The sequence below is a fragment of the Veillonella sp. oral taxon 780 str. F0422 genome (assembly GCF_000221605.1).
Classification (GTDB): Bacteria; Bacillota; Negativicutes; order Veillonellales; family Veillonellaceae; genus F0422.
The window spans coordinates 1-57,671 of sequence record NZ_AFUJ01000040.1 but is presented as its reverse complement, the minus strand read 5'-3'; the positions used below and the strand labels follow the sequence as shown (position 1 = coordinate 57,671).

Genomic DNA, 57,671 nt, shown 5'->3' with positions numbered 1-57,671 from the left:
TTCTGCGGCACAGGTATCTACGTATTTATAGATTGGATGAATATTCCATTCATTGCGTTTTGCCAACACTTCTTCAGCACTACAATTTGCATATCTAGCAATCACTTGATCAGGAATGGAATAACGTTTCGCAGTTTTTAGATTTTCTTTTGTTACACCATTAGTAGCCAAATCTTTTTCTACTAATATAATATTTTTAATTTTATTGATGAAGAAAGAATTAATTTTTGTAATGTAGCAGATTTTCTCTACACTAATACCCACACGAAGAGCTTGAGCGATAACATAGAGACGTTCATCATCCACTAATTGCAATCGTTCAATCAGTTGCTCAGGCGTTTCATGAGCAATCTTTTTCAGTTCAATATGATCTAATCCAATTTCTAGAGAACGAATGGCTTTTAATAGAGAACCTTCTAAGGTTCTGTCGATAGCCATAACTTCGCCAGTGGCTTTCATTTGTGTTCCCAACGTACGGTCTGCCAAATTAAATTTTTCAAATGGCCAACGAGGAAATTTTGTTACCACATAGTCCAAGGATGGTTCAAAGCACGCTTTAGTTTCTCCTGTAACGGCATTTGTAATTTCATCTAAGGTCATGCCGATAGCAACCTTAGCTGCTACCTTAGCAATGGGATATCCCGTTGCCTTAGAAGCTAATGCAGAAGAACGAGACACGCGAGGATTTACTTCGATAACATAGTATTGATTACTATATGGGTCCAAGGCATATTGCACATTACAGCCACCTTCGATTTCAAGGTAGCGAATGATATCAACCGAAGCCGTACGCAACATTTGGTATTGTGTATCATTCAACGTTTGCGATGGTGCCACTACTACAGAATCGCCTGTATGCACCCCTACTGGGTCGATGTTCTCCATATTACATACAATGATACAGTTATCTGCGCAGTCACGCATTACTTCGTATTCTACTTCTTTCCAACCAGCTACGGATCTTTCTACAAGAATCTGATGGATTGGACTAAGCTTAATCCCACGAAGGGCAATCATGTACATTTCTTCTTCGTTATGAGCAATACCGCCACCTGTACCACCTAATGTATAGGCAGGACGGATGATGATAGGGTATCCAATACGATTGGCAAAATCCACTGCCTCTGTCACATCACTGAAAATATCAGATTCTGGCACAGGTTGATTGATACGCTTCATCGCTTCTTTAAACAGTTCACGGTCTTCCGCTTGTTTGATAGCCTCTAAAGTAGTACCTAATAATTTTACATTATACTCCTTAAGGACTCCTGCCTCTGACAGTTCCACCGCCATATTGAGGCCAACTTGTCCACCTAATGTAGCCAACACACCATATGGGCGTTCTTTACGGATAATCTCTGTAACAAACTCCAAAGAAATCGGTTCAATATAAACGCGGTCCGCAATATCACGGTCTGTCATGATAGTAGCCGGATTAGAGTTCACTAATACAACTTCATAACCTTCTTCACGAAGAGATTGACAAGCCTGTGTGCCTGCATAATCAAACTCAGCTGCCTGCCCGATAATAATTGGACCAGAACCAATTACAAGAACTTTTTTCTTTTCCATCATTAACCTCTTCTCATCAATGTTTTAAAACGTTCAAACAAATATACATTATCAGTTGGCCCCGGAGATGCTTCTGGGTGATATTGTACCGACATAATCGGCAATTCACTATGCACTAATCCTTCTACAGTACCATCATTCACACTGCGATGGGATACGCGCAATCCAGAACCCTCTAGGCTTGCTTCATCAACTGCATAACCATGATTTTGAGAGGTAATATGAACACGATTCGTATCTAAATCTTTTACTGGATGGTTAGATCCACGATGACCAAAACGCAACTTATACGTTTCACCACCAAATGCACGAGCAATCAGTTGATGTCCCATGCAAATACCAAAAATAGGTTTTTGGCCTACTAATTTTTTTATTTCTTCAACAATTTCAGGTACGTCTTTCGGGTCTCCCGGTCCATTGGACAAGAAGATTCCATCAGGATTGCAAGCCATCACTGTTTCAGCTTTTGTATGAGCTGGGAAAATTGTCAATCGACACCCTTCGTTTTCCAAAGATTGAAGAATATTTTCTTTCACACCGAAATCGTACACAGCTACATGAAACTCAGCTGTATCTTGACCACGGCGACCTTCCCATTTTGTGGTAACACGCATAATGTGATCTGTCGCTAGTGGTTGCGCTAATAAAGCATCGATTTTCTCTTGTGGTGTATCTGTTGGGCAAATAACCCCTTTCATCACGCCATGGCTGCGGATAGCACGTGTAATTGCACGTGTATCCACATTATATAAACATGGAATACCATGGCTTCTCATATATTCCTCAAATGTCCCCTCATTTTGCCAATTACTAGGGAACGTACACAATTCTCCTACAATCATTGCCTTGCAATAGGGCTTAGAAGATTGATCTACCTCACGTGTGACACCATAATTGCCTACTAATGGGTAAGTTAAAGTAATAATTTGATCTGCATATGACGGATCTGTTAAAATTTCTTGATATCCCGTCATTCCTGTATTAAACACTACTTCGCCAACGATTGGCATGCCCCCCAGCAATGTGCCCTCAAAGATAGTTCCATTTTCTAATACCAGTTTACCTGTCACCCGATTACAACCCCGTCTTTCATTACAACTTGTCCATCTACTACTGTTAATTTTGCTTTACCAGTGACTGTCATACCATCAAATGGGCATGATTTACCACGAGTGTAGAATTTATTTCTATCTACAGTCCAAGTTTCATCTAAAGAAAGGACTGAGATATCTGCAGGTTTACCTACTTCAAGTACGCCTCCGTCTACTCCGATTAATTGAGCTGGTTTAGTACTCATTAAATTGATGATTTCATCAATTGTGAGGATACCTGTTTTTAATACATGTGTAATTACTGCCGCAAAGGATGTTTCCAATCCTGTGAAACCATTCGCTGCACAGCAGAATTCCACATCTTTTTCTTCGTACGCATGTGGTGCATGGTCCGTAATTATTGCATCAATTGTGCCATCTTGTAATGCTTCTAACAACGCTTGGCGATGATCTTCAGAACGAATTGGCGGAGCCATTTTAAAGTCTGGATTATAATCTCGTAAATATTCATCTGTGAATACTAAATGTTGGCTTGTTACTTCACAAGTTACTTTGATTCCTTTTGCTTTCGCACGGCGTACTTGATCGACAGCTTCTTTTGTACTCACATGTGCAATATGGATATGTCCACCAGTCATTTCTGCTAGCATAATATCACGAGCTACCGCTAAATCTTCTGCCACAGCTGGGCGACCTTTTACACCCATTTCATAGGAAACGATACCTTCATGCATGTGACCTTCACAAGTTAAGCTACATTCTTCTGCATGGTCTACAACCATTTTTCCAAACATGGATGAATATTCTAAAGCACGACGCATGAAAGCAGCACTTTCTACATAATGTCCGTCATCGGAGAAACCTACTACACCAGCTTCTGCCATATCACCCATTTCTGCAAGTTCTTTTCCTTGCAACCCTTTAGACACAGCGCCCATAAAATCTACTTTTACTACCCCTGTCAATTCAGCTTGTTTACGCAATCCACGTACTAGTGGAGCATTATCCACAACAGGGTTTGTATTTGCCATAGTTACAACACGTGTAAATCCACCTGCTGCTGCCGCTTGCGTACCACTGTGAAAGTCTTCTTTTGCTTCTTGACCTGGTTCACGCAAATGCGTGTGAATGTCAATTAATCCAGGAGCTACGATAAGACCTGTTGCATCGTATACCTCTGCTTGATTCGCTTGTAAATTTTGTCCAATTGCTGCAATTACACCATTTTCTACAAGAATATCTGCTACTTCATGTTGTCCTTTTGCCGGGTTAACTACCGTACCATTTTTAATCAGCAAGCTCACTACCGTCACCTCCGATAATTGTTAAGTATAAAATCGCCATACGGATGGCTACACCATTACGCACCTGTTCTTGGATTACTGATGCATCACCATACGCCACATCTGGCGCAATTTCGAGACCTCTATTCATTGGGCCTGGATGCAATACTAATACATCATCTTTTGCATTTTCTAACACAGATTTATTAATACCAAAGATACGTGCATATTCACGATTACTTGGGTATAACGCGGAGTGAATCCGTTCTAATTGGATACGCAATACGTTTACCACATCTGCATCTTTCACAGCTTCACGTACATCATGATGAACTGTAACACCCAATTTTTCTAGTTCTGGGTATACTAAAGTACGTGGACCAGCTAGATGCACGTCAGCACCCATTGTTTTTAATCCATAAATATTGGAGCGCGCTACACGGCTGTGCATGATATCGCCTATGATAACTACTTTTAAACCTTCTAATGTAGGTTTATGTTCTAAGATAGAGTACATATCTAATAAGGCTTGTGTTGGATGTTCATGAGCTCCATCTCCAGCATTGATAATAATTGGATCCACACATTTTGTGGCATATAAAGGAGCTCCTTCTTCACTAGAGCGCATTACGATGGCGTCTGTTCCCATATAAGACATCGTTAATAATGTGTCACGGAAACTTTCCCCTTTTGCCATAGAGCTACCGCTCTTGGAAATGTTGATGACATCAGCCCCTAAATATTTACCTGCTAACTCAAAAGAACTTCTTGTACGTGTACTATTCTCCATAAACAAGTTAATAATAGATTTGCCTTTTAATAATGGATGTTTCTTATTGTCCGATAAAACAATTTTTTTCATTTTTTTAGCTACACGTAAAATGAGTTCAATTTCTTCTTTTGACCGACCTTGCAGTCCTAATAGGTGCTTACCTTTTAAGCTGATTTCTCCCATCATAGCCTCCTTTGTAGTACTTCTATTACACGCAAAAAGACCCCTTGCCGTAAGGCAAGAGGTCGCATAGTTATAGTGATTCTATTATAGAGCACACCTATAGATATAGGTAAAGTACTCCTACTACGTTCCCTTACTAGCCTCACAGGACTAATTTAAAAGGTTCAAATTACGCTCTTCGGTCTCTCGTACCGATTCATTAAGCTTATAAGTATTATAAAGCAAGGACGCTTATACGTCAAGATATTTCTGTTACTTTTACTATGCTAACAGGAACATACAAAATGATTAATTAATTTACAAAATAGTATTTTTAATCTCAAAAAGTCAAAATAATTTAAAAATACTATGCACAGATATTACTGCAATATAGGCTGTAATTAAAACAACAACCCAACCTAGATAATATAAGACTTTCGGATGTAAATAGTCTCCGACTATATCCTTTCTACGAGTAGCAATCAACATAACAGATAATGTGATTGGTAAGATAAATCCATTCACTGTACCTGCTACAATCATTAATGATACTGGCTTTCCTATAAAAATTAAAATAAACGTTGAGATCGCAATAAAGAGCATAATAACACTTTTTTCATATTTATTTATTATAGGAAATAGGGTTTTACAAAAAGAAATAGAAGTATATGCGGCGCCTAAAATAGAAGTCAAAGATGCGCACAAAAATATAATTCCAAAAATCATATACCCAAATGAACCTGCAGCTATTAAAAATGTGCTTCCTATTGGATCCTTAGGATCCAATATCGCGCCTGATGTCACCACTCCTAAAACAGCTAAAAACAATAAAACTCTAACAAAAGCATCTATTAGTATTCCCCAGAAGGCAGATTGGCGTACATGATGTAAATTTTCTTTTCCTGTAATATTAGCATCTATAAGTCTATGTCCGCCGGAAAAAGTAATATATCCACCAACCGTTCCACCAATCAATGTCAAGGTAGCTAACCAAGGAATATAGTCTGGCATAATCGTATGTGTAATAGCCAATTTTACCGGTGGATGCGTAGAGTACGCAATAAATCCAATCAGAGCTATCATTACCATACCCATTATTTTAGAAGTTCCATCAAGAATATTCTCGGCTTTAGGCAATATAAAGAGGAGCATGGTAATAATTCCACTTATAGCTGCACCTATATTAATGTCAATTCCAGCTACAATATGGAGTGCCATCGATGCTCCGCCAATATTTCCTATATTAAAAATTAATCCACCTAAGGCTACTAAGAATGCAACTACATAGCCAAGTCCTGGTAATATTTGATTAGCAATGTCTTGTCCTCGCTTATCTGATACACTAATAATTGTCCACACATTAAGCTGAGCAATAATAGAAAAAATAATCGATAATACAATTGCAAAGCCAAATTCCGCTTTAAGTTCAGCTGTGAATGCTGCTGTCTGCAACATAAATCCTGGTCCGATAGATGAAGTTGCCATAAGAAATGCTGCACCTAGTAAAATTGATGTTCTCTTATTCTGTTTAATTAACTTCATATATCCACCTTATGCTCAAGCTCCGAATTATCATACTTGCATATACATCTATTGCCATAATAATCATTAAATGTAATTATTTAAAAAATAAATGTGGGATTATGCTCATATGCATAAATCCTCACATTCATTTTAAAAGTTTTATTACTTATAACTAATCATGTGGAATTACATAATCCACAGGATCTATTATTTCATATCTTTTTCCACTGCAAATTGTATTGACCATAGATTGTAGCCCTTCTACAACAATATTTTTAGCCATACTTGGTTGACCCGGCTTAGTTACTACTTGTTCTGGCAAATATGGTATATGTACAAATCCACAACGAATATTCGTATTGGCAACTTCATGTGCTACACCATAAAAAATATGATTGCAAACGAATGTACCTGCAGTGTTTGAAATACTAGCTGGAATTCCTTGATGTTGTAAACCATTAACCATATCTTTAATCGGCAATGTCGCAAAATAAGCTGGAGCTCCACTTTCTACGATAAATTCATCTTTAGGTTGGTTACCTTTATTATCTGCAATGCGGAAGTCATCTATATTAATAGCAATTCTTTCTACCGTAATATCTGGTCTTCCACCAGCTTGTCCTACTAACATAATTGCTTCTGGATGGTGCTCTTCAATAGCTTGTTTTACAGCATTTACACTATCATATCGAACTGTTGGCACCATTTTTGTAACAACTTTATAGTCGTTTACCATATATCCTTCTAATTCTTTAACAGCTTCCCAAGCTGGGTTTATAGCTTCTCCACCAAATGGATCAAATCCTGTTACTAAGATTGTTTTCATTATTAACCGCCTCTTAATATGACTATACAAGTATTTATTTTTATTATATTACTTTAGAATACCATGAAATAATACATAAGTAATATGTTAAATACTAATAAAGATACTGCTACAGGCCATTGCGCCTTAATAACCCCATATTGGTCCTTCATTTCTAATAAAGCCGTTGGCACAATATTAAAATTTGCTGCCATTGGTGTCAATAATGTTCCACAATACCCTGCAAGCATAGCAATTGGCCCTATCATTGCAGGATTTGCATTATGCATATTAATTAACATAGGTATTCCAATACCCGTTGTCATCATTGCAAAAGCCGCAAATGCATTTCCCATAACAATTGTAAATAGTGCCATACCAAGGCAATATGTAGCCACGACCGCAAAAACATTATCAACTGGGATTACACTTGATATTCCTGTAGCAATAACCTTGCCTACGCCAGCAATACCAAAAACATAACCCAATGCTGCTAGCAATTGTGATAAAATAGCTGTCCACCCAATCGCATCTATCAGGCGACGACCTTCATTAAATCCTTGATGTATTGACACCCGTGTTAAAAACACTGCTACAAATAGAGCAACCATCGCAGCAATACCAAGTCCTACTAAGGCACCTAGCTTAGTATAGATTCCAACCAAAAATGTAACAACACCAACTAACAATGCTGGCACAAAAATGGCATTGCCAATTCTTTTAGACTCAGACAGCTTCATTTCTGTAGAAGATTCATTATAAAAACCTTTTCCCAATTGCTTCGTAGCCACTATAGCTGCCATAAAAATTACCATCCATCCATTAATTTCATCTGGTATATACTTTCCAAACATAAAACTAATAGCATAGGTTAACCAAAATAATCCTGTTCCTACACGTTTTGTATTCTCTTTATCATTAAAGGATTGTATAGCAACAATAGTTAACACTATTCCTGTTAATATATAAACAATTTCTAATGCAGGTAATCCAAACAACTCCATACATACACCCCCTCTATATACTTAACGTATCTTTAGCAATTAAATCTTTAACTTTTTTATCAAAAAGGATATATCTAATACTCGCTAGAATATATGCAGTAATAGCTGTTGGAATACAATATAAAATCATTTCTGCTAAATTGATTGTAATACCAGCCTGTTCCATAACTCCTTTTATCAATAATATTCCTCCTGCGGCAATAAAAATATTTTGGCCGAAAAAGTTTCCAATATTATCAGCAGAAGCCGCCATTGCTCTGATTTTATCAATTGTCTCTTGTGAAACTTCTTGTCCATGTAATGCAGCAGCTTCAGCCATTGGAGCAATAAGAGGTCTAACAAACGCAGGCATTCCTGCTAAAGAAATACCAAATGCTACCGTTACTTGTCTTATTAACATATAAAGCATGCATATTCTTCCCGCAGTTGCTGCATTAATTTTACCGATTAAATATCCCGCACGTTCTCTTAAGCCATGACGTTCCATAATCCCTACTACTGGTAAAATCAGTATAAATAAGGACATATATCGATTAGTTACAAATGCTTTTCCTATAGCAGCTATTGTTTCTCGAAATCCTACACCACCAACTAGACCTGTGACAATACCTGCTAGCAAAATGACAAGCAGTGCATTGAATCGAAATGCTAACCCCAAAATCATAATAACTATTCCCGACAAAACTAGCATAAAGATCCCCCTTTCAAAGGAATAATAAAACATACCTTAATTATACAAAATTTCCCGCTTTTTTTATAGGTCTATACTATTACATATAATTAAAATCTTTGATTACCAATAGGAAAAACTGATTCAGAATAAATATAAAATTTGTAGTATAACTTTATATCAGAACTTATCACCTCTAATAAAAAAGACTGCCATTTCTGGCAGTCTTTTTCGGAGTGTTATTATATTGCAACCTATTACATAGGTAGAAAACTTATAATTTAGCAATAACTTCTTCAACAAATGCTTTTGCATTAGCCAAGTCGTTTTCATCTGGATGAGATGCAGCTTGTGCATGACGTGCATCACGTTCAGGGCTTTTACCATGGTTATGGCCTTCTGGGAACATTTTGTACATCATTTCGATTACTTTCGGATCTACTTTACCTTGGCATTTGAAGTAACCTACTGGTGTTTGACCATTTGGTAACAGTTTCGCAGCTGCTTCTACAGTTTCTTGTGCATGAGGAGATACTGGAGGGACCCCTAAAGTACAGAATAAAGCTACTTTTTCATTTGTGATTTCTTTAAGTACTGCTTGTGCCGCTTTATCAGCGTTACCTTGGTCTGCCCAGAAACCCATAAATACTACATCGTAAGATGCTAAATCAGCTGGAACTTCTTTCACAGATACACATGGTGTACCAGCAGGCAAAGCACTTGCCATAGCTTCTGCTACTAATTTTGTATTGCCTGTACGGCTTGAGTAAACTACGATTGCTTTCATTCATTTTCCACACTTCTAGGAAGTGCGCTCCTTTTACATAACATATAAATACTATAAATAGTATATCATTATTTTTGTATCTAACATTGTAGCCTAAGGCACAATGTTCATTTATCAGATATACATCCGCAGGCATTGCCTGCGGATACTGCACTCTCATTACTGAAGTGATTTTAAACGTACTATAGTATGATGCAGCCTACCAACTTTGACCTGGTATACCTGATTCCACTCTATGAGTGGCTATAGAACTATTACAGGAAACTATATTGTTTGGTTTGGTAAGGTGTGTAGGAGTTCACCTGTAATAGATACTACCTAAATATTTTTCTTAAATGGACTATGTCCTACTGTGCCATGAGCACGTGTAGTTTCCATATCTGTAGGATGCCCTTTTGGAATGCCCGCTGGATGTCCGCCTGCCCCATGTGGGTGTTTAGGCACGCCTGCTGGGTGTCCTCCCATCGGTACTCCTTCCGGATGTCCTTTCGGAACGCCTGCTGGATGACCACCTGCTCCGTGTGGATGTTTCGCCACTCCCGCTGGATGTCCTCCCATTGGTACTCCTTCTGGATGTCCTTTTGGAACACCTGCTGGATGACCGCCTGTTCCCTGTGGATGTTTCGCCACACCTTCAGGATGACCACCTACATGTGGATGATCTTTTGGTCTACCACCATGGTTTTGAGCCGCAATATTTTCATGTAACAATGTGCTTTCACCCGTTAAGATGTACTGAACACATTCAATAACGGTTTGTGTAATATTGACATTCCAGAATCCACCAGCCGTTGTTAAGCGATATAATACGCCATTATATTCCATCAAACCACGAGTTACCCAAGTATCAAGCAACCAACGTAAGTCCTCTAATTTTGAATCCATTTCGATCAAAGTGTCTAGATTTAAAACACCTCGTTCCAAGGAACTAATTACATAATTAGAGAATTCTTGTAGTTCAGATTGTTTCATGAGAACCATAAATGGTTTTTTACCTTCTTCTACAAGAGCCTCATATGGAGGCAATACACGGTGTAACATTGTCATGTATCCACCTAAATTACCACCAGCACCACAACCAAATGGATACATTGGGTATCCCGCTTTCGCCATAGTGTTGTACATAGAGCGTTCACGCGGTGCACGGCTCCAATGAGCTGCACTTAAACGTGTAAAATCACGTTTCATCAAGTATTTTACAGCTGCCTCATACATTAATGCTTGTTCTTTAGTGGTAGCTGCTGGGCTTACTTTACCGCGTTCAATTAAGCTTTGTAAATCACTATTTTCAAACACATTTAATTGATATAAGTCCATACCATCTGCTGCGGATTGTTCAAGAATTTTTAAGTCTTCCATCCACACATCCATCGTTTGATCTGGTAAACCATAGATTAAATCCACAATTACAGAACATTGTTGGTATGCTTTTAATTGTTCTAATCGAGACAACACTGTATCTTGATCATCTAAACGTCCCAATTGACGTCGTACGTGAGTATGGAAAGACTGTACCCCTAAGGACATACGGTTGACACCATGGCTCATCCATACATCCATTTTTTCAGGCACCAAGTCGTGAATACGACCTTCTAATGTCAACTCATAGTCATTGGCCAACGGGAAATATTCTTGGATGGCAGACAACATGCGTTTTGCATTATTAGCAGATAATGATGTTGGCGTACCACCACCAATAAAGATAGTGTGAATCAAACCATCACGGAACCGTGGTTGATCGGCAGCCATTTGCATTTCTTTCAATAACATATCTACATATTTATCTTCTGCATCTTGATTCGTAGCATGTTGATAGAATCCGCAGTACGTACATTTAGTTTGACAGAATGGAATATGAATATATGCCGTTTGCATTTGCCCTGGAACAGGCGGTTGTTGCATTAATTCATTCCATACACGTTGTGCCTCATCCTTTTCTAAAGGACGACCACTTAGACCAGCATGTACCGCACGTTTGCTTGTAAAAGCATGCGTCAACGGCGTTGCCGTATCAAAACCAAGTTGAATATTACGTTGTTCCTCCGACATGGAGTCAAATAAACTTTTTAAATCCATAATTCCTCCTGAATTATTTCTTGTGCCTTTGCACTAGTCACCATTCAAAGTGTAGTACACTGTGAATGTATTTGATACTGATGAGCCACTACCATTTGGATAATTGCCTATGCCATAGACAACATCTTGGGTATGACTGTTTAAAATACCAGGTCCGCCACCTGCCGAAACAGAGGCTATATTACCGCTCGCATCAATGGTTACGCTAACTGTAACACTACCTTGTAAGTTACGTTTTACTGCCATTGCAGGGTACGTACCTTGTGCTTGGGCTTGTACAGTAGCCACAAATCCTGCCCAGTCAAACGGTGCATTACCAGATGTAGTACCTACACCATCTCCATTACCTCCGCCACTGCCAGAGCCAGATCCACCACCGCTACCAGAGCCGTTACCGCTACCATCGCCAGTACCGTTTCCTGTTCCGTTACCGCCACCAGATCCACCACCAGTACCTTGGTTTGTAGATGTTCCATCACTTGCACCTGTAGCTGCGTTGGTAGATGTTGGCACATTCACAGCATCATCAACTGGCACCGGAGATGATAAACTTTGTTGCGCTGCTTGTACTTTAGCTTGTACAACTTCTTGTGAAAGTGGTTGAGGGAAAGATACCCCGCCGCCACCGCCACCGCCACCTGCGGATGCTTTTAAATCGTCGGAAATAGACATGTCAATTTCAAAAGCATTTTCGGTTTGTTTATGCTCTACTACGGATACTAAAGCAATACCTAACACAACAGCTAGGACAATGTGGATTACAACAGAGATTATGTAGGATTTTTTCCAGGAAATATATTGTTCCATGTGTCATCCTTTCTAGCTAGCAGCAATTGAGAACTTCTTAACCCCAATCGTTTTTAGCATATCCATAATGGCAACCACGAATCCATGTTGCGTATTTTTATCTGCTTGTAATAGTACCGCTGTATTTGGATTTTCTCCAATTTTGCTTGTAATATAGTTACGAGCTTCATCGATACTATATGGTTTAGAGTCAATCAAGATATGTCCTTCTTTATCCAATGTAAGAATGATAGGACTTTGTTTGACTTGTGTTGCTGATTGTGCTTGCGGTAATTGTACACCCAAGGACTTTTGTGCCACCGTTTCAATACTGTTCATCATGAAGAAAACCAGTAAGAAGAAAATGATATCGATCATTGGCACAATCATGAACTCAGGTTTCATTTTTAATCGACTATTTTGAAACATGAGAATCACTCCATTGTTCTTTCATACCATTTAATAATACTACAGATAAAGTTTCTGTATCATTGATAATTGCATCCATACGATGACTGAAGTATGTGTACACACAGAATGATAAAATAGCCACTAACAAACCAGTAGCTGTGGCAATCAAGGCTTCACCAACGCCGCCAGAAATAGCGGATGCACCAGCACCATTATCCAATACACTGAACGTGCCAATCATACCAGATACTGTACCTAATAAACCTAATAATGGAGAAATTGTTACGATAGCGCTCAAGTAATCTAAGTGAATTTTTAAATGAGAGGCTTCAATCATCATTTGTTCGGAAAACGCATTTTTCATACTTGTTTCGTTTTTGGAGTATGTTAATCCTGCATTCAAGATACGACCAGTTGCCGTTTGATTTGCCTCACATAACTCTTTCGCTTTCTTCCAATCATTATCTTTTATTGCAAAATACACATCATGACTAAATTCCTTTAGCAATGCAGTATTAGCTTTGAAATACGTATAACGCTCAATTCCAATTGCGATCACAATGATTGACAAAATAACCAATGGATACATTACTAATCCACCGCTGTTAAATAAATGTACAATGTATAAAAGGCTGTCCATATTATTACCTCCATTAAAAAATATGATAATTTTTATCAGCTTATACTTATAATATCAAATTTAATAATTTCAAATCTACTCTAAATAGCTTCTACTTAATCCATTCCGACATTTTATTTATTTTCCTATATTCACTAGGTTTATGTCCCATAATAACCCGAAATGCTTCTGCAAACTTACTGGCATTTTCATAGCCATATCGATTAGCTATGCTGAGAATACTATCATTTGTATTTACTAGATCTTTGGCTGCTTTTTTGATTCGCATATGCTTTACATACTGATGAATACTACTGCCATAAATCCCTTTAAAACATTTCTTTAATGCCGTTGGTGCTAACCCATATGTTTTTGCCAACTCTTCAATAGTCGGTTTTTGATTTAAATTTTTCATCAAAAATTCGTGCATACGTTTCACACTTTCTACATGTTTGCGTTCAAAATATGGCATACAACAATCGTAATCAGCCGTTAATGTACTTAACAACAGGATGATTTCCATGCATTTTAATTGAAACAAATTTGGCATCACTTCCATTGGCACATCATATAAACTTTTGAAAATATCACTCAACCTTGATTCTCTACGACATACAAAGCCAAATTCAAAATCATTACAGAACCGATTGCATATTTCTCGCAGATCGATACTATCATTACCTACAAATTTATTGACCATTTCTTGAGCTTTTGGAATATAAATAGACAAATTAATTCCTTTGTAAAAAGCCGTAGGAAACTTCGTAGAGTGTACATAACTAGGTGACTCTTTCCACCCCACAGAAATATCATTTTCATCCATATATAACACTTTTCCATTATCAAAGGCGCACTCAATGCGCCCTTCTTTACAATAATGGATTTCAAACATACCTTCTAAAGGTTTCGCCCGATGACGAATTTCTTTCATAGTCACTTCTTGGAAGGTTAATTCTACCCCACCAAACACCGGATAGCTGTGCATCTTCGCCTTGCCTTGAGGCGTATTCATCTCATAAATAGTGCCATGTTCTACCTCTCTGGTAGACAACATATCTAAATCCATCACTTTCGGTTTGAACTTTTCGACAGCATTCATTCTATTTTGACTCATGTTCCTCCTTTCAAAAAAGCCCACTTGTTGTCTCATACGACTAACAAATGGGCCTCTTTGCCGAATTACATCGCCTACTTTAATCTGAGTATCATTTCTAATACTCATTATATGTATAGTTGGCAACGATTGTCAATATAAAATTTGTCGTTTTAGATTATTTTAAATTAAACAGCGAAATTTCAATTTGCATAGTTTCGCATATTAATAGGAATAATTGTTCATATAAAATAATTTATATTCAGTTTAATTCAAGATATCTTTTTAGATTATTTATATAAAAACTTGATTATTTTCCTAAAATTTTATTCACTAAATTAGTAATATACTGCGATGTCTTACCATCTGTATTCTCATGTTCCGAAATTTGTGGAATCAACAAAAATCTAACAGGCAAATTAGACGCCCCTGGTGACATGTATTCTAATAGTAAATCTTCTGGTCTATCAAATACATCTAATAGCTGTGTGTCATAAATAGTTTCATGTCCCAAATACGGACCTTTTACAGGCACATCATAGGTGCGTACACCTTTAGAAGATGTAATCCTGAATGTGCCACTAAAAGCACCACCTAATGGATTAAAATACAAGGCATAGGGAGTGTTTCCTTCTGTGCGTAACACATATACATTAGAAATACCATAATTACCTTTGTTTTTCACCAGCTTATTGTTACTAGTCTCATCAACACCACTAATAAAGGCATCTTCTCGATCATTTGCAATTTCAAAACTAGCTGGACCTGCCTCACTATTAAACTGCGGTTCCACCACATGGAATCGACGCATTCCTTCATAAGTACCCCGTAACTCTACTTCATCTATAGGATGAATTGGCAATAAAGGCAAGCCATACGTAACTGTTGACTTAGGTTCCATCACCGCCACAGATGCATATACTGGTTCCGTAGTAGAAAAATCGATAATACCACTGAATAAATCATCTTTTTTTATGAGAACTTTTTCCAACTCAGTAAAAATAGGGCGCACTTCCCCAGGACGCAATACAAATTCTGTACCACTAGTATCTTGTGATACTAACGAAATAGTTCGGGATGCAGCATCCTTTTTAATTTCTTCTTCAATTCTTTTTGTCTTTAGCTTCTTCGATTGTGCAAGATTCTCTTTTTGTTTTTTGATTTCTTGTTGCACTGCTTTAGAGCGAACTGGGATAGTTACGCCTTCATTAGCCCAAGCACCTAAGTCTAATGCAGTACTATTCAGTTCTTTTTTCGAAAGCTCTCGTCCCACTTTAAAATAGTCTGGGCTTGGTTTTGCATAAATAGATCGTTCTATTTCTACAAAAGCTGGAACATTCCCCTTATTTTCCAACAAAATACCTACTTTCATAGGTTCTGTTCGTTCGTTCACATGATAAAAGTAAATACGGCTATTTCCTCTCAGTGTACCTGCCGCTACAATCCCCGGCTCTTTTACATATTCCGGACTATCGGACAATAATAAAGTATCTATCTCCTTAACGGTTTTCACTTCTAAGGGTGTAAATGTATACTCATCAATATTTACCGTTCTCGGTACTTGTCCATACGTAGTGCCTAGCCCAAGTACTGTTAAAATGCTCCCTAATAACCATTGTTTCCATTGTATTCGATTCATTAATTTCATACTACCTCTATTCTATCATAAGCCCCTCTGGCTCCCACTGTAAGGCGAGGGCTTCTAATTTACGTAAACGATGTCCAATACCAGATTTTGTCAATTCTCGTTTGTACTTTGTTTCATAGGCATCTACCAATTCTTGCAAACTACCATCCGGAAATTCTTGACGTAATATAGCTACCTCATAAAGACGAACTGGCAAGGAGTTGAGACCTTGATGTTTATCAATAATACGTATTGCATCTAATTGACGCACTGCTGCATTCACCGTTTTTTGTAAATTTGCTGTTTCACAGTTTACTTGACGATTAATGGTATTACGTACATCTTTCATAATTCGTACATTTTCAAAATTCATCAGGGCTGATTGAGCTCCCATAATTTGTAAACAGGAGGTCACCGCATCCCCTTCTTTTAAATATACTACAAACTCCTCTTTTCGCTCTACCTTTCGAGCATGTAATCGGAACATTTTTAAGACACGAATAATTTGATCTGCAAAGTCTTCCTTTGTAGTCATAAACTCCAAATGATAGTCACTTTGTGGCTTATTAACAGACCCGCATCCCAAAAAAGCGCCTCGCAAAAAAGCTCTTCGTGATTCCATGTCTTTTAACCATTCATCTGGAATCATAGCATCCACAGGCCATAATTGTAACTCCTCTAACGCAAGACGACTCTGTTCTGTAGGCTCTACCGTCAACGTATACATGTTCTTTTTGCGTAGGTTTAGCCCTTTACGCACTAGCACAGAAGTAGGTAAATCATACTGTTCTTTAATAATTCCTAGCACTCGTCTAGCTACTGCATTATTGGCCGTCACCAAACGTACCCCTACGCGTCCTTGCATACCTAGTAAAATGGACCCACCCATCCGTAATAAACAAGAGGCCTCTACCTTGGATGCCCACGCATCTTCTGTTTTAAATTGGCACAATTCATTTTTTACATCTTCTGCAAATGACATAGCCTCTCCTTTACTATTTCTACTAGAAAATAGAGCCTCTAGAGGCTCTACTTTCATACTTAATGATCTTCTCGCTGTAAGTAATATTCTAAAATGTGCGGTTCAATATCCGTCTGCAAAGCAAAGACAACATCCATGACCACTTTCGCTAACCGTTCAGAATTGTGGACCGCTTTATCTTGACTATCTACAAGATTTGCACGAACTGTCCGAATCCCCATCGATTGCAACACATCCATATCTACGTCTACTGGTTCTTGCCCCGCTTGTTTATAGTGTTCTAATGTGGCATCTTGGATTCTGTTATCATTCACAAGAACTGTATCGATAATTCCCACCTCACTATGTGCTTCAATGGCTTTCACATGGTCAGACACAGTATACCCATCTGTTTCACCTGGCTGCGTCATCACATTGCAAATATAAATCTTAGCCGCTTTAGAGTTAGCAATGTGATCCGCTACCTTATCAATTAATAGGTTCGGCATTACCGAAGTATATAAACTGCCCGGGCCTAAAATGATGGCATCGGCTTCATCAATAGCTTGCAAGGCAGCTCCTACAGGAGATGGTCTATGTGGCTCAGTATAGACCTTCGCAATTGGCTTACCCGCATTAGGGATATTACTTTCCCCTTCTACGATGGTACCATCCGTCAATTTAGCAATCAGTTTGATTTCTTCTGTAGATGATGGAATAACACGTCCCCGAACTCGCAAGATCTTGCTAGAGGCTTCTAAGGCTTTTTCCACATCATCTTTCAGCACTTGAGTCATTGCTGTTAAGAATAAATTCCCAAAACTATGGCCCGATAATTCTGCTCCTTTAGTAAATCGATACTGGAATAGTTCTTCCATAAGTCCTTCTTTTTCCGCTAATGCTACTAAACAGTTGCGTAAATCTCCAGGAGCAATCATTTGAAAATCTTCTCGTAACCGACCAGAAGAACCTCCATCGTCTGCTACTGTAACAATAGCGGTTAAATTCGTGGTTTTACTTTTTAGCCCTCGCAATAGCATAGACAATCCTGTACCACCACCAATTACTACGATTTTTGGTCCTTGTCCTAAGCGAATTTTTTCAAAAATATAATCACTCACACCATCTTCTGTATTAGGCAAAATCGCATTCACAATGGTCTGAATGAGCTTACGTATCCCCCACAACATAGCTACCATACCCGCCACAATACCTGCTAAACCAAGACTGGCTATGACCGTATAGTTATAGGAGCCTGTAAGATGGAATAAAAATTCTAAGAAAATATCTTCAAAGTTGCTAATCCACTGGTAGTTCATCATCATAAGGACACCCACTACCAGCCAAATCGTGCCTAAAGAAAATAGGAATAGCCACCGCTTAATATTAATGCCTGGCGCAAACCAGCGCATCCAATTATTATATTTCATAGGCTTGAGAGACGAAAGAATCGTCCCACTCCTTTCTTTATAGGTCTAATCTAGAACGTGGATTCACATCTTCTTCTACATGATTACGCATCATATCACGATGTTCCACAGAAACATTACAGCCTTTTTCTTTCAAATGTGCATATAATGCCTCTGCCATTGCTACGCTACGATGCATACCGCCTGTACAGCCTACAGCTACCACAAATTGGCTTTTTCCCTCTTGTTCATAGTTTGGCACAAGGAAATCTAGTGTAGTAAAGAAATGCTTTTTAAATTCATCAGTCACTTCAAAGGAGTGAATATACTCTTTTACCACAGGTACGCGCCCCGATTTATGACGATATTCGGGAATGTAGTATGGGTTCGGCAAAAATCGCACATCCCATACCATATCCGCATCATTAGGCATGCCAAATTTAAATCCAAAACTTACCACTGTAATAGCCATGCCATCTGTTTGTTCTTTCACGTGACTAAAAGTACGGCGCATAAATGATTTCAAGGCAGATGTTTTCATGTTTGTGGTGTCGATAATATGATCCGCCTTGCTACGTACATCCGCCAAGAGTGCCCGTTCTTGTGACAGTCCTGTACTAATACGACCTGATGGTGCCAATGGGTGACTACGACGTGTTTCTTTATACCGGCGAATCAAAGTATCATCGCTAGCTTCCATGAACACAATTTCATAAGGCACACTCATAGCCGTCAAATCATCTAAAGCACTGTTTAAATCATCAAAAAATTCACGACTGCGGATATCTACCACTAAGGCTACTCGACTCACTTTAGTGCCTGCACTTTGACGACAAATTTCACTAAACTTAGGAATCAACACAGGAGGAATATTGTCGATACAGAAATATCCCATATCTTCCAAGACTTGCATCACTTGTGTTTTACCTGCTCCGGACATACCGGTCACAATGATTAAACGAAACCCTTCCATGAGGCCCTCCTACAAAATTTTATAACACATTCGCTTCAATCCATTTAGCGACGCCATCTTTTTCATTTGTGTCGCATACTTCTTTGGCAATTGTCTTCACATGTTCCTCTGCATTCCCTACTGCCACGGAATGACCTGTTACTTGTAACATAGAAATATCATTTTCTGAATTACCAAAGGATACCATATCTGTTAAACCGATGCCCAATTGCTCACCCATAAAAGCCAAGGCTTCCCCTTTAGATACATGAGGTGCTACGATTTCTAAAAAATTTACCTTAGACCGAACTAAATCAACCATATCGCCTACTTCTTTGGAAAGAATAGCAATCACCTCTGCCATACGTTCAGGTTCTTCCACTACTAATAGTTTGTTTGTCCCTTTTTGAGGTTCATAGATCGCATCTCCTACATACATAGCCTTAGCACCTGTAATCTCTTCATAAAGACGAGAAAACTCTGTTTCACTGTGTACTAACAATTCATCATCAATATAGGACTGAATATAGATATTATGCTCTTTTGCGATGGCTAATACCTTATGCGCTACCTCTGGTGGAATAGCTCGTTCCCAAATAAGTTCCTTGCTTTCCACACGTTGGATAACTCCGCCAGAATACAATACCATCGGTACATCACCTAAGCCTAAGCGATGTGCTACAGGATATGCCGTTTGGTACATTCGACCTGTGGCAATGAGTACCTCAATTCCCTTGTCCTGTGCTTTTTTTAGGACTTCTTTTGTATAATCAGACACGGTATTATCATCACGTAACAGCGTATCATCTAAGTCTATAGCTAACAATTTCATGACATCACTCCTTTATCATATCTTTCATTATACCATATAACAACGTATAACTACTGCATAAGTATTACTAAGATACAAATAATTCTATCTAACATGATACAAATATAGCTCAACCACGAATGTTGTCCACAACGCTTAAATTAGTAGCCACCACATTGGCGAAAAGCAAAAAAATACGACAGGTTTATAATCCAGTATGGTACTGGTATGCAAACCTGTCGCAATTTCATCACTTTATAATTTAATACCCTATTGATACATTAGGAAAACAGATGATCTATACCATCCATATCCAGAATCGTGCCAATCGTAAATGGTCCAAAGATACCAAAACGAGCACTTACTTCATCAAATCGCATTTCATTGACAATTTTTTTAAACTGAATTGGATCATCACTCATCAATGTAATACCCCATTCCCAATCATCCATGCCAAAAGCACCCGTCGTAAACTCTTTGATAGTGTCTTCATATTTTTTGCCAATTTGTCCATGAGAACGCATCATGCTACCACGGCTTTGACGATCCAACATATACCAATTATCTGTTAGATTACGTTGCTTCGCCATAGGATAAAAGCACATACACGCCAATCTAGGAATTTTTGGATATAACCGAGCTTGTACTTTTGGATGGTCTTTCGGAGATTTCACATAATTGCTTACTTCAATCACAGATACAAAAGAAGATTCTGGCTGTAATACACTAAAGATTGGTAATTTTTTTAGTGTCAATTCTACTTCGTTCAAATCTTGCAAGCTTGGTTGCAAGAACCAAAACATAATATCTCCCTTGTGACCATTGATTTGGTACATAGCATAGCTACTTGTATGGGCCTCATGAGCTGTTTCTAAATTCCCAATAAATGCTTTGAAAGATTGCAATACTTCAATTTGTTGCTCACCGGACCAGCTTCTCCATTTTTCAAAATTGATGGAATAATTAGCGTGTAAGCTAAACCAACCTTCGTATGTTTCAGGTACTTTTTCTAGTCCTGTAGTATGTCCATGCATAGGTGTTGCACCTGCATGAACAGATTCTGTATGTGTATCCATAGGAACTACCTCCTTAGTTTCTTCTTTCCATGCTTCTACCAATTCATAGGCTTGTTTGATGCCATCTGGCATGCCGACCCCTTTAAATGGAGTTCCAATTAATGCCAATCCCGGATAGTGTTCTTGGGCATGGTCCATGAGGGTTGCCACTCGTTCTTTGTGGCCCACTTCATATTGGGGCATACTTTTTTGTAACCGTACCACTTCTATCCATTCTGGATTTCCTGTAAACTTCAATATATTTCGTATTTCTGAAAGCGCCAATTCACACAGTTCTTCTTCACTGTGCGTATCTACCGTAGAGTCTGTAGGCTTCCCTAAAAAGACGCGTAATACCACCTTGTCTTGTGGTGTCGTTTGTGGCCACTTACTAGAAATGTAAGTACATGCCGTCAATGGTGTCTCTGTGCTGCGAGTGATGACAAAGCCTGTGCCTTGCAATGGTTTTGTAAAAGCTGACTTCGGCAAACTCATAATGACAATGGCACAAGAAGATTGTTCCATATGCCGCAAGTCTTCAAATTTTTTATCTCCCACAAAAAATTTTTCATAGGCTTTAGGTGGCGTAGTGATCACAAGACGATCGTAGGAGTCTGTACCGTTTTGTGTTTGCACTGTATAGAGCTTATCTGTGTATGATGCCTCTAGCACCTCAGTCGATGTGTGCAAAGAAACGTTCTTTGGCATTTGTTCCACAAGAGCATCTACTAATGATTCTAAACCTCCCGTTAATTGGGCAAATTGTCCTTCAGTAACCGCCCCAGATTGTTTGCGCATACCTTGCATAGCCATCATACCTTTGACCAAGTTTCCATGCTTTTGTTCTAATTGACGAAATTCTGGAAAGGTTCCCAGTAAACTTAAGCGTTTTAAGTCTCCACCGTAGATACCTGATAAGAGAGGTTCAATTAATAAATTGACTAGTTCGTCCCCTAAATGATACCGAAAAAAGGCATCGATACTCATATCCTCGTTTCCTGGATATGGTTTCTTAAAAATATCTAATCCAGCTCGTAATTTACCAGACCAACTCAATAAGCTAGACATAGCAAAAGGAAGAAATTCTGTAGGGATGCCAATGATGGATCCTCCAGGGATAGGCTTCATTTGACCTTGATGATAAATATAGGATTCTCCCGTAGCATTACGTACCAAGGTATCACCTAATCCCAATTCCTGTACCAAATCTGTCATAGATGTTTTTCTGGCTAAATACGAATCAGGCCCCACTTCTACCACATAGCCATCGCGACGTTTTGTTTGTACCTTTCCACCCCAACGATTCGAAGATTCTAGGACATGAATGTCCCAGTTAGGAAATGCTTTGCCCATATAATACGCTGCAGATAAGCCCGTTAGACCACCACCAATAATTGCTACTTTCATATTATCCCTCCTTCAAGAGAGCTGTTAATACACCATGCGCCATGGCTTTCACAAAGAGAGTGTCACGATCTGGCATAGGCACTCGCACATAAGATATACCTAAGTGATCACATTGTTCACGACGTTCCACATCTAAATCATAAGATACTTCCATATGAGTGCAAGTAAAGCCGATAGGCATATATACCACATGGGTATGCCCTTCTGCGCCCGCTTGTTCCGTAACCATTTCTACCGTAGGTGTTAGCCATTCCCCACGAGTGCCTGCGCTTTGCCAAGCTAAGGTAGGATGAGGCAACTGCAATTGATCTGCTATGGATTGCATCACTTGTTGTAAGCTATGAACATACCCATCATAGGTAATCCCTTTCATGAGCGGTACACTGTGAGCCGTACACACATACTGCGGGTTAGCTCCAGCTGGCAGTGTACACAATGTTTCTTTCACTCGGTCTACCCACGACGAAACTAATGTGGGTGCGTCCGCCCAATGTGGCACTACCTTCCATCGGTCATTCATAAACGGTTTCAGTGGCTCTAGATAGGATGCATTCAATATGTCTGTTCCATAAGGATTCATCATAAGCACCACTACTGTATCATAGTGATTCAATTCCTTGCCTACATCCGCGATGAGTGGTTCTATATATTTATGTGCTTGTACCACCGTTACCTTTGCAAAGGGTAGTTCGTTTTGTAACTCTTCTTGTAATCGCGCTACTTGCCATGCGGTGGACTCCATTAATTGGGATTGTCCACCAATGCATTCATACTTATGTCGCAAACCTTGTAATTCTTCGTCACTTGGCCCGTGACCTCTCCGTATACGAGTGTAATACTCTTTCACATCTTCTAAGGAACGGGGAGAGCCATAATCTAATACCAATACACAAACTTGTTGTATCTCTTTATCCTCTGTCATGTACATACTCCACTATGTTTCGCAATACTGTAGGATTCGCATCTGGCACAACACCGTGGCCTAAATTAAAAATATGCTTTCCATGAGCAGCACCTTCTGCCAAAATACGATCAATTTCACCTTGAATTGTCTTCCAATCTGCAAATAAATAGGCAGGGTCTAAATTCCCTTGTAATGTTTGCTTGATGCCCATCGCACTTGCTTCTGCAATGGAGCATCTCCAATCGCAACCGATTACATCTAATGGCAATTCTTTCCACACTGGGAATAAATGCTTAGTACCTACGCCGAACATAGTGATAGGAATATGAGGATATCGTTCTTTAATAGTCCCAATAATATGTTTCATATACGGGAATACGCCACATTCATATTGTTCCATGGAAAGGGCTCCAATCCATGAATCAAAAATTTGAATTGCATTCACACCCGCCTGAATTTGACCTTCCATATAAGTAATGGACATAGTAGTCAATCGCTCCATCAAAGCATGCCAAATCTCAGTGGTTGCCACTAAACATTGACGAGTTTTCTGGTAATTCTTAGAAGGGCCACCTTCAATCATATAGCTAGCCAATGTGAAAGGAGCTCCTGCAAAGCCAATTAAGGGAACTGTGAGCATTTCTTTCGTCAACATTTGGATCGTTTTCACCATAAAGTCCAACGATTCTTCTACCACAATATCCCGTAGCTTTTCCACATCATCTTTGGACCGAATGGGATTAGAAATCACTGGCCCTATACCAGATTTTATGTTCACATCTACGCCCATAGGCACCAAAGGAGTCATAATATCTTTGTACAAAATAGCTGCATCCACATCATACTCATGAACGGGAAGAGCTGTTACTTTTGCACATAATTCCGGTTGATGAGTAATCTCAAATAGGCTATATCGCTCTTTAATCTTGCGATATGCCGCTTGACTTCGTCCCGCTTGACGCATAAACCAAACTGGTCTACGGGACACCGACTCACCTGCAATCATTTGCAAATAATCTTGTCGTTTTTCCATATATAATTACACCTTACCTTTTACCAAACCAAATTTGGATTCTACTTTCTATTATAGCATATGGCGCATATATTTACCTATATATTCTATCACTAGTTATACGCTCTATATTGAGAAATATTTATAAGTTCTGCTCCTAACATATGAGCAATTTCTTTGGCACGGTTCATACGTACAAAACTGGTATCTGTATCGATAACCGTTGTTTGTATCCCCTGATTCGTAAGCCATCTACCGATGTCGTCTAGTCCCTGCAGTGCTTGTGAGGTGACCTTCCCATCTGTAATAATTACGACCTTTGCTTGTACATGCCCCATTTGAGACATGTCGTTGCCTATCTGTTTGACCGCTTCCTCAATGCCTTTTACAAAGGGCGTTCTGCCCCCAATACGAGCTTCTCCCAATGCTTTGGGGATGGTCTCAATTCGCTGTGTCAGCGGCACCACACATTGCGCCCCTTGCTTTTGAAAGGTGATGAGCGATACATACTGTCGTTTTACATACATCATCTGTACCAATTGTGAAAGTAACTTCTCTGCCCCCTGTAATCGTTGTCTCTGTCCCATAGATCCACTTGTATCAACTACTAAATAGATGGCTTCTTTTGGCATTTCCTGATACATAGCATATCTGACATCTTCTATAGTTAGCCGAATCGGTACTTGCCGACTGCGTACAATCCCTTGTACTATCGTTGGTATCCATGCAATGGTTCTCCCCATAGTTCCTTGACGATGTACCTTAGGGCCTCGACCGTCATCACTGATGTCTATGTGTTTCTTTTCCGGCCCAGATTGCAACATCCCATATAAATGTAATACCTGCGTTTCCACTGCTTCTGAAAGTGCAAAGGACTCCTCTACCTTACCTCTATGGGATGTACTGAGACCTTCTTTATCTGTGTCATTTCCCAGTGGTCCATCTAACTCCATATAGACAGAACCATTTTCTTTCTCTGCCTGATTTGTATCTTGATTAATGTCCTCTTCCACTTCTTTTTGCATCTCATAAGATCTATCACCATCTGATCTCATTCCCTGAGGACTTCTTTCCTCTTGCCCATCCTGCAACTGGCCATTGCCAGCCTTCTGCGGAGAACTGTTCTCTTCCCCTCGGTTTGAACTAGTCCCTTTTCTTTCCTCTTGTTCCTTTCTTGCCTCATCGGATGGCATTCGATCAGATGAATCCTGTGCCTCTCCATCTTGCTGTATCCGAGGGTTTACTAGGTTCTTCATTTTCTGAGGCAATGTCCAAGGAAGTACTGTTTCTACATCCCTAGGCTCCACAAATCGATGGCCTTTTTCTCTAGCTAAACCTATGGCCGATTTTAGTAAAATATATTCCATGCCCATAAAGGAAATGTTAAATCTCTCTACTAGACTGGAAATATATGTATATATGCTATCATGCACGTTTGGGATTCCAGGTGCATCCATTAATTTCCCCTTAGAACAAATCGACTCTTCTCCATGAGTTCCATATACATCTACTGATATTCCCTCCCTGTGGTAACTTTCACAAGTCGTACCGTTCTCATATATATCTGCATGGTCTCTATCTGCTAGGATCCGCACTCTAGTATCCACATCTGGGGATTCTATGGGTATCCACAAATCCATATCATAGACCCATTGCGATAGCCCTTCTGTTCCTGTATAGGTCCCAATGATTTGTAGCGGTCTTCCTGCTTCGTACCGATGATTTTGCTCATAAAGAATCCGTAACCACATGGACCGGTCAAAGTGATCCAATCCTTCGCAGATAAGCAAGTCATACACGTCCCAAGGATGTGCTTGTTTTACAATTTGAGCTGTTTCTAAGGTCCTTTGTATATCCACTGCTTCCTGCATAGCACTCACATCTGTGTGGGATGTAATCGTCGTATAGGTTCGGCCCCTATCAAGCAATGCTTGTAACAGAGCATAAGTTTTTCCCGTTCCCACTTCACCTGAAATCAGTAATGTCCGCAACAAAGGTTCTTGCAAAAAGAGGTGAATGCCTGTATTCAGTTGTACACTCATACCATTCACCTCCTTTAACAAAATCTTTGATGATTCTACTACTTCTGTATCCCTTCATAGGTGGCCCATAGATTCTCTAACATAGTTTCATCAAATTCACGTTGCTCAAAAGGTTTCCGCTTCATCCGATGAGATACCACAAGCGGTGTCAACTGTTTCAGATGATCCATGGTCACATGGGGCTCCCCCTGTAAGGCCGCCAAAGCACGGCTACTATTGAGCAAGGTAATATCTGAACGATGTCCCTCTACGCCTAGGGTAATAGATATATTGGCAATCAATTCTAATAGATTTGCATCTACCCCAATGGTAGGCAACGCTTTACGCGCTGTTTCAATGGTTTTACGCAACGCTTCATCGTCCTTCCTGTAGGACTCAATAAATGCTTGTGGAGTATCTTCAAAAGCCAATCGACGACGCAATACTTCCATCCGCAATGCTACATCTGTTTCTGCTTTCACAGTCACCGATAGACCAAAGCGATCCAACAATTGCGGACGAATAGCCCCCTCTTCGGGGTTCATGGTGCCCACCAAAATAAATCGTGATGGATGACTATGGCTAATGCCCTCACGTTCAACCCGATTCACACCCATCGCCGCCACATCTAGCAATGTATCCACTAAGTAGTCCTCTAGTAAATTGACTTCATCCACATAGAGAATATTTTCGTGAGCCTCAAATAAAATGCCTGGAGAAAACTTTTGCTTCCCCTCTTGCAGCATCCGCTCAATATCCAAGGTTCCCACCAATCTGTCTTCCGTGCAATGCAATGGAAGGTCCACCACTTTCATCGGTGTGCCATCACGATGCATCGGTAGCACCTTGGCTAAGCCTCGTACCGCCGTCGATTTTGCCGTTCCCTTATCACCCTGTATCAATACACCACCTACCCGTGGGTCTACCGCATTGAGGAGTAAGGCCAATTTCATTTGATCTTGTCCTACTAAGGCTGTAAAAGGATATATAGTACTCATGTTAGTCTCCTTACGTTTCATCATAATACCCCTCTAGATCATCTTCCAAGGACATTGCCACATCGCGCAATCCTTCTATACGTTCCGCACTGGCCTTCCAAAGTCCTCGTTGTTCTGCTTCTAATAAAGTAGTACAAATGGCCCCTAATGCCCAAGGATTGACTTGGCGCATCCAGTCCTGTACGTCCTGATTCATGACATACTCGTCTGTATAGGCATCATACATCCAATCTTGAATCATATCACTAGTGGCGTCCCATTCATAGGTATGTTGTACATAGGAAGCCATATCCGCTGCCCCCTTGTAGCCGTGTTTCATCATCCCCTCTATAAAAATAGGGTTCATTGGTTCACTACGGAACTGACGCTGAATTTCATCTTCTAAGGAACGCACCAAAATATCTTTACGATACGTGGTATCTCCTATAAATGATTTCGGCTTAGTACCTTTCACCGCCTCCACAGCCGCGATTATACCCCCATGGTAGGCATTGAAATCATCTGTACTCAACAAACTCACCTCTCGGTTATCTTCATTTTTCACAGTCACTTCGATGGAACCTAATCGCTTACGAAACTGTTGATAGCTTGGAATAATCTCCCCTTGCTCATCATATCCATAGCCACCCCAGGTGACATAGGCATTGGCTAAATCTTCACGAGTAGACCAGTTGCTTTGTTCCAGAATTTGATTCACTCCTGCCCCATAGGCACCTGGTGCATCGCCAAAGACACGAATCGAAGCAGCCTTGATAGCTTCTTCATAGTCCATACCATCTTCTACTAACGCAGCTGTATCCAAGTCTATATGTTTTTTCACATAATTCACGCTATGATCTTCGGCTAGGGCGTTTACCATTTGCACCGCTTTTGCAATCCACATGACACCAGAAGGCATCATATCTCGGAATAACCCACTAATACGGCTTGTTACATCGATGCGTGGTCGCCCTAATTCCTCGAGAGGTATAACTTCTAAATTGGACACACGACTTCCTGTATAAACTGGTCGTACACCCAATAAATAGAATACTTCACCAATACATTGTCCATGTGAGCGTTGCGTGTTGTCTGCCCACAAGACAATACCAATTTCCTCTGGGTATCGCTGTTCTTCTCGAATATATTCATTGAGCAACGCATCGCCTAGTTCACAACCGATGGCATAGGCAGGCAAGGTCGGCAAGGTCCGTTCATCAACGCCATAAAAATTGCGCCCCATCGGTAGCACATCGATACCACCATTAGTAACAGCGCCACCGATGTTAGGTGGAATATAGTTTCCTTCTAAACCTCGTAACAATTGGCACATTTCTTCTGTGGTTTGGCGCAACCCTGCGAGGTAGGTCTCACACAGCGTTTCTTTCTGTGCATCGTCTGGCACACTATGCATGTCTATGAAAGCATCTATATACCCGTCCTCTTCCTCTGTGGTTGGATTTTGCCCTAAAATATGCAAGCCACAACGAATATGACGATGTTGGATATCCATCAAATAATTATGAATATCCCCTAATAGTTCTTCTACCTCGTCTACATGAATGGAGTCAGCTAAGGCACGCCACTCTTCTTCACTGACAGTTCTATCTACCACAAAGTGTACCTGCCCGCCCTCTTGGTACCAGTCGAAGGCTTCGCACAAGTGCTCTAAATGACACTCTTTCACGGATGATAATATATACCCTAGTACCACTTGCTCTTGGTTTGTTTCCTGCGCTTTCATATGGTCATATTCGTCCAAATATCGTTCTAGCGTTTCATAGTCACCATACAAACCAGACCGCTTCATAGGTGGTGACAAATAGCTAAGTAAAACAGCATGGCTACGCCGTTTTGCTTGGATACCTTCACCGACAATAGTCGTCCAATACGGGTATAGATTCGGAATATCCTCAATCCCTAATTGGGGATAACAATATTCGCTTAAGGCGGTACCCTTACCAGGTAGCCATTCTAAATTGCCATGTGTCCCCATATGAATCGCCACATCAGCTTGAAATACAGTACGCACCCAATGATATACTCCCTCATAGTGATGCGTAGGCGGAATGTCCGGCGAATGGTACAAAGCATCTGGATTATCACTAAATCCACGTGGCGGTTGTACTAATACCCACACATTGCCAAAGGCCACACCGGGAATAATAAGCTCATCCGCTTCTACAAATATCTCTCCTATGGGCTGTCCCCAATGTTGTAGTAGTGATTCTTGGGTAGCACTATTCAGCTTTGAAAACCACGTCGTATACACTTCTTTCGGTAGTTTCGGGGCTTTCTCTACGGCTGAATCGGTCAAGCAATCTACATCATTCGTAGCATGTTTGGTCAGTATCATCATTAGATCTTCACTCGTTTGAGGGATACCGTCTACTGTATATCCGTTCTGTTGTAATTCTTGCAACAACCGTAGTACAGATTCTGGCGTGTCTAGCCCACAGGCATTGCCAATATGTGAATTTTTAGGAGGATAATTATGAAGGAATAGAGCAATCTTTACTTCTGACCTATGTTTCTGTTGCAATGCAATCCATCGTTTGGCTTGGTCTACTAACTTTTGAATCCCCTCAGGATATGGTTTAAAATAGTAGCCTCTTTCCTCTGAATACGTTCTGGTACCTACAATATGACCGTTTAAAATGCCATCTATTTCCGGCAATGACAAGGAAAAGGATATATCCATAGGCTCTAACCCTTGTGAACGTGTTTGCCATCTTTCAAGAGTAGTATAGGTAACAAAGCCCTGCAAAATAGGGATTCCTAAATCTGTCAGTTCATCACGACTCGCCCCCTGCAAGCCAATGATGGAAAACTTGCATGTATTAATGATGAGAGATATTGTCTCTTTCACTTGATGATCAAACAACGTGTGCCAACAATCGTACCACCGTAATTGTCCACCAGATTTACTGCTGTATTGACCAAATACTAATACCGGCGATAACCCTTGTTCTAATGCACGATCATACAGTGCATAGGGATAGTCTAATTGACCTTGCACCCATTCATCTCGATAAAAGAAAATACCTACCACTGGACCGACATGATCATAGTCCTTACGATATTCCTCATAGGATGGATACACTTCCCCTTGTCTGCCTAAAATACCTTGGTATGGTAGTTCTTTCACCGGCTCTACTGGCCCTGTATAACCTTGTAAGGATAGCATATATTGGCACAGTCCATAAAAGTTTTCTCTTCCACCTTGGTGCAAATAAGCCTTAATTTGATCAATGTCCTCATCTGCAATACCATATCGCTGTATATCCGACGCTGAATCATGGAATAGTAATACATAAGGAACTTGTTTCTGTGTAATATATTTGTGAATCCCTTTTACCAAAGGAGTATCTAAGGTACTTCCTACATGAGTAAATAGTACTATATCCGTACCATCAATCGCCCTCTGAACATCTTCTAACTCTATATTTTCAGATGACAGAAAGACTATGCCCAAGGACATAGTCTCATCTGTATACTTCTGTTCTATTTCTTTAGCCCATTGCCAATGCTTCGTCATAGACGTAATGAGTAATATAGAATGTTTCATATCGTACTCACCACAATACGTAATGCCTTCCCTTTCATCATTACTGCCTCCTAACTGTAGCACTTAGCTACTAACCGCTTGTGTCCACATGCCCATTGTAGAACACAGTCTGTTACCTTTTTAAGTAAAGGATTTGACTATACAATTGCTCATACACATTCATTGCGTGAAAGAATATACTTTTAGTTTATCATACTATAGGTTTCATGTGATAGTAAAATAAATTTTATTTAATAACTATCATAGTGTAACAAAAAAGCACCACCACAAAGGAAGGTGCTTTTCTATCCACTCACTATGGTGATCGTTATTCCTTTACAGATAGCATTTCTCTAAGAGCCTCGTATCCATAGGTCACCATTGGTATATCTTGTATTAAATTTTGTTCTGTTATGTCCTCTTCCGACTCCATTACGACACAGATGTCATTAGCCCCCGCTAGTCGTAGTAGGCGAACACTTTCACCAATCTGAGACGCATCTAATGCATCATTCATAACCACAACGCCTACTACATTGCGATTAAAAGCTCCTGCCGTAGCTGGTGGATAGGGATTGAATGGTTCCCCTAAGCGGTAGCCCAGTACCACGGTATCCACATCGTATGATGACACTAAAAGAGCAGAAAAATACCAAGGATTTTCAATGTACTCTCCGGGAGTTAGCACACAATTGCCTTCACGATACACCGCCATTGGCCGTGGCAACGTCTTCTTTCCGCCTAAAAGACATTGTACCACAGTTTCCACATGACTATAGGTGCTACCAACCCACAAAGTACTACGCAAGGTATCCACGGTTAGCTCCTTGTAAGAGGAACTACGCTAAACTGTAGCAATTCCGAGAATCCCTGTAATACACTAGAGAGTGATACCTCTACGCTTGAAACATCTCCTGATATTAACACAGCCCCTGAAAATCGATCGATAAATTCGATATGTACATTGGCTGCTTTAGAGGCCATATCTCCTGCAATGATAGCCGCTTCCCCTGGGGTAATCGTCAAAATACCTACAGCACTACGACCTTCGCTATCTAGACCTAATTTACTGTATAAGTCCCTTTTTGGATTCGCTAATACATGAGCTAATGTGACTTGTTTTCCTGGTACTGACTCTTGAATGATACGTTGTTTATCTAGCATAGGATATAACCTCCTTTCCAATTATAAATGTAAAGCTACATGTAGCCAGTTAAATGCACCCACTGCTAATAGTGCCCCAATCGTTGGTCCTACAATTGGTACCCAAGCATAACCCATATTCGCAGTTCCTTTGTTAGGAAGTGGTAAAATCGCATAGGCCAAACGTGGAGTAAAGTCACGAGCAGGATTCAATGCAAAGCCTGTAGTTCCACCAAAAGAGAAACCGATGCTTGCTACAAGGAAACCAATAATAAGTGGTGCTAAACCATCGGCCATAGGTCCCAAGAAAAGTACACAAAAGATGAATAAGAAAGTAGCAATCACTTCAGATAGTAAGTTCCAAGCTCGTTCATCACAAGCTGGACCTGTAGCAAAAATACCTACACAGTTTCCTTCATCTGGACCAGTAATCTTGAAGTGAGGATAGTAATGTAGCATCGTAATGCCTGCGCCTACAAAGCCACCTAATAATTGAGCGATAACGGCTCCCAATACTAACTCAGGAGGGAATAATCCACCTGCTGCAAAAGCAATCGTTAATGCTGGGTTCAAGTGTCCTACGCCACCTAAGTGAACGGCCACATAGACTGCAAATGTAACTGCAAATCCCCAACCAAACATCAATCCAATCCAGTTTGTTTTAATAGCGCTTGTGATTGTATTTTTAAGTAATAATCCAGCGTTACAACTACTACCGAAAGCCATTAAAATAGCTGTTCCGATAAATTCACTAACATACACTTGTGTAGCATCCATATGTGTTACCTCATATAATACATGTTAATATACGTGTTAAATCTTCTTTTGTGGCCGCGTATGGATTCCCTGGGTAGGTACGATCCACCATAGCCTGTTGCACTAATGTAGGAAAGGAATCCTTAAAGGAAACTTCATCAATACCAAACTCTTTCATTGTTATAATGCAACCCACTCGACGTGCTAAAGATTGTGCACATCGTACTAAAGCAGCAATTTGTGCACTTTCATCATCAGATTCGGTGGTTAAGGAGAGTTTTTGTGCAATCGAAATGTATTTTAATTTAGCCTCATTAGAGTTGGCTGCATTATACATAATGACATAGGGCAATAGCATCGCATTGGCTAATCCATGCGGCACATGGAATTGACCGCCCAATTGATGTGCTAAGGCATGGGTAATGCCTAGACCAGCTTGATTGAAAGCTAGCCCTGCCATGCAGGATGCTTCATGCATCGCTGCTCGTGCTACTTCGTCAGTTCCACGCTCTACACATGTTGGTAAATTCTTAATAACTAATTCTATTGCTTTTTCAGCTAATGCATCGGTAAAATGATTGGCCTCTGTAGCCACCAAGGCTTCCATGGCATGTACAAGTACATCCATGCCGCTATAAGCGGTTACTTTTGGCGGTGCCGATTTCACAAAGAATGTTGTTAAAATCGCTTCATCTGGCAATAAGCTGTCATCTGCCAACGGATACTTTATACCTGTTTTAGTATCTGTAATAACAGCAAAGGATGTCACTTCAGATCCAGTTCCGCTAGTTGTTGGTATGGCAATAAATTTTTTAACGCAGATGCCATAAATTGTTTTACAGAAATAGTTAATACCTTTCGCTGTATCAATGGCAGATCCTCCGCCAATGACGATCAGTACTGTGGCTTTTTCTTTCTGTAATACCTCTACCCCTTTGACAATGGAATCAATAGGTGGATCTGGTACTACATTAGAATATACAACATAGGTATTGCTTGTATTCACCAAGTCAATCACTGTCTGTAATGCTGGTGTTCCTTCTAAAAATGGGTCACAGATGATAAAAATACGTTCTCCTTCTAATAAGCGAAGTCTTTCTAAAGCATCTGTTTTAGTACCATTGGCAGAGTGTTCTGTTTGTCCTGTAAAAATTTGCGTTTTAAATGACCATGATTCCATGATTACGCCCCTTGTATATATGACTGAAAAGCTCGTAGCCCTGCATTCACTATGAGCACATCTTCTTTTACAGTGCCGCCACTAATACCTAGACCACCGATTAGATGATTCTCTAACATTAGTGGCTCACCACCGCCAAATAAGACTATGGGTCTTTTGACCATCGTCTCAATACCATAAAGAGGAGTCCCTGGCTGCACTACGGCTCCTAACTTTTCTGTTCCGCACCGAAAAGCTACTGCTGTATAGGCCTTATTAGGGGCTAGTTCTATGCTTACACCAAGAGCTCGTTCCATACGCCGTTGATACACTAACGATCCGCTCGCATCCACAATAGCAATCACAACAGGAATTCCCAATCGTTTCGCCTCTTGTTCGCAAGCTTCAACGACAGTATCCACCACAGATTCAACGGTAATTCCTGTATATCTAGACCACTGTGCTGCTCGTCCAATGGGGGCAATTCCCTCTTGTGTAGTGGATGGCACGCGCTCTATGTTTGCAATAATATTTCGGACTGAATCATAAATATCCATGTCCATCCTCCTTACTAAAGGCTATTCTACTATTTAGTCAACAATGTTTCTACATCGTGATGTGGGCGAGGAATTACGTGAGTAGATACAACTTGGCCTACGTTACCAGCTGCTACTGCACCCGCCTCTACGGCTGCTTTAACAGCACCAACATCACCACGAACCATCACAGTTACTAAACCAGAACCAATTTTTTCATAGCCAGTTAATTCTACATTGGATGCTTTCACCATTGCATCTGCTGCTTCAATAGCTGCTACTAAACCTTTTGTTTCTACCATACCTAATGCGTTATTCATGATAAACCTCCTTATTTTTTAGAACTACTTTTCTTTTTAGCTTTAGTCGTTTTAGCTGATTTTTTAGCACCTGTAGCTTTCGGTGCTACTTCTGTTGTAGATGGTGTAGATTCTTCACCAATCACAATATTTGTCAATTCAGCAATGGCTTCAGCCATTACTGTATCTGTTTCTTGTACTGTTTTTTCCGGCTCTGCCACGACAGTTTCCACCACGGTTTCCACCACAGGTTCTGCTATAGGTTCTTCTTTCACAGCTGCCGGTTCTTCTTGTAAGAAGACATCGATAACAGTTTGCGATACTCTTGGAATCACTTTAGAGCTTACAAAACAACCCATCTCTTTTGCCACCATAGCGCCTGCTTCAACAGCTGATTGCACAGCTCCCACATCGCCTACTACTTTCACAGTAAACCAACCAAAACCATTAGCTTTGTCAATATTTACTACGTGCACATTAGATGCTTTTACCATTACATCGGACATGGTAACTGCGCCTAACAAGCCTTTTACTTCTAATAGTCCTAACGATTGATTCATATAAGCCTCACTTATCTTAAGCTAAATGCTTCACTTAATACACAACGACGAATGCGACAGAACGATCTTGCACATGTAATACCTTCTCCTGTTGGGCCTGCAATGGTAAAGGTAGTATGCCCTTCACCACCTACACCAATACCTGCATAGGATGGAGCATTTTTTACGAAAATCGTAGTTTCTAACAATCTCGCCATTTTAGATAATTTTTCTAAATTTTGAGAGTGCATCATCGCTGTGTGACGATTTCCCAATTCTGCGCGGTATGCACATTCTATAGCAATATCTACATTTGGAACCGCTACGATTGGTAAAATTGGCATCATCATTTCTTCTGTTACTAGGTGATGATGTTCTGATGTACGAGCAATGATTAATCGAATACTGTCATCTACCACAATACCTACTAATGCTAATAAATCTTTTGCAGATTTACCTACAAAATCTGGATTTGGTTTACCATCTTTCTTAGTTACTTTTTCAACTAATGTATCTAGAATAGACATATCAGTAATTTCATAAGCACCATTCTTTTTCATATGGTATACCAATTGATCTGCCACAGATTCCACAACAAACACTTCTTTTTCAGCAATACATGGAACGTTATTATCAAAACTTGCACCACTGACGATATCTTTCGCTGCTTGTTCAATATGTGCTGTTTCATCTACGACTACTGGAGGGTTACCAGCGCCGGCGCCAATCGCTTTTTTACCAGAGGATAAGACTTGGTTTACAATTCCAGGTCCACCTGTAGCAACTAACAATCTTACTTTTGGATGACTCATCATGCATTGTGTACTTTCAATCGATGGTTCACGCACCATCGTTACCAAGTTGTTCGGAGCACCTGCCGCTTCTAGTGCTTTATTAATCATTTGCACTAAAATAGTAGATACTTTTTTAGCTCTTGGATGTGGGCTAAATACCACCGTATTACCGCCAACGATCATGGAGATAGAATTATTGATAATTGTTTCTGTTGGATTTGTTGTTGGTGTTATGGCACCAATCACGCCAAATGGACAAAATTCTTCAATTGTCAATCCATCATGACCAGTCATAGCACGCGTTTCCAACACTTCTTTACCTGGTGTTTTCACAGCAGCTACTCGGTTTTTAATCAATTTATCACTATATCTACCAATGCCTGTTTCTTCGACTGCCATGAGTGAAATCATTTCTAAATGATCTTTTTGTAACACAGTTTCACGGATGGCATCCACAAATGCATTACGATCTTGTAATGAAAAAGCTAACAACTCTCTTTGTGCCACTTCACTCGCATCAATCGCAGCCTCCATGGTATCAAACACGCCATATTCATACCGAGTTGTTTCCATACCTACGCCTTCTTGTTGTAAATCTTTCACTACTTGTTTCACTATACTTTCAATCATTTCTAAGTTCATTCGTATCTCCTCTATGATTTCGATACAATTCCAATATCATTGTTTTAATCCGTCCTGCATTCGCTTCATCTACATCGATATGCATTTCTAAAGCAAACTTCGGCGATACTCGAATAATTACATTGGAAAATGTCAGCTCGCGTTCTCCATGTACAGTCACTGTCACTCGCTCTTTATCGATCACGCCCATACGTTTTGCATCATCAGGATGCATATGGATATGTCGATGCGCTACGATCACACCTTGAGAAATCGTTAATTTCCCTTTCGGTCCTAGTAACGTTATACCTGGAGTTTCCCGTAAATCACCAGATTCACGTATCACGCCTGGTACTCCCAACGTAAATGAATCTGTTAGAGAGATTTCCACTTGTGTATCATTCCTAAAAGGTCCCAAAATACGTACTTTTTCAATACTGCCTTTCGGTCCTACTAGAGTTACTGTTTCATTTGCAGCATATTGTCCTGGTTGTTTCAAGTCTACTTTTTTTGTCAGTTCATCTTGTCCAAATAAAACGGTATATGCTTCTTTTGACACATGAACATGACGATTTGAAACACCAATTGGTACGCTACATCTATTTAATTCTTGTAACTTTGCTATGACGCGCTCCGTTACTAAATGTAAATACTCAGATTGTTTCATAGGTTTCCACCAATCCATTAATGACTTGATCTCGATATTGTGAGATTGTTTTATGTTCATGTTTTTTGAAAATTTTACAAAAATAGCTCACATCACTATATCCCAATATGTTAGCAATATAGGATCCGCTCTTTTCCGTTCCAAGTATATATTCCTTCGCTAAATTTATTTTTTCTTGTGTATATACTGCATAATTGTCATATTTAACTTATGTTTGAATATACGACTAATGTAGCCTTGGCTTACATTACAAGAAACAACTATATCTTTTAAAGAAATATCTTCTTGTATATGTGTATGAATATAGTAGAGAACAGTATGTAAAATTTCTTGTTTCCCTTGATATAGTTTCATAAACAGGAAATCAACAATTTTAAATGTCCATATAGCGAGTCCTTCTCCATATTTTGTATGTACAGGTTCCAACTGTATCTTTGACACCATCGTATGTAACTTCAATACATGCGTGTCTAAGACCTTGTGTTGTACCTGGTCTACCAGTTCATATAGTTCACTGGCAATTGACTGGCTATCACTATGTTCATATGTATACTGACATACTTGGTATAATCTGTCATAGGCTACCTCAAAATCACCTTGCTGAAAACCTTGTACAATTCCCTCCAACAGATCTAGGGATTTCCCTGTGACCTCTTTTTCTTTAGTCATCCCCTTTGCTGGAATCCATTTATAAAAATCATCCCAGCTAAAAGGTTTATATAAATATCCAATTCCGGAATATTTCATAGTCATTTGGTTAACAGCTTGCGTTTCTTTATTCAACATCATCACAATCCGGCATGTTGGATAGGTGTAATAGATATGTCGAATAATGTCACCTGCTTTTTGATGGCTAATATCCATTGCTATATAAGCGACAGAAATTATTTCTTCCTTCGGTAAGGAAAGTACTTCTTGATATGTACTAATGCAGATGACCTCCGCTTGCATATGGAGTGCAATTCGTTTTTGTAGTGCTTTCATATGCAACTTATCGGTATCTACCAAAAGTATCTTCATCACAAAATACCTCCTTGTCTTATTCTACTGGATAGGATAACATCACCTGTATCCCACCCTTTGGCAATGGATAACAATGTACTTTAGCAGAAGTGCCATGGTATTCTATAAACGTTTGGTGTAATTTTAAAATAGCTTGACTCGTTGGAGATAAGGTTGACTCTATGGTATCTCCATGTATTAACCGCGTCACATCTTGTAGTAATTTGTGTAGTACAAGTACTTCATCAGAGTGAATCTGCAATGTATCATCTTCTATAATAATACATACTTGATCACCTTGGAGCTCTGCATGTAGTTTCATAGAAATCTTTGCATGCCCCTCTTGTTGTGCTCTTTCTGCCACTTGATATACATATTGCCATACGCTATAGGACGGTAACATGTAGTGCCACAGGCTCTCATCTACATCCATATGCCAGCCTATGTGGCAATCTTCACGATAGTTTAAGAGAGATACTGTAGATTCGATGCGCGAACATTCCTCTTTAATACTTGTTTCAAATAGACTATCATGATGAAGTGCTAATACATGAATATAATCCAGAATCGCTGCTTCCGTTTTTTCTGCTTCTTCTACTACAGATAAGCTATCTACTACGCTAAGCAATTTACAGTTACGTACCATATCTACATAGCGCTTATATTTTTCTAGCTCACTTTGTAAGCAGCAAATCTTATCTTCTGCTTCTAATACTTCTTTTTCTAATGCTTCTATACGATTTAAATTCTTTTGTTTATTTCTATTCGATACAATTTCATGATTTGTAAGTTGATTAATAATAAACTCCACTAGTTTTGCGATAGAAAGCGCTTCATTATAGCTATACCGCTTAATATCTGCTAACTCTTCCGGATTCGTAGTTTCGATATCTTGGTTCACTAATTGTGCTCCACCAGGTACCATATTTTTACTCAACCGGACTATTGTATCTGGTACATCATCACATAGAATCTGTCCTCCAATAAATCCGCCTAAATAATGACCATCCACGATAATCGGTATAGCAATTTCTAAAAGTCCGCAAGGACAAATATAAATGCTCACCTCTTTATTAGTGGCAGCAATAATCGCACCTGATGCATCGGATAACTTACACAATAATGACGATGTAGGATTATCTCTTATTTTCTTACAATAGTTGCAAAACCGTGTTGCTTCTGTTAATACATCACCTTTATAATCTACTGTCACAAAAGCTATTCCTGTCACGTTGGCAACCGCTTCTTGGATCCCTTCCAATAAATCATGACCTATGACAGTCATAATATCCAGTCCTGATTCTTCGTTTCGATTGTCTTCCAAAGTATTTCGTGGCATTCCTTTTTATTACCTTTCCTATACAATACGTAAAATATCTCTACTTATAGTATACGACAGTAATTGCAAAAATCATGTAAAAAAGTATGATTTTTGTCATGAAATTTAATCATAGTTATTATGTATAAGAACATAGCGTTTCTACATACACACATCTTCTGCGACGGACTAAGTCTTTCGCCGTTATGGCTCCTTCACCAGTGACATTGGCAATCGTGAAAGATGTGGCTCCTACGCCACAGATACCAATTCCATCTAAGGAACATCCATTTTTAACAAAGATTGTAGTTCGGAAAGCTTTTGCTGCTTGCCGTAAACGCTCCGTATCGCGAGAATGAATGCCTGCTGTATGGTGATAACCTTGTTCTGCATCAACAGCAATTTGTAGGGCACTTTCAAAATTACTAGCTTTCACCACTGTAATCAATGGAGCTAATATTTCCTGTGTCACAAATGGATGGATTTTAACTGTTTCTACAGCAATCAAATCATAGGAACGATTCGTATGAATTCCTGCATCTTTTAAAATCTCATCTGCCGATTTACCGCCATATTGACGATTTACTTCCATATCTTCAGTTAAGAGAATTTTTGATAATTGCAACATTTCTCCCACTGAATCCACATAATACACATTGAGTCTTTCTAAGGCCGACCGAAATGCAGGTACTACAGATTCTACAATAATGACATTTTTCTCCGATGTACAGGTAATGTTATGATCGAAGGATGCACCTTTGTGAATGCAATAGGCTGCTCGATCGATATCAGCCGTTTCATCTACCACAAATGTAGGGTTCGCTGGACCTGCTGAAATAACTTTCTTACCACAGGCTAATGCGCTCCTAGCTGCATCTGACCCACCAGTAGATAAAATCAATTCTACATCTGGATGATTCATTATTTCATTAAGATATGTTAAGGAACAAGTATCTGGTGTGGTGATTAAGTTACATATGCCAAATTTATCTAAGATAATTTTATTCATCACTTTCGTAATATATTTAGATACTTCCATGGCTCTTGGATGTGGACAATGAATCACTACATTTCCTGCTGACAACAAACTAATTGTATTGTTGATCAACGTTTCACAAGGATTGGTACTTGGATGTATAGCACATACAACACCATATGGAAATGGTTCTGTTAAGACAATTCCATTTTCTCCCTGCGTTGTTCCTGTAATTAAATCTTCTGGGCCCGGCGTTTCTTCCAAAGCAAGTTTAATCTTAATGGCCTTATCTTCCGCTTTACCCATACCAGTTTCTTCACAAGCAAGCGCGGCAAATTCTAGACAATAGCTTCGTAATCCTTCACGGATAGCCTGAATCAACTGCTTCCGTTCCCGTAGGCTCAACTTTTGATAGATGTGAAATGCTTGTTTTGATGCATGCACAACCTGTGTTACTGAGGAAAATATCCCACCTTGGGTTCCCATATTTGCCTCCTTACTAAATAACAACAGAGTCTACAATACCAATGATTGCTAAATCTATGGTAGCCCCTTTTCGGTTCTCTTCCACTCGTACTGAAGACCCCGTTCCAACTAGCACATATTCACCTACACCAGCTCCTACAAAATCAGCTGCTACTTGTTCTCTATGAGCTGGCGAAAGCGATGCATCGACAGGCTGTATAATCATCAACTTATATCCTAATAGGGTATCACTTTTCTTCGTTGCTACAACATTACCAATCACTTTTGCTAAATACATGCTTACTCCTATCTCATAGGACTCAATTCATATGACGAATATGGTCTATGTATCGTATCCCTAACTCAAATATTGTTTGATAGTACCCTTGCACCATCTGTTGGTAGGGACCTGGTTCTTTTCCTGATAAAGGCTCTATGGATGTTGGCAGTACATAGATACTAGCACCTGCTGTAAAAGCTTTCTTTACCACTTCCGACAGATCCGATTGACTATAGCCTAAGGCAATATGAATGACATCATTTCTTCCTATATAAGGTAATACTATGCAATCGTGTTCTGTAAAAGCGGGTTCCTCTCCATAGGGATATTGCATAAGAAAAGGATGAATTTCTTTCACTCGACGTTCCATTTCTGGATCACCGTTCTTGGGAACAATGGCATGAACTTGTGTGAAGTCACATGTAGTCAATTGATTCGCCAACGCATAATTTTCATGATGCCACTGTTCATCAAAGACAACATATAATTTTCTTACACTTTGTTCATGAGATTGTTCTGCTAAAATACGTGCCACCATGTCTTCTAGGAGCCTAGATAGGTCTCTATCTTTCATAGTGCCTCCTCTAAAGTAGTGGCATATAAGGACGATGCCTCATATGCCACGCTACATTACGCTTTAAGAGTTGGAATAATACGTTCTGTATCGATGTGAGGACGAGGGATAACGTGTAAGGATACAACTTCGCCTACTGCACGAGCTGCTACTGCACCAGCTTCAACAGCTGCTTTTACTGCACCAACATCACCACGAACCATAACTGTTACTAATCCAGAACCAATTTTTTCATAGCCTACTAAGTTTACGTTAGCAGCTTTTACCATAGCATCTGCTGCTTCAATCGCACTTACTAAACCTTTTGTTTCTACCATTCCTAATGCATCTGAAACCATAATATCCTCCTATGTTTCTATACTAACCTATTAAATGTATGGTGTTGTACTCGATGTAGGTGTGTCACCTAAAGCACCAAGCAATTTAATACCCACTTCACGAGCTGCTTTCACAGCTTGACGAACAGCACCAGAGTCTCCAGAGAATGTTAAGATTACTTCGTTAGAGAAACTTGTACCAGATTTTGGTGATGCGTACGAAACAACTTCTACATTGGCAGATTTTACTGCTGTATCCGCAAGTACTGCACCAATCGCTGCTGGGCCTGCACATACCATACCAAAAGATCTACCTAATGGAGTGTTGAATACGGCTTCTAAACAATAGCTTGCACGTGCTGTGTATTGGAATTCCAAGTGACCTGCATCATTAGCGTATACATCTCCAAAGTATTTTGGAACAGCTTCCAATGCAATTTCAACAGCTCGACGAGCATCGGATACATCATGAGCACCGATATAGATCAAGGAACCATGACCTGCGCCACCTTTAGTATCACGAGGCAACTCTACTGTAATAATTTCAGTATTCGTTGCTTTGATTGCATCATCCACAGCCATAATTTGTGGGCCTGCGCCTACACGACCGCCGATAATACCGATGGATTTGAATTTTCCTAATCCCATTGTTTCTGTTAATAACGGATCCACACTGGCAATCACAAGACCAATTGTATCGCCCATTGCAGTACCTACAAATTCAGTAACTCCGATGGATCCTGCTGTTGTGCCTTGCGGCTTTTTAATGCCAAGTTCTTCTGATACTTGACCCATCACTTTTTCTAATAATGCTGTATCCATAGTACCTCCTAACCACCAATAATACAGTTTAAACCATATGATTCTACTATTTTTTTATACGTTTCCATTTCTTCTTCTGGAATCTTTGGTGTATTTTCTAATTCATATTCACGTCCCAATAGTTCATATTTCCCTTGTCCATAATTATGATATGGCAACAAGTGTATATCATGAACATTAGGCATATTTTCCTTCACAAACTCCGCTATACCACGAATATCTTCTTCGCTCGCATTAAACCCAGGAATCGTAGGAACACGCACTGTTGTATTTGCGATAGACTGTATGACTTTAGCCGACTCTTTGATCCTTGCGTTATCGACACCAGTGAACTTTTTATGTTGCTCTGGATTAACGCTTTTGATATCTAGTAGAACTAAGTCGATGTACGGCATAATCTCTTCTACAATCTTTGTGTCATAATACCCTTCTGTTTCTATTGCGGTATGCCATCCTTGTGCTTTACAAGCTTTAAAGATTTCTTTAGCAAACTTTGGTTGTGTCAATGCCTCTCCACCAGATAAGGTGATGCCGCCATTGGACCGAAAGTACTGTGTGGCATCTTTTTTTAGCTCTCGTACTACCTGCTCGACACTCATCAACTTACCTTTCATAGAAAGTGCACTGGTAGGACAGACCATGGTACACTCTGAACAGTTGTCACAGAGTGTACGGTCAATCCAGTACGGATTGCTATCAGCAATGGCCTGTTTAGGGCAAACTGCCTGACAAGCTTTACAACCAATACAGAGTTGTTTTCGATACACTACTTCAGGATAATATTGTTGTGATTCTGGATTAGAACACCATTTACATCGTAATGGACAGCCCTTCAAAAATACGATTGTCCGGATTCCTGGTCCATCGTGAATGGAAAAGCGTTGAATATCAAATACAGTGCCTTGTACACTATAATCTACTGATTCCATACGAACTTATCCTTTATATTATGTACCTACATTTCATGTTCTGTACGATTAATGATATCGTCTTGTACTTCTTTAGCCAATGTTACGAAGTGAGCGCTATAACCTGCTACACGAACGATCAAGTCTTGGTTATCTTCTGGATGTTCTTGTGCATCTAACAATGTTTGTTTATCTACAACGTTGAATTGAACATGGCTACCTTTTTTATCGAAGAAGCTCTTAATGATAGATACGAAGTTTTTCAAACCTTGTTCACCACCTACCGCAGCTGGTGTGAATTTTTGGTTGTACAATGTACCATTAGATGCTTGCGCATGGTCTAATTTTGCTACGGAGTTGGAAGCCGCTGTAGGACCGTTTACGTCGTTACCTTGGCGAGGGGATACACCGTCAGCCAATGGTTCAGTTGCTAAACGTCCATCTGGTAATGCAGCTACGTCTTTACCGAACAATACGTTAGCGGATACTGGGTAGATACCAGCTTGGAATTGACCGCCACGAGGGTTCATGTATTTATCCACTTCATTACAGTAGATTTTACCGCAACGATATGCGAATTGGTCTACCTCTTCAATATCATTACCGAAGGAATCAGTGTTTTTCAAGATATTGCGGATAGTTGCATATTTGCTTGGATCAGCTTGTGATTTGCATCCACAGCTTGTACCTGTGCCAGTACCTTGTTTCAAATGAGATTCCAATGTAGCAATGTCGATAGATCCTGTGGAGGATAAGATTTTCTTAACTGCTTCATAGATTTGAGCTTCATCTAATGTAGATTCTGGAATAGATGGAGTGCAAATTGGAGCTGCGCTATCGCTATAACCGAAGTTAGCTTCTAATGCTTCACGCAATTCAGCTAATGTAAAGCGTTTGTCTTCGAAAATATTTTTTTGGATTGCATATAAGGAGTCACCTGCGTCAGCAACACCGAATGCTTGAGGTCCTGTGAAGTTGTAGATCGCGCCGCCTTCTTGGCAAGATTTACCGCGTTTGATACAATCATCAACCATCGCAGACATGAATGGCAATGGTGCGCGTTCCATGTGAGCGTAGTCAACAGCGTTGTCAGCTTTTGCTAAGTGACGAACGAAGTATTCCATTTGTTGTTGGTATGCTGCCAACAATTTATCCATAGTATCTAATTCTTCTAATTCGCCAGTTTTAGGTCCCAATTGTTTGCCATTACAACGTCCGTTGTTAAGAGTAATTTCAAGAACTTTTGCGATATTGAAGAACGCTGCATCATGCCAACCTTCAGTACGATGGCCCGCTTGTGGTTCAACACAACCGATGATACAGTAGTCACGAGCGTCTTTTAATGCTACGCCACGAGATACAAGAGCCAAGATGATTACTTCGTCATTGTAGAATGCTGGAACACCATAGCCTAAACGGGATACTTCGCAAGCGCGATATAAGAATTCCATTGGGGCATTTTGATGTACACGTACAGAGAAGGATGGAGCTGGTAAGCGAACGTGTGCTACTGCTTCCATACACATGTAAGATACTTCATTTGTTGCATCTTTACCTTCAGAGTCTTGACCGCCTACGCAAAGGTTTTGGAATACTGCATAACCAGCGAATGCTTGTGCAGAGACTTCATCACGAGTTTTATTGATGTCGTTCAATTTAACCCAGATACAATCTACTAATTCTTGTGCTTTTACGCGATCAATTGGATCATCTTTTAAGTATGGATACATGTATTGGTCAAAACGGCCTGGGGAGATGGAGTGACCATTGGACTCAATTTGAACCATGATTTGTAAGAACCAGAAAGATTGACATGCTTCCCAGAAGTTACGAGCACCGAATTCAGGTACGCGATCACAGTTAGCGGCGATTTGTTGTAATTCTGCTTTACGAGTTGGACAAGATGTTTGACTTGCCAATTCACGAGCTTTTTCAGCATAGCGATGTGCGAATCGGATAGCTGCATTGTAGGAAATAATAACTGCGTTGTAGAATTGTTTTTTCTTAATGCTGCTAGGATCATCTTCGTCTAATGCATGTAATGCTGTAATTGTTTCTTCTAATACACCGCGGAAACCTTTTTCTAAGATTTTACCGTAGTCTACATTTACGTGTCCTACACCACCGAAGAAATAGTTACCTACTGTGAATACACCATTAGCGATACAATCTTTTGTATCTGGTTCCATATAGGAATCTGCTAAGGAGTGAGTTGTTTTGCCTTCCCAATATTTGAAAGCTTCATGTAATTCATGTTGTACTTTTTCAGAAATTTCAAATGGATCTGCCATACGTTTATGCATAGTATGGAATTCTTTTTCTACCCAATCATAGGAGAACTCTGGGCAAATTTCTGTGGATCGTGGGTTGATTGTGATTGAACCAACTACCAATTCATTGTCACGGATTGTAATCGGCAACTCGTTAAAGATTTTTTCAACAGCTTTAGCACGGCGGATAATCGTAGGCTGACCTTCGGTTTCCTTATAGGATTCTGTAATTAAGACTGCACGTTCTGATTCGACTTGTGGTACAGCATCAATAATTACTTTTCTCAACTTTTCAATTCGTTCTGTTGGTTTACTAAATCCTCGTTCTAGCATGTGTTAACCTCCTTACAACGTATAAAAATAATTCATGCCTCTATCCTATTCATGCGTAAATAGAATACTGTGCATGCTTCTTAAGAAAATGGTATCACATTTCAGAGTAGAACTGATAAAAATTTACAATCCAAATTTTGTAAAATACAAACCTTTATGTAATTGAAAAGTTAGATTAATTATCATTTCCTATTTCAAAATCTGCATGTAGTATATGTATTTTCAGTATACCTTGGTAATATTCAAACCTAACTACGGTAGTAAATACACCTCTTCTTTCTTCTCTATTGCTCAACATTATATTTCTCTTTATACTGAAAGTAATTATACGCAGGAGGTAATTACGATGGCATCAAATACGGCTATATGTCTTTGGGAAACCAATCGTATCGCATCTGGATTTGCTCTTTTAGATCAGTTATTAAAAGACTACCCTATCTCTTTTGTCAAACATTACCGCATATGTCCTGGCAAAGCATTCTTCATACTCATTGCAGATACAGATGTAGTACAGCAAATTGAACAAATCCTAAGGGATACGAAGCAGATTCAATACAAAACAATTACTGGCGTACATCCCGATGTACTTTCAGTATTTCAACAAAAACAAAAAATACCTACTGTCTCACACCTAGGTATCTATGAATGTTCCACAACAGTGGCTGTATTTCATTTAGCTAATCATCTAGCTTGGCATCACCAAGTTCATTTATTAAGTCTACAAATTGGAATTGGTCTCTGTGGCAAAAGCATTCTCACTATCGCTGGTTCCTATAGTGATTTAAAAACCATTGAAATGGAATTATCAGAACGTTATCCTAAAGACATTGTGAGCTTTGCCAATATTTCAGAACCGTCAACAGAATTACTTACCTTATTATAGGAGGTTCTATGGAATCCATTCAGTCTTTACTAAAACAAGCACACACACTTTGGCGACAAGGCAATGAACAAGGTATGATAGACTATTTAGAAAAAGCCATTCACCTGTGTCGGACCCAAAAGAATGACAAAAAACTGATTGAAATATTAAATGAGTATAGTGGGTCTCTACGTAATGTAGGACGCTATGATGATGCCATTACCGCTATTGATGAATCCCTACGTCTCTACGAAAAAAGTGATACTTACACACCACAAACATATGCTACAATTTTAATTAATCTAGGCAATACATATCGTGAAAAGAAATCCTATTACGAAGCGGAAACACATCTGTTGAAAGCAAAGGAAATCTTTCAATCCGTAGGTGATACATCCTATGCTTATATTGGTCTGTTGAACAATTTATCACTTCTCTATCGTGATACGAACAACTACGAAACAGCTCATGAATTGCAATTAGAAGCAGTCCGCCTATTGGAGCCTACAGAATACCAAGTTCCACTAGCTATTAGCTACAATAATTTATATGAAATCAGCAAACACGTTAAAGGAAAACAAGAGCTTTCTCCTCAAGTCTATCTAGATAAGGCTGCCTACATTTTACGTCGTGAGGTAGGTACAGAACACCCTATGTATGCAGCGGTGTTAAATAATCGAGCCGACTTTGAAATAGAACAACATCACTACGATGTGGCACTAAATTTATATAGAGAAGCCCTTCCCATTGTGAAACATAATTATGGTGTGGAAAGTCAAGCCTATCAATCTGTATTGCACAATCTTGAATATGTAAAAGACCTTATTAAAACGCTGCAACAAGAGGTGCCCTGTCATCGCCAAACTGGCTTAGAGCTAGGCAGAGAACTCGCTCACCAAGTAGCACAAGACATAGAGCTCAATCTACCTGACCTAGCTCCCTATATGTGCTTAGCTTTGGTCGGCACAGGATCAGAATGTTTAGGCTTTGATGATGCCATCTCTGAAGACCACGACTTTACCAAGCGCTGTCAGCTCTTCTTACCAGCTGATATCTATGAAACTAATAAAGAACGCCTTCAGTCCTACTTTAAGAACTATGCCTATGGCACAGTACAAGTTGAATGTATATCTGAATTTTACCAGCGCTATACACTTTATCCTGAAGGGCCTCAGTGTGAAAAAGAGTTTCGCCGTGTCCCACAAGACTTGTTGTGCACCGCCACAAATGGTGAAGTCTTCCTAGATAATTTTGGATCTTTTACACATATTCGTCAGCGATTATTGGCCTACTATCCAGAAGATATTCGCCTTCGTAAAATTGCCTATGAATTAAACCAATTGGCTCAATCTGGGCAGTATAACTTACCTCGTATGTTACAACGAGGCGACACAATTGCTGCAAGTTTAGCATTGCATCAATTTGTCCATCATTACATGCTACTCGTGCATCTATTCAACAAATCCTATGCGCCATTCTACAAATGGCTCTATCGCCATAGTTGTACTCTTCCTATCTTAGGAAACACGGTCAAACATGGGATTGTAGAATTACTAGATGCACCTATTACAGATACAAAATCTCACATTGATCGCTTATGTAGTGCTATTATTCAAGAGTTGCAACGCAACGGCTTAAGCACAAGTCCTATTGATTTCTTAACCTATCAAGCTAAAGAAGTCATTCAACGCATTCAAGATCCACTTCTCCGTAAAGAAGATTCTTGGGTAGAATAGGAGTTTTATTATGAAAGACGATTTAATTATTTCTATCATTCAACAAGAATGGCCTCTCTTCACTAGTACGCAAAATGTAGACCATCGCTCACCTTGCCAAGACCAAATGGCTAACTTCATTGTGTCACGCCATGCCTATTGGTCTATGTACTCTACACCGGTTTTACAATCCTATTTGCACGATTTAGAAGTGGCACGCATGAAAGGACATAACTTGGTGACTTTCAAATACGGATATATGATGGAAGCCACTCATCCCGATGAATTTTTAGCCATAAAGGATAAATTGCCATCTATTTCTAACGTAAAATTGTCTTTAGTGACTGCCATTATGGCCTTGTATATGAAGTGGGAATTAGATATCCAATTAGAAATACCTGGCTATGACACACACCATCGTCCTATCCAAGCAAAAGATAATTCCCTGACTCATACATCTGTGGAAACCTATATGACTGGAGAATTACAGTCCTATTCAGAAAACACTTTAGAATGTATATTAGCTCATTTTTTACAGTGTAGTAAAAATAATATAAACCCTGTACAAGAATATCTGAAAGCCCTACAAGCTGGAGCAAAGCGATAAGTACAATAAACACAAAAAAGCCGTCACTATTGTGACGGCTTTCCCTATGTATGACACTATGTAGTTAGTCAATATGAATACCATGGATTTCTTCAGCTAAACGTTTTAACGCTTCTACTGTACGAACGCCTGGTGTAATTTCAGACAATTTTACGCGAACGAAATGATTTTCTTGTACCGCTTTAATTGTTTGTAATTGAGGGTCAGCTTTAATTTTAGCTACTTTTTCTTGGAAATCATCATCGTTGCGGATGGAATTACCATAGTCAGGAATAATGATGTAATCAGGATTTTGTTGAACTACAGTTTCCCAAGAACCTTTCGCCCAAGTTTTATCTACACCTAAACCACTCATTACGTTATCAGCACCGATTAAACGCAATACGTTAGTTGTGTAACCTTCGAATACTGTGAAAGGTTGTCCATCTTGGGAGTCATATACGAATACACGTTTATGTGGAAGGTCTTTCAATTTAGCTTGTACTTTTTCTAGCAAAGCACGTTGACCTTTTACCCATTCTTCTGCTTTTGCTTTCACGCCGAAGATTTCACCTAATTTAATCATATCTTTGAAATTAGTTTCTAAGTCAGCTTGTGTAGATAAAGCAGACTCTGGAATCCAAATGTTTACTTTTTGAGCAATCATTTTATCTGCAGGGATACCTTCTTTACTGAAAGAATCTTCCCAACCTGTAGCGAAATCAGGTTTTACAGACATAAACACTTCATAAGAAGGCCATTTTTCAGCTAATACTTTTACTTTGCCATAGGCTTCTTGTAATGGTGGATAGATTTCTTCTTCTTGGAAAGCTGTACCCGCCATTTTATCTTCCAAGCCTAATTGTAACATCATTTCTGTTGTAAACTGAGACATGGATACGGCATGTTTAGGAGATTCTTTCACAGCAAGTACAATATCTTTCACTAAAAAATCATCGATCATAGCATCATGCATTTGTGCCAATACAGCCACCTTCTGTGAAAAGGTGGGGCCATCAATAGTTTGTAGAGGCACACCATCCAATGTAATCGCATCAGTGGGATGCAATTGGCTCAAATGCCCAAGGAGTGTCGATTTACCACAACCATTAGGTCCAATGATAGCCGTCATTTTATGTTTAGGAAAGCTAAGCTTCACATCATCTAAAATTTGTCGTTTTCCATAGGAAAAGGACAAAGAATTTACCTCGTACATAGTCCCTCCTATTGTCTAACCTTGATGACGGTATCTCGTCATAATAATCCAAATAAATAGCGGTGCCCCTAGTAAGGATGTCAATACGCCGATAGGAATTTCTTCGGGGCTATACATAGCTCGTGAAAGTACATCCGCCCAGATCATCACAATACTACCAATGAGTGGCGCAAAAATTAGTAATCGTCCATGTTTAGGTCCCCCAACCATGCGCGCCAAGTGCGGAATAATAAGGCCCAAATTGAGGAGCTACTACGAGTGAAATCACCAGTAAGATCAATAATCCTACGATTTTTAATTTCATGTTATACGCCCTTTAACTATACCCAATATACGCTTAGGAGTTTCCCTCACGAAATTCGTGCCTCCTACAGTAAAAAAAGAGCAACCTTTTATGGGCGCTCTTTTGTCTATATATAGTATACTATAATTTTCGATATAGTGTAAAGGTGTTTACTTGATTTTTAACACGTCACAATTCCCATGACATATTACTGTAACATATAATTTCAGTCACATATTATTTCAACAGACCTTTCCCTAACAATATGTGTCGTATCGTCATGATTGGATGTATCCATAACATACGAGGACCACTGTAGCGCATGACTTCTTTAATTCGTTCCCGATAGGTCGGTGCGTAACAATGTGTTTTGCACATGGCGCAAAATGTTTTTTCTTCCATATGCGGGCATCGCTCTACCCTTGCTTCTGCATAATGCATCAATTCTGCACAGCTTTCACAGAGCTCACCGGACTTACGTCGGTGCTGTCCTTTGCAGTAGATTTCTATCATCTTGCGCACCGTTTTTAATTCTTTTAATCGCTTATCTTCGATAGCCTGCTGTTTCTCACGTTCTTTCATCACTAACTCCTCACTATTTAATGCTCAGTATGTCTACAACTATCTATGCCGCACATTTTTGTATGTTTATTCTATCACAGCCATTAACATAGACTCAATATTTTCTATCACATGCAAAAATCCGCTATCCATAATTTTACTAGGCTCAACTTGTATTTTTTTCATTAGCTTTTATGAAAGTAAAAAGAGGAAAGTGAGTACCTATACTCAACCTTCCTCTATCATATAATCCCTATCTAATATGCCGTATGGAATGTTGCACTCACTATTCCTCTATAGTATAAAGGATATTTATAGTCCCCCTAAAATTTACAGTGTAATCGGCAAGAATGTCATGAGCATTGCTATAAATATTGCTGGTAGCAAGTTAGCCACACGAATCTTGTTGGGCCACAATACATTAATTCCCACACAGAAAATTAAGATGGAGCCCACATAGGATAAATTATCAATCGCCTCTGGAGTCATAAGCGGTGCCGCTAAATGAGCGAAACCCGTAATCATCCCTTGGGTAATCCCCACTGGTAAAAAGGAGAACAAAGCCCCTTTTCCCATAGAGGATGCCATGACCATCACAATAATACCATCTAGAATACTTTTGACAACCATCGTACTGTAATCGCCAGTCAAACCATCTTGAATAGAACCGATGACCCCCATAGCTCCTACGGTAAATGTCATGGATGCCGTAATAAAAGCATTGGTAAACTGTGGGTCCCGACTGTTACCTGTTTTCAACTTTAGCCATTCTCCAATGGCAGTAATACGCCTATCAAAATCAATCAATTCTCCAATAATAGCCCCTAGTACCATAGAGATAATCATCATCATAGGTCCTGTTGTATGCAAACTGTCGCTAACAATAACTAGCATATATTGCATAGTGCCACTCATACCTAATAGAAGGATAATGATCCCACACACCATCATGAGCGTTTCTTTTAAATTTTCTTTCATGCGATGTCGAATAAAGAGTCCTAATAAGCTACCACAAATAATCAACACCACATTAAGGATGGTTCCCATACCATGCATTGGTTGTTCCTCATCTTTCTAAAAAATCACTACACTATCATCCCCATCCACTTCGTGCACACGAACTTGCACCGTTTCCAAGTGGGACGTAGGAATATTTTTCCCTACATAGTCAGCTCGTATAGGTAGTTCCCGATGGCCTCGATCCACTAATACAGCTAATTGGATGGCACTCGGTCTACCTGCATCCATAAGGGCATTCAATGCAGATCGAATCGTACGACCTGTAAATAATACATCATCTACAAGAATCACAATTTTACCCGTCGTATCCATCGTAAACGGAGGCCCTTCCTTCGGTTGATTGCTCCGATCATCTCGATACAAGGAGACATCCATTGTTGCCACATCTACTTGAATCCCTTCAATGGCTTCAATTTGAGCTTGTAATCGTTTTGCTATATATACACCACGGCGCTCAATGCCAATAATTAAAGCATTGGATAATCCTTTATTACGCTCTAAAATTTCGTGCCCGATACGACGAATGGCTCGCATCATACCAGCTTCATCAATTAAGATACGTTCTTCCATAGTATCACTCCTTATCGATTATGCTCTTTCGCATACTCAATACATGCCAAAAAATCTTCCGGCAATGGCGCTTCAAAGTGTAAGGCTTCCCCTGTGATAGGATGTTTCACAGATAATGTTTTAGAATGCAAGGCCTGCCCTACAATAGGAAAATCCATTTTACGGAATCCATAGAATGGATCATTCACCACAGGATGTCCAATATACGCTAAGTGTACACGAATTTGGTGAGTTCTGCCCGTTTCTAGTTGGCATTCTATTAATGTGTGCTTGCCATATCGTTCTAGTACACGGAAATGGGTCACTGCGTCTTTACTATTTTCAAAGACCACCGCCATTTTCATACGATCTTTAGGGTGGCGCCCAATAGGGGCCTTGATAGTCCCTTTTTCTTCTGCAATATTGCCTTGTACTAATGCATAATAGGTTCTTGTAGCACTATGTTCTTTCACTTGCTCTGCTAAGCCCAAATGGGATTCATCATGTTTGGCTGCCATCATCACACCAGATGTATCCTTGTCTAATCGATGCACAATGCCAGGGCGAATTTCTCCATTGATGCCAGATAAATCTTTACAATGGTATAACAAAGCATTCACCAGTGTCCCCGAATGATTGCCTACCGCTGGATGTACCACCATACCACGAGCTTTATTAATGACAATCATATGCGAATCTTCAAATAGAATATCCAGTGGAATGTTCTCTGGTTCTACTTCTACTTCGTGCACTTCAGGAATAGTAACGCTAATTTCACTATCCTTTGAAAGTTTCAAGTTTGATTTTCCTGTTTTACCATTCACTTGTACATTTCCCTCTTTCACTAAGGATTGCACATAGCTCCGTGACTGACCAAGCTCTCTCGTGAGGTACACATCTAATCGTGTACCCTCATCTTGAGCCTCTACTATATATTGTTTTGTTTCCATTATTTACCTCACTGTTTTTGGCTTTCATAGGACCAAAAATATAGAATCAACAAAGGTACACCAATGCAAATACCAATATCCGCAATATTAAAGATAGGCCATACTCGAAAATCAAAGAAATCCACTACTCCACCTAAGTACAAACGATCCCAGGCATTGCCCAAGGCACCACCCAAGAGCGTGCCTGTCCCAATTCGTGCATATAACGGTGCCATAGCTAATTTCTTACGACCTACGTACATAGCGCCTAACAAAAGTACCACTACCAACAACAATATCCATCGTTGATGCATCAACATACCAAAGGCTGCTCCATGGTTCACAATATAGGTCCAATGAAAAACATCAGGTACAACTGGCACAGATTCACCCAACCGAAAGTGGCTGCGTACATACCATTTTGCTACTTGATCCAATAGGAAGGTCAAGATACTTATGATATAGATCATCGTTTACGTCCTCCACGGTCAGCCCATTGTTGTAATAAAGCGCCTAAGTCCTGCTCTTTTTCTTGCCGTTTTCCTCGATTGTTTCTATCTCGCATAGGATTACCTGAGCCACTTCTTACATCCTTAACGTTCTTAGAGTTTCGACCCTGTTGTCTTTCGCCTTTTGGTTGTTGACCATCCTTACGTGGTGTATCTCGACGGGGATTTCCATCGCCATTGCGTCTATGACCTTGACGGTTTAGATGTTTTGATTTTTCTCGTTTCATAGATAAACCAATGCGGTTCCGTTTTGCATCGACAGAAATAATCTCTACTTCGATAATATCTCCTACTGCCAATACATCGGATGGATGTTCATGATAGGCACAAAACTCGCTTTTATGCAACAGTCCATTGATTTTCACACCAATATCCACAAAGGCACCAAAGTCCACCACATTATGGACGGTTCCTTTTACCACAGTGCCTACTTGCATATCCTCCAAGCTAGCTATTTGTTTTCGTGTCATCGGCGCTGGCAAATCTTCCCGTGGGTCACGACCTGGTTTTTGCAAGGCTTCTACAATATCTCGCACCGTCGGTACACCTGCATCTAGCTGTTTCGCCAACTCTTCCACATTCACCGTTTGCAGTTTCGCTTTGGCCGTTTCCAGTGTCGCTTTATTACGTAAATCGTCTAAGGACATCCCCAACTGTGTTAGCACTCCTTGGGCAATCTCATAAGACTCTGGATGAACTGGCGTCGCATCTAAAGGGTTCTCCCCTTTACCGATGCGCAAGAAACCGGCACATTGTGTAAAGGCGGCAGGACCTAAACGTGCTACTTTCAACAATTGCTTACGACTAGTAAAAGCACCATGTTCCTTGCGGTAAGCAATAATATTATTCGCCACGGTGCTAGAAATACCAGACACATGCTTCAATATCGCTGGAGACGCTGTATTGAGCTCTACCCCTACATGGTTTACCACCGTTTCTACTACTTGATCTAAGGTGGCGCCCAATTGTTTTTGATTCACATCATGTTGGTATTGACCGACACCAATTGATTTTGGATCAATCTTCACAGATTCCGCCAATGGGTCTTGTACACGGCGTGCAATCGACACAGCGCCACGAATCGATACATCTAAATCTGGCAGTTCTTCAATGGCCAACTTAGAAGCGGAGTATACGGAGGCACCTGCTTCATTAGTGATAATATAATGACAATCTAAGTCTTCTTCAGCAATCATGGCAGATGTAAATTGCTCTGTTTCATAAGAAGCAGTACCATTGCCGATAGAAATCAAAGTAACACCATATTGACGGATTTTCTTAGCCAATTCTTGTTTGGCACGCTCTGCTTGTTTATCACTCATCGTAAGATAGTAAGCCCCATAATCTAGGACATTACCTTCCCTGTCAATGATGGCCATTTTACAACCTGTACGATATCCTGGGTCTAAGCCCATAATAACATGTCCAGATAAAGGTGCTTGGAGCAACAAATTGCGCAAGTTCGTACCAAATACTTTGATGGCCTGCTCTTCTGCTTGCTCTGTCATTGCATTTCGTGTTTCACGCTCTAACGATGGATACAATAGTCGTTTATATCCATCAGCAATAGCCTCAGCAATATACGAATGCTCTACCCTTGCAGTACCTTGCACAGTGTCTACCATATATTGGATAAATGTTTCATCCGGTACCACAAAGCTAACTTTTAAAGCGCCCAAGCTTTCCCCACGGTTCATCGCTAATACACGATGGGATGGGACTTGGCGAATGGGTTCTTTGTATTCTTCATTGTACTGTAAGAATCCTTGGTTTACTTCTTCTTCGCCTACTAGCTCCGTTTTCATATGACCAGTTTCCCACATAGCTTTACGCAAATATTGGCGAATATCTGCTCGTTCACTCGCTTCTTCTGCTACAATATCCATCGCCCCTTGTAAGGCATCTTCCACAGTAGGCACTTCTTCATTAAGGTACTCTGCTCCCATTTGGCGTAACTCTTCTTCTGTAGCCGTTGTGAACAATGCCTGTGCCAACGGTTCCAAACCACGGTCTCTGGCCATGGACGCACGAGTACGTTTTTTCGGACGGAATGGCAAATACAAGTCTTCTAATTCTTGCAATTTCATCGCTTTCGTAATCGCTGCGGATAGTTCGTCCGTCAATTTGCCTTGTTCTTCAATAGACTTAGTGACTTCTTCTTTTCTTTGTAACAAGTTGCGCAAATATTTCATCCGCTCTTCGATGTCACGCAATTGCTCATCTTTTAACTCACCAGTCACTTCTTTTCGATACCGTGCAATAAATGGTACTGTATTGCCCTCATCTAATAAAGTAATGGCTGCTTCTACTTGATGTGGCTTTACCCCTAACTCTTGGGCTATCACTACATGTATTTCCATTCT

Annotated in this window: 55 protein-coding genes (1 of these 55 running past the window's edge); 3 read left to right on the top strand and 52 right to left on the bottom strand. The window is 39.8% G+C overall.

The window, feature by feature from the left end; all coding sequences use genetic code 11:
• The 44 genes from carB to HMPREF9200_RS04600 all read right to left on the bottom strand — a co-directional run.
• On the bottom strand, nt 1-1,575 hold the beginning of the coding sequence (gene carB / locus HMPREF9200_RS04810) for a carbamoyl-phosphate synthase large subunit (RefSeq protein ID WP_038144758.1). Its footprint begins 1,626 nt before the window's first position; only the first 1,575 of its 3,201 coding nucleotides appear in the window; it begins with the start codon at nt 1,573-1,575; the stop codon falls past the left edge of the window.
• Entirely contained in the window at nt 1,575-2,642 is a 1,068-nt protein-coding gene (carA, locus tag HMPREF9200_RS04805) for a glutamine-hydrolyzing carbamoyl-phosphate synthase small subunit (RefSeq protein WP_009353677.1), read from the bottom strand. Before carA ends, carB begins: the two co-directional genes overlap by 1 nt.
• The gene (locus HMPREF9200_RS04800; protein ID WP_009353651.1) at nt 2,639-3,928 is read right to left on the bottom strand and encodes a dihydroorotase; all 1,290 of its coding nucleotides are present in this window, start codon (nt 3,926-3,928) and stop codon (nt 2,639-2,641) included. The genes carA and HMPREF9200_RS04800 overlap by 4 nt, the downstream gene beginning before the upstream one ends.
• A complete protein-coding gene (locus tag HMPREF9200_RS04795) occupies nt 3,912-4,862 on the bottom strand; it encodes an aspartate carbamoyltransferase catalytic subunit (protein WP_009353673.1) in 951 nt (316 codons plus the stop codon). Before HMPREF9200_RS04795 ends, HMPREF9200_RS04800 begins: the two co-directional genes overlap by 17 nt.
• A 327-nt stretch (nt 4,863-5,189) precedes the next feature.
• Complete coding sequence (locus HMPREF9200_RS04790; protein WP_009353698.1) at nt 5,190-6,383, bottom strand: NRAMP family divalent metal transporter; 1,194 nt, start codon at nt 6,381-6,383, stop codon at nt 5,190-5,192.
• A gap of 154 nt (nt 6,384-6,537) precedes the next feature.
• A complete protein-coding gene (pcp, locus tag HMPREF9200_RS04785; RefSeq protein ID WP_009353696.1) occupies nt 6,538-7,191 on the bottom strand; it encodes a pyroglutamyl-peptidase I in 654 nt (217 codons plus the stop codon).
• Between the two features lie 53 nt (nt 7,192-7,244).
• Entirely contained in the window at nt 7,245-8,174 is a 930-nt protein-coding gene (locus HMPREF9200_RS04780) for a DUF979 domain-containing protein (RefSeq protein ID WP_009353683.1), read from the bottom strand.
• Nucleotides 8,175-8,187: 13 nt separating this feature from the next.
• Nucleotides 8,188-8,865: a DUF969 domain-containing protein gene (locus tag HMPREF9200_RS04775; protein WP_038144755.1), complete on the bottom strand. Its 678-nt coding sequence runs from the start codon at nt 8,863-8,865 to the stop codon at nt 8,188-8,190.
• A 253-nt stretch (nt 8,866-9,118) separates the two neighbouring features.
• Complete coding sequence (locus tag HMPREF9200_RS04770; RefSeq protein WP_009353675.1) at nt 9,119-9,631, bottom strand: flavodoxin family protein; 513 nt, start codon at nt 9,629-9,631, stop codon at nt 9,119-9,121.
• 318 nt (nt 9,632-9,949) lie between these two features.
• Nucleotides 9,950-11,707 carry a heme anaerobic degradation radical SAM methyltransferase ChuW/HutW gene (gene hutW, locus HMPREF9200_RS04765; RefSeq protein WP_009353669.1) on the bottom strand — a complete coding sequence of 586 codons (1,758 nt, stop codon included), beginning with the start codon at nt 11,705-11,707 and terminating at the stop codon, nt 9,950-9,952.
• Between the two features lie 33 nt (nt 11,708-11,740).
• Nucleotides 11,741-12,514 (bottom strand): energy transducer TonB, encoded by a 774-nt coding sequence (locus HMPREF9200_RS04760; RefSeq protein ID WP_009353703.1) that lies wholly within the window; start codon nt 12,512-12,514, stop codon nt 11,741-11,743.
• Nucleotides 12,515-12,526: 12 nt separating this feature from the next.
• Nucleotides 12,527-12,922, bottom strand: coding sequence for a biopolymer transporter ExbD (locus tag HMPREF9200_RS04755; protein WP_009353705.1), 396 nt, complete (start codon nt 12,920-12,922; stop codon nt 12,527-12,529).
• Nucleotides 12,909-13,544: a MotA/TolQ/ExbB proton channel family protein gene (locus HMPREF9200_RS04750; RefSeq protein WP_009353689.1), complete on the bottom strand. Its 636-nt coding sequence runs from the start codon at nt 13,542-13,544 to the stop codon at nt 12,909-12,911. The genes HMPREF9200_RS04755 and HMPREF9200_RS04750 overlap by 14 nt, the downstream gene beginning before the upstream one ends.
• A 91-nt stretch (nt 13,545-13,635) precedes the next feature.
• Nucleotides 13,636-14,637, bottom strand: a complete 1,002-nt coding sequence (locus HMPREF9200_RS04745; protein WP_009353640.1) for an AraC family transcriptional regulator — start codon at nt 14,635-14,637, stop codon at nt 13,636-13,638.
• A gap of 289 nt (nt 14,638-14,926) precedes the next feature.
• Nucleotides 14,927-16,264: a hypothetical protein gene (locus tag HMPREF9200_RS04740; protein WP_038144753.1), complete on the bottom strand. Its 1,338-nt coding sequence runs from the start codon at nt 16,262-16,264 to the stop codon at nt 14,927-14,929.
• Nucleotides 16,265-16,271: 7 nt separating this feature from the next.
• On the bottom strand, nt 16,272-17,225 hold the full coding sequence (gene whiA / locus HMPREF9200_RS04735; RefSeq protein ID WP_038144788.1) for a DNA-binding protein WhiA: 954 nt from the start codon (nt 17,223-17,225) through the stop codon (nt 16,272-16,274).
• 59 nt (nt 17,226-17,284) lie between these two features.
• Nucleotides 17,285-18,634 (bottom strand): uridine diphosphate-N-acetylglucosamine-binding protein YvcK, encoded by a 1,350-nt coding sequence (gene yvcK / locus HMPREF9200_RS04730; RefSeq protein WP_038144751.1) that lies wholly within the window; start codon nt 18,632-18,634, stop codon nt 17,285-17,287.
• Between the two features lie 37 nt (nt 18,635-18,671).
• Nucleotides 18,672-19,586, bottom strand: coding sequence for an RNase adapter RapZ (rapZ, locus tag HMPREF9200_RS04725; protein ID WP_009353656.1), 915 nt, complete (start codon nt 19,584-19,586; stop codon nt 18,672-18,674).
• Nucleotides 19,587-19,605: 19 nt separating this feature from the next.
• Nucleotides 19,606-20,397 carry a Cof-type HAD-IIB family hydrolase gene (locus tag HMPREF9200_RS04720; protein WP_009353713.1) on the bottom strand — a complete coding sequence of 264 codons (792 nt, stop codon included), beginning with the start codon at nt 20,395-20,397 and terminating at the stop codon, nt 19,606-19,608.
• Nucleotides 20,398-20,657: 260 nt separating this feature from the next.
• On the bottom strand, nt 20,658-22,838 hold the full coding sequence (gene hemG, locus HMPREF9200_RS09005; protein ID WP_009353652.1) for a protoporphyrinogen oxidase: 2,181 nt from the start codon (nt 22,836-22,838) through the stop codon (nt 20,658-20,660).
• Between the two features lies 1 nt (nt 22,839).
• Nucleotides 22,840-23,760, bottom strand: coding sequence for a ferrochelatase (gene hemH, locus HMPREF9200_RS04710; protein WP_009353662.1), 921 nt, complete (start codon nt 23,758-23,760; stop codon nt 22,840-22,842).
• Nucleotides 23,747-24,775 (bottom strand): uroporphyrinogen decarboxylase, encoded by a 1,029-nt coding sequence (gene hemE / locus HMPREF9200_RS04705; protein WP_009353710.1) that lies wholly within the window; start codon nt 24,773-24,775, stop codon nt 23,747-23,749. Before hemE ends, hemH begins: the two co-directional genes overlap by 14 nt.
• 92 nt (nt 24,776-24,867) lie before the next feature.
• Nucleotides 24,868-26,796: a VWA domain-containing protein gene (locus HMPREF9200_RS04700; RefSeq protein ID WP_038144749.1), complete on the bottom strand. Its 1,929-nt coding sequence runs from the start codon at nt 26,794-26,796 to the stop codon at nt 24,868-24,870.
• A 38-nt stretch (nt 26,797-26,834) separates the two neighbouring features.
• A complete protein-coding gene (locus tag HMPREF9200_RS04695) occupies nt 26,835-27,773 on the bottom strand; it encodes an ATP-binding protein (protein WP_009353712.1) in 939 nt (312 codons plus the stop codon).
• 10 nt (nt 27,774-27,783) lie between these two features.
• Complete coding sequence (locus HMPREF9200_RS04690) at nt 27,784-31,320, bottom strand: cobaltochelatase subunit CobN (RefSeq protein WP_038144747.1); 3,537 nt, start codon at nt 31,318-31,320, stop codon at nt 27,784-27,786.
• A gap of 307 nt (nt 31,321-31,627) precedes the next feature.
• On the bottom strand, nt 31,628-32,116 hold the full coding sequence (locus HMPREF9200_RS08075) for an ethanolamine utilization - propanediol utilization (RefSeq protein ID WP_009353680.1): 489 nt from the start codon (nt 32,114-32,116) through the stop codon (nt 31,628-31,630).
• A gap of 2 nt (nt 32,117-32,118) precedes the next feature.
• Nucleotides 32,119-32,463: an ethanolamine utilization microcompartment protein EutS gene (eutS, locus tag HMPREF9200_RS04680; RefSeq protein WP_009353658.1), complete on the bottom strand. Its 345-nt coding sequence runs from the start codon at nt 32,461-32,463 to the stop codon at nt 32,119-32,121.
• A gap of 21 nt (nt 32,464-32,484) precedes the next feature.
• A complete protein-coding gene (locus HMPREF9200_RS04675; RefSeq protein ID WP_009353708.1) occupies nt 32,485-33,219 on the bottom strand; it encodes an MIP/aquaporin family protein in 735 nt (244 codons plus the stop codon).
• Between the two features lie 10 nt (nt 33,220-33,229).
• On the bottom strand, nt 33,230-34,378 hold the full coding sequence (locus HMPREF9200_RS04670) for a 1-propanol dehydrogenase PduQ (RefSeq protein WP_009353704.1): 1,149 nt from the start codon (nt 34,376-34,378) through the stop codon (nt 33,230-33,232).
• Between the two features lie 2 nt (nt 34,379-34,380).
• Nucleotides 34,381-34,914 (bottom strand): heme-binding protein, encoded by a 534-nt coding sequence (locus HMPREF9200_RS04665; RefSeq protein WP_009353670.1) that lies wholly within the window; start codon nt 34,912-34,914, stop codon nt 34,381-34,383.
• 29 nt (nt 34,915-34,943) lie between these two features.
• The gene (locus tag HMPREF9200_RS04660; protein WP_303733696.1) at nt 34,944-35,216 is read right to left on the bottom strand and encodes a BMC domain-containing protein; all 273 of its coding nucleotides are present in this window, start codon (nt 35,214-35,216) and stop codon (nt 34,944-34,946) included.
• 8 nt (nt 35,217-35,224) lie between these two features.
• Nucleotides 35,225-35,752 (bottom strand): BMC domain-containing protein, encoded by a 528-nt coding sequence (locus tag HMPREF9200_RS04655; protein ID WP_009353722.1) that lies wholly within the window; start codon nt 35,750-35,752, stop codon nt 35,225-35,227.
• An 11-nt stretch (nt 35,753-35,763) separates the two neighbouring features.
• Nucleotides 35,764-37,167 (bottom strand): aldehyde dehydrogenase family protein, encoded by a 1,404-nt coding sequence (locus HMPREF9200_RS04650; protein ID WP_009353657.1) that lies wholly within the window; start codon nt 37,165-37,167, stop codon nt 35,764-35,766.
• A complete protein-coding gene (locus tag HMPREF9200_RS04645; RefSeq protein WP_255260726.1) occupies nt 37,148-37,831 on the bottom strand; it encodes a phosphate propanoyltransferase in 684 nt (227 codons plus the stop codon). Before HMPREF9200_RS04645 ends, HMPREF9200_RS04650 begins: the two co-directional genes overlap by 20 nt.
• The gene (locus HMPREF9200_RS09225) at nt 37,800-37,961 is read right to left on the bottom strand and encodes a helix-turn-helix domain-containing protein (RefSeq protein WP_369688080.1); all 162 of its coding nucleotides are present in this window, start codon (nt 37,959-37,961) and stop codon (nt 37,800-37,802) included. Before HMPREF9200_RS09225 ends, HMPREF9200_RS04645 begins: the two co-directional genes overlap by 32 nt.
• 17 nt (nt 37,962-37,978) lie before the next feature.
• Nucleotides 37,979-38,833 (bottom strand): helix-turn-helix transcriptional regulator, encoded by an 855-nt coding sequence (locus tag HMPREF9200_RS04640; RefSeq protein ID WP_009353642.1) that lies wholly within the window; start codon nt 38,831-38,833, stop codon nt 37,979-37,981.
• A gap of 19 nt (nt 38,834-38,852) precedes the next feature.
• Nucleotides 38,853-40,154: a PocR ligand-binding domain-containing protein gene (locus HMPREF9200_RS08070; RefSeq protein WP_009353676.1), complete on the bottom strand. Its 1,302-nt coding sequence runs from the start codon at nt 40,152-40,154 to the stop codon at nt 38,853-38,855.
• A gap of 118 nt (nt 40,155-40,272) precedes the next feature.
• On the bottom strand, nt 40,273-41,595 hold the full coding sequence (locus HMPREF9200_RS04630; RefSeq protein ID WP_009353655.1) for an aldehyde dehydrogenase: 1,323 nt from the start codon (nt 41,593-41,595) through the stop codon (nt 40,273-40,275).
• Between the two features lie 13 nt (nt 41,596-41,608).
• Nucleotides 41,609-41,872: a EutN/CcmL family microcompartment protein gene (locus HMPREF9200_RS04625; protein ID WP_009353718.1), complete on the bottom strand. Its 264-nt coding sequence runs from the start codon at nt 41,870-41,872 to the stop codon at nt 41,609-41,611.
• A 22-nt stretch (nt 41,873-41,894) separates the two neighbouring features.
• A complete protein-coding gene (locus tag HMPREF9200_RS08065) occupies nt 41,895-42,428 on the bottom strand; it encodes a hypothetical protein (protein ID WP_009353648.1) in 534 nt (177 codons plus the stop codon).
• A 56-nt stretch (nt 42,429-42,484) separates the two neighbouring features.
• Nucleotides 42,485-42,766, bottom strand: coding sequence for a BMC domain-containing protein (locus tag HMPREF9200_RS04615; protein WP_009353643.1), 282 nt, complete (start codon nt 42,764-42,766; stop codon nt 42,485-42,487).
• A 30-nt stretch (nt 42,767-42,796) separates the two neighbouring features.
• Nucleotides 42,797-43,567 carry a propanediol utilization microcompartment protein PduB gene (gene pduB, locus HMPREF9200_RS04610; RefSeq protein ID WP_009353719.1) on the bottom strand — a complete coding sequence of 257 codons (771 nt, stop codon included), beginning with the start codon at nt 43,565-43,567 and terminating at the stop codon, nt 42,797-42,799.
• Nucleotides 43,568-43,575: 8 nt separating this feature from the next.
• Complete coding sequence (locus HMPREF9200_RS04605) at nt 43,576-44,496, bottom strand: glycyl-radical enzyme activating protein (protein ID WP_009353686.1); 921 nt, start codon at nt 44,494-44,496, stop codon at nt 43,576-43,578.
• Nucleotides 44,497-44,522: 26 nt separating this feature from the next.
• Entirely contained in the window at nt 44,523-47,078 is a 2,556-nt protein-coding gene (locus tag HMPREF9200_RS04600) for a glycyl radical protein (RefSeq protein ID WP_009353679.1), read from the bottom strand.
• Between the two features lie 346 nt (nt 47,079-47,424).
• On the opposite strand from HMPREF9200_RS04600, the gene HMPREF9200_RS04595 reads away from it, so the two are divergent.
• The 3 genes from HMPREF9200_RS04595 to HMPREF9200_RS04585 are packed head-to-tail and all read left to right on the top strand — an operon-like array spanning nt 47,425 to nt 50,262.
• Nucleotides 47,425-47,961: a hypothetical protein gene (locus HMPREF9200_RS04595; RefSeq protein WP_009353682.1), complete on the top strand. Its 537-nt coding sequence runs from the start codon at nt 47,425-47,427 to the stop codon at nt 47,959-47,961.
• Nucleotides 47,962-47,969: 8 nt separating this feature from the next.
• Nucleotides 47,970-49,676, top strand: a complete 1,707-nt coding sequence (locus HMPREF9200_RS04590; RefSeq protein WP_009353700.1) for a DUF4037 domain-containing protein — start codon at nt 47,970-47,972, stop codon at nt 49,674-49,676.
• Between the two features lie 10 nt (nt 49,677-49,686).
• Nucleotides 49,687-50,262 (top strand): DUF4125 family protein, encoded by a 576-nt coding sequence (locus HMPREF9200_RS04585; protein WP_009353659.1) that lies wholly within the window; start codon nt 49,687-49,689, stop codon nt 50,260-50,262.
• Between the two features lie 64 nt (nt 50,263-50,326).
• Here the strand turns inward: HMPREF9200_RS04585 and HMPREF9200_RS08860 are convergent, their stop codons facing one another.
• The 8 genes from HMPREF9200_RS08860 to HMPREF9200_RS04545 all read right to left on the bottom strand — a co-directional run bounded on the left by HMPREF9200_RS08860 (nt 50,327) and on the right by HMPREF9200_RS04545 (nt 57,668).
• Nucleotides 50,327-51,457, bottom strand: coding sequence for an ABC transporter substrate-binding protein (locus tag HMPREF9200_RS08860; RefSeq protein ID WP_009353644.1), 1,131 nt, complete (start codon nt 51,455-51,457; stop codon nt 50,327-50,329).
• A gap of 15 nt (nt 51,458-51,472) precedes the next feature.
• Complete coding sequence (locus HMPREF9200_RS04575) at nt 51,473-51,697, bottom strand: iron chelate uptake ABC transporter family permease subunit (protein WP_009353653.1); 225 nt, start codon at nt 51,695-51,697, stop codon at nt 51,473-51,475.
• A 280-nt stretch (nt 51,698-51,977) separates the two neighbouring features.
• The gene (locus HMPREF9200_RS04570; protein WP_009353674.1) at nt 51,978-52,322 is read right to left on the bottom strand and encodes a nitrous oxide-stimulated promoter family protein; all 345 of its coding nucleotides are present in this window, start codon (nt 52,320-52,322) and stop codon (nt 51,978-51,980) included.
• A 309-nt stretch (nt 52,323-52,631) separates the two neighbouring features.
• Nucleotides 52,632-53,348, bottom strand: coding sequence for a DUF554 domain-containing protein (locus tag HMPREF9200_RS04565; RefSeq protein ID WP_255260725.1), 717 nt, complete (start codon nt 53,346-53,348; stop codon nt 52,632-52,634).
• A gap of 27 nt (nt 53,349-53,375) precedes the next feature.
• On the bottom strand, nt 53,376-53,891 hold the full coding sequence (pyrR, locus tag HMPREF9200_RS04560) for a bifunctional pyr operon transcriptional regulator/uracil phosphoribosyltransferase PyrR (protein WP_009353692.1): 516 nt from the start codon (nt 53,889-53,891) through the stop codon (nt 53,376-53,378).
• 11 nt (nt 53,892-53,902) lie between these two features.
• Complete coding sequence (locus HMPREF9200_RS04555; RefSeq protein WP_009353690.1) at nt 53,903-54,820, bottom strand: RluA family pseudouridine synthase; 918 nt, start codon at nt 54,818-54,820, stop codon at nt 53,903-53,905.
• Nucleotides 54,821-54,828: 8 nt separating this feature from the next.
• Entirely contained in the window at nt 54,829-55,269 is a 441-nt protein-coding gene (lspA, locus tag HMPREF9200_RS04550) for a signal peptidase II (RefSeq protein ID WP_009353699.1), read from the bottom strand.
• Entirely contained in the window at nt 55,266-57,668 is a 2,403-nt protein-coding gene (locus tag HMPREF9200_RS04545) for a Tex family protein (protein WP_009353649.1), read from the bottom strand. The genes lspA and HMPREF9200_RS04545 overlap by 4 nt, the downstream gene beginning before the upstream one ends.
• Nucleotides 57,669-57,671 lie beyond the last annotated feature (3 nt).

What these genes read in the sequence shown, in the direction of transcription:
- HMPREF9200_RS04795 (WP_009353673.1), bottom strand. Translation starts at nt 4,862, where the DNA reads ATGGGAGAAATCAGCTTAAAAGGTAAGCACCTATTAGGACTGCAAGGT.
- HMPREF9200_RS04790 (WP_009353698.1), bottom strand. Translation starts at nt 6,383, where the DNA reads ATGAAGTTAATTAAACAGAATAAGAGAACATCAATTTTACTAGGTGCA.
- pcp (WP_009353696.1), bottom strand. Translation starts at nt 7,191, where the DNA reads ATGAAAACAATCTTAGTAACAGGATTTGATCCATTTGGTGGAGAAGCT.
- HMPREF9200_RS04780 (WP_009353683.1), bottom strand. Translation starts at nt 8,174, where the DNA reads ATGGAGTTGTTTGGATTACCTGCATTAGAAATTGTTTATATATTAACA.
- HMPREF9200_RS04775 (WP_038144755.1), bottom strand. Translation starts at nt 8,865, where the DNA reads ATGCTAGTTTTGTCGGGAATAGTTATTATGATTTTGGGGTTAGCATTT.
- HMPREF9200_RS04770 (WP_009353675.1), bottom strand. Translation starts at nt 9,631, where the DNA reads ATGAAAGCAATCGTAGTTTACTCAAGCCGTACAGGCAATACAAAATTA.
- hutW (WP_009353669.1), bottom strand. Translation starts at nt 11,707, where the DNA reads ATGGATTTAAAAAGTTTATTTGACTCCATGTCGGAGGAACAACGTAAT.
- HMPREF9200_RS04760 (WP_009353703.1), bottom strand. Translation starts at nt 12,514, where the DNA reads ATGGAACAATATATTTCCTGGAAAAAATCCTACATAATCTCTGTTGTA.
- HMPREF9200_RS04755 (WP_009353705.1), bottom strand. Translation starts at nt 12,922, where the DNA reads ATGTTTCAAAATAGTCGATTAAAAATGAAACCTGAGTTCATGATTGTG.
- HMPREF9200_RS04750 (WP_009353689.1), bottom strand. Translation starts at nt 13,544, where the DNA reads ATGGACAGCCTTTTATACATTGTACATTTATTTAACAGCGGTGGATTA.
- HMPREF9200_RS04745 (WP_009353640.1), bottom strand. Translation starts at nt 14,637, where the DNA reads ATGAGTCAAAATAGAATGAATGCTGTCGAAAAGTTCAAACCGAAAGTG.
- HMPREF9200_RS04740 (WP_038144753.1), bottom strand. Translation starts at nt 16,264, where the DNA reads ATGAAATTAATGAATCGAATACAATGGAAACAATGGTTATTAGGGAGC.
- whiA (WP_038144788.1), bottom strand. Translation starts at nt 17,225, where the DNA reads ATGTCATTTGCAGAAGATGTAAAAAATGAATTGTGCCAATTTAAAACA.
- yvcK (WP_038144751.1), bottom strand. Translation starts at nt 18,634, where the DNA reads ATGAAATATAATAATTGGATGCGCTGGTTTGCGCCAGGCATTAATATT.
- rapZ (WP_009353656.1), bottom strand. Translation starts at nt 19,586, where the DNA reads ATGGAAGGGTTTCGTTTAATCATTGTGACCGGTATGTCCGGAGCAGGT.
- HMPREF9200_RS04720 (WP_009353713.1), bottom strand. Translation starts at nt 20,397, where the DNA reads ATGAAATTGTTAGCTATAGACTTAGATGATACGCTGTTACGTGATGAT.
- hemG (WP_009353652.1), bottom strand. Translation starts at nt 22,838, where the DNA reads ATGAAAGTAGCAATTATTGGTGGTGGTCTAACGGGCTTATCTGCAGCG.
- hemH (WP_009353662.1), bottom strand. Translation starts at nt 23,760, where the DNA reads ATGACAGAGGATAAAGAGATACAACAAGTTTGTGTATTGGTATTAGAT.
- hemE (WP_009353710.1), bottom strand. Translation starts at nt 24,775, where the DNA reads ATGGAAAAACGACAAGATTATTTGCAAATGATTGCAGGTGAGTCGGTG.
- HMPREF9200_RS04700 (WP_038144749.1), bottom strand. Translation starts at nt 26,796, where the DNA reads ATGAGTGTACAACTGAATACAGGCATTCACCTCTTTTTGCAAGAACCT.
- HMPREF9200_RS04695 (WP_009353712.1), bottom strand. Translation starts at nt 27,773, where the DNA reads ATGAGTACTATATATCCTTTTACAGCCTTAGTAGGACAAGATCAAATG.
- HMPREF9200_RS04690 (WP_038144747.1), bottom strand. Translation starts at nt 31,320, where the DNA reads ATGAAACATTCTATATTACTCATTACGTCTATGACGAAGCATTGGCAA.
- eutS (WP_009353658.1), bottom strand. Translation starts at nt 32,463, where the DNA reads ATGCTAGATAAACAACGTATCATTCAAGAGTCAGTACCAGGAAAACAA.
- HMPREF9200_RS04675 (WP_009353708.1), bottom strand. Translation starts at nt 33,219, where the DNA reads ATGGATGCTACACAAGTGTATGTTAGTGAATTTATCGGAACAGCTATT.
- HMPREF9200_RS04670 (WP_009353704.1), bottom strand. Translation starts at nt 34,378, where the DNA reads ATGGAATCATGGTCATTTAAAACGCAAATTTTTACAGGACAAACAGAA.
- HMPREF9200_RS04665 (WP_009353670.1), bottom strand. Translation starts at nt 34,914, where the DNA reads ATGGATATTTATGATTCAGTCCGAAATATTATTGCAAACATAGAGCGC.
- HMPREF9200_RS04655 (WP_009353722.1), bottom strand. Translation starts at nt 35,752, where the DNA reads ATGAATCAATCGTTAGGACTATTAGAAGTAAAAGGCTTGTTAGGCGCA.
- HMPREF9200_RS04650 (WP_009353657.1), bottom strand. Translation starts at nt 37,167, where the DNA reads ATGAACTTAGAAATGATTGAAAGTATAGTGAAACAAGTAGTGAAAGAT.
- HMPREF9200_RS04645 (WP_255260726.1), bottom strand. Translation starts at nt 37,831, where the DNA reads ATGGATTGGTGGAAACCTATGAAACAATCTGAGTATTTACATTTAGTA.
- HMPREF9200_RS04640 (WP_009353642.1), bottom strand. Translation starts at nt 38,833, where the DNA reads ATGAAGATACTTTTGGTAGATACCGATAAGTTGCATATGAAAGCACTA.
- HMPREF9200_RS08070 (WP_009353676.1), bottom strand. Translation starts at nt 40,154, where the DNA reads ATGCCACGAAATACTTTGGAAGACAATCGAAACGAAGAATCAGGACTG.
- HMPREF9200_RS04630 (WP_009353655.1), bottom strand. Translation starts at nt 41,595, where the DNA reads ATGGGAACCCAAGGTGGGATATTTTCCTCAGTAACACAGGTTGTGCAT.
- HMPREF9200_RS04625 (WP_009353718.1), bottom strand. Translation starts at nt 41,872, where the DNA reads ATGTATTTAGCAAAAGTGATTGGTAATGTTGTAGCAACGAAGAAAAGT.
- HMPREF9200_RS08065 (WP_009353648.1), bottom strand. Translation starts at nt 42,428, where the DNA reads ATGAAAGATAGAGACCTATCTAGGCTCCTAGAAGACATGGTGGCACGT.
- HMPREF9200_RS04615 (WP_009353643.1), bottom strand. Translation starts at nt 42,766, where the DNA reads ATGGTTTCAGATGCATTAGGAATGGTAGAAACAAAAGGTTTAGTAAGT.
- pduB (WP_009353719.1), bottom strand. Translation starts at nt 43,567, where the DNA reads ATGGATACAGCATTATTAGAAAAAGTGATGGGTCAAGTATCAGAAGAA.
- HMPREF9200_RS04605 (WP_009353686.1), bottom strand. Translation starts at nt 44,496, where the DNA reads ATGGAATCAGTAGATTATAGTGTACAAGGCACTGTATTTGATATTCAA.
- HMPREF9200_RS04600 (WP_009353679.1), bottom strand. Translation starts at nt 47,078, where the DNA reads ATGCTAGAACGAGGATTTAGTAAACCAACAGAACGAATTGAAAAGTTG.
- HMPREF9200_RS04595 (WP_009353682.1), top strand. Translation starts at nt 47,425, where the DNA reads ATGGCATCAAATACGGCTATATGTCTTTGGGAAACCAATCGTATCGCA.
- HMPREF9200_RS04590 (WP_009353700.1), top strand. Translation starts at nt 47,970, where the DNA reads ATGGAATCCATTCAGTCTTTACTAAAACAAGCACACACACTTTGGCGA.
- HMPREF9200_RS04585 (WP_009353659.1), top strand. Translation starts at nt 49,687, where the DNA reads ATGAAAGACGATTTAATTATTTCTATCATTCAACAAGAATGGCCTCTC.
- HMPREF9200_RS08860 (WP_009353644.1), bottom strand. Translation starts at nt 51,457, where the DNA reads ATGTACGAGGTAAATTCTTTGTCCTTTTCCTATGGAAAACGACAAATT.
- HMPREF9200_RS04570 (WP_009353674.1), bottom strand. Translation starts at nt 52,322, where the DNA reads ATGAAAGAACGTGAGAAACAGCAGGCTATCGAAGATAAGCGATTAAAA.
- HMPREF9200_RS04565 (WP_255260725.1), bottom strand. Translation starts at nt 53,348, where the DNA reads ATGGGAACCATCCTTAATGTGGTGTTGATTATTTGTGGTAGCTTATTA.
- pyrR (WP_009353692.1), bottom strand. Translation starts at nt 53,891, where the DNA reads ATGGAAGAACGTATCTTAATTGATGAAGCTGGTATGATGCGAGCCATT.
- HMPREF9200_RS04555 (WP_009353690.1), bottom strand. Translation starts at nt 54,820, where the DNA reads ATGGAAACAAAACAATATATAGTAGAGGCTCAAGATGAGGGTACACGA.
- lspA (WP_009353699.1), bottom strand. Translation starts at nt 55,269, where the DNA reads ATGATCTATATCATAAGTATCTTGACCTTCCTATTGGATCAAGTAGCA.
- HMPREF9200_RS04545 (WP_009353649.1), bottom strand. Translation starts at nt 57,668, where the DNA reads ATGGAAATACATGTAGTGATAGCCCAAGAGTTAGGGGTAAAGCCACAT.